50 protein-coding genes and 1 riboswitch (2 of these 51 cut by a window edge) are annotated in these 57671 nt (G+C 42.0%); of the genes, 31 read left to right on the top strand and 19 right to left on the bottom strand.

What is annotated here, in order from left to right:
• Positions 1-2732: the 3' portion of a preprotein translocase subunit SecA gene (gene secA, locus MiAbW_RS03810; protein ID WP_151694991.1), read on the top strand. The gene continues 85 nt to the left of window position 1, outside the view; the window shows 2732 of its 2817 coding nt (coding positions 86-2817); its start codon lies beyond the left edge, outside the window; its stop codon occupies positions 2730-2732.
• Positions 2733-3240: 508 nt separating this feature from the next.
• Here the strand turns inward: secA and MiAbW_RS19895 are convergent.
• Positions 3241-3432 carry a hypothetical protein gene (locus tag MiAbW_RS19895; protein ID WP_151694990.1) on the bottom strand — a complete coding sequence of 64 codons (192 nt, stop codon included), beginning with the start codon at positions 3430-3432 and terminating at the stop codon, positions 3241-3243.
• A gap of 83 nt (positions 3433-3515) precedes the next feature.
• On the opposite strand from MiAbW_RS19895, the gene ispF reads away from it, so the two are divergent.
• The 7 genes from ispF (at position 3516) to MiAbW_RS03770 (ending at position 8465) form a co-directional block, all read left to right on the top strand.
• A complete protein-coding gene (gene ispF, locus MiAbW_RS03800) occupies positions 3516-3995 on the top strand; it encodes a 2-C-methyl-D-erythritol 2,4-cyclodiphosphate synthase (RefSeq protein ID WP_151694989.1) in 480 nt (159 codons plus the stop codon).
• A gap of 41 nt (positions 3996-4036) precedes the next feature.
• A complete protein-coding gene (vapB, locus tag MiAbW_RS03795) occupies positions 4037-4258 on the top strand; it encodes a type II toxin-antitoxin system VapB family antitoxin (protein ID WP_238707188.1) in 222 nt (73 codons plus the stop codon).
• A gap of 8 nt (positions 4259-4266) precedes the next feature.
• On the top strand, positions 4267-4653 hold the full coding sequence (locus MiAbW_RS03790; protein WP_151695000.1) for a type II toxin-antitoxin system VapC family toxin: 387 nt from the start codon (positions 4267-4269) through the stop codon (positions 4651-4653).
• Between the two features lie 92 nt (positions 4654-4745).
• Positions 4746-6503: an arginine--tRNA ligase gene (gene argS, locus MiAbW_RS03785; protein ID WP_151694988.1), complete on the top strand. Its 1758-nt coding sequence runs from the start codon at positions 4746-4748 to the stop codon at positions 6501-6503.
• A gap of 523 nt (positions 6504-7026) precedes the next feature.
• Positions 7027-7419, top strand: coding sequence for a Mo-dependent nitrogenase C-terminal domain-containing protein (locus tag MiAbW_RS03780; RefSeq protein ID WP_151694987.1), 393 nt, complete (start codon positions 7027-7029; stop codon positions 7417-7419).
• Positions 7420-7449: 30 nt separating this feature from the next.
• Complete coding sequence (locus tag MiAbW_RS03775) at positions 7450-8208, top strand: hypothetical protein (protein WP_151694999.1); 759 nt, start codon at positions 7450-7452, stop codon at positions 8206-8208.
• Positions 8209-8213: 5 nt separating this feature from the next.
• Positions 8214-8465, top strand: coding sequence for a hypothetical protein (locus MiAbW_RS03770; protein WP_012266136.1), 252 nt, complete (start codon positions 8214-8216; stop codon positions 8463-8465).
• 42 nt (positions 8466-8507) lie between these two features.
• On the opposite strand, the gene MiAbW_RS03765 is transcribed toward MiAbW_RS03770, so the two are convergent.
• The 5 genes from MiAbW_RS03765 to MiAbW_RS03750 all read right to left on the bottom strand — a co-directional run bounded on the left by MiAbW_RS03765 (position 8508) and on the right by MiAbW_RS03750 (position 13492).
• Positions 8508-8915 carry a hypothetical protein gene (locus MiAbW_RS03765; protein ID WP_151694986.1) on the bottom strand — a complete coding sequence of 136 codons (408 nt, stop codon included), beginning with the start codon at positions 8913-8915 and terminating at the stop codon, positions 8508-8510.
• Positions 8915-10855 carry an AAA family ATPase gene (locus MiAbW_RS03760; protein WP_151694985.1) on the bottom strand — a complete coding sequence of 647 codons (1941 nt, stop codon included), beginning with the start codon at positions 10853-10855 and terminating at the stop codon, positions 8915-8917. The genes MiAbW_RS03765 and MiAbW_RS03760 overlap by 1 nt, the downstream gene beginning before the upstream one ends.
• Before the next feature lie 9 nt (positions 10856-10864).
• Positions 10865-11032, bottom strand: a complete 168-nt coding sequence (locus MiAbW_RS19510; RefSeq protein ID WP_172967340.1) for a hypothetical protein — start codon at positions 11030-11032, stop codon at positions 10865-10867.
• 80 nt (positions 11033-11112) lie between these two features.
• Complete coding sequence (locus tag MiAbW_RS03755; RefSeq protein ID WP_151694984.1) at positions 11113-13164, bottom strand: DEAD/DEAH box helicase family protein; 2052 nt, start codon at positions 13162-13164, stop codon at positions 11113-11115.
• 1 nt (position 13165) lies between these two features.
• A complete protein-coding gene (locus tag MiAbW_RS03750; protein WP_151694983.1) occupies positions 13166-13492 on the bottom strand; it encodes a hypothetical protein in 327 nt (108 codons plus the stop codon).
• A 128-nt stretch (positions 13493-13620) separates the two neighbouring features.
• Here MiAbW_RS03750 and MiAbW_RS03745 point away from each other — a divergent pair, with 128 nt between their 5' ends.
• The 7 genes from MiAbW_RS03745 (at position 13621) to MiAbW_RS03715 (ending at position 20553) form a co-directional block, all read left to right on the top strand.
• Positions 13621-14322 (top strand): 16S rRNA (uracil(1498)-N(3))-methyltransferase, encoded by a 702-nt coding sequence (locus tag MiAbW_RS03745; protein ID WP_151694982.1) that lies wholly within the window; start codon positions 13621-13623, stop codon positions 14320-14322.
• Positions 14323-14337: 15 nt separating this feature from the next.
• Complete coding sequence (locus MiAbW_RS03740; RefSeq protein WP_151694981.1) at positions 14338-15459, top strand: tetratricopeptide repeat protein; 1122 nt, start codon at positions 14338-14340, stop codon at positions 15457-15459.
• Entirely contained in the window at positions 15456-16085 is a 630-nt protein-coding gene (locus tag MiAbW_RS03735) for a DUF6391 domain-containing protein (protein WP_151694980.1), read from the top strand. The genes MiAbW_RS03740 and MiAbW_RS03735 overlap by 4 nt, the downstream gene beginning before the upstream one ends.
• A gap of 79 nt (positions 16086-16164) precedes the next feature.
• The gene (locus tag MiAbW_RS03730) at positions 16165-16398 is read left to right on the top strand and encodes a photosystem I reaction center subunit IV (RefSeq protein WP_151694979.1); all 234 of its coding nucleotides are present in this window, start codon (positions 16165-16167) and stop codon (positions 16396-16398) included.
• A 507-nt stretch (positions 16399-16905) separates the two neighbouring features.
• Positions 16906-18294 (top strand): aspartate aminotransferase family protein, encoded by a 1389-nt coding sequence (locus MiAbW_RS03725; RefSeq protein WP_151694978.1) that lies wholly within the window; start codon positions 16906-16908, stop codon positions 18292-18294.
• Between the two features lie 5 nt (positions 18295-18299).
• Positions 18300-19397, top strand: a complete 1098-nt coding sequence (locus MiAbW_RS03720) for a sulfotransferase family protein (protein ID WP_151694977.1) — start codon at positions 18300-18302, stop codon at positions 19395-19397.
• A gap of 160 nt (positions 19398-19557) precedes the next feature.
• Entirely contained in the window at positions 19558-20553 is a 996-nt protein-coding gene (locus MiAbW_RS03715; protein ID WP_151694976.1) for a lysylphosphatidylglycerol synthase transmembrane domain-containing protein, read from the top strand.
• Positions 20554-20574: 21 nt separating this feature from the next.
• On the opposite strand, the gene kaiC is transcribed toward MiAbW_RS03715, so the two are convergent.
• From kaiC to MiAbW_RS03700, 3 genes are all read right to left on the bottom strand, one after another.
• The gene (kaiC, locus tag MiAbW_RS03710) at positions 20575-22137 is read right to left on the bottom strand and encodes a circadian clock protein KaiC (protein ID WP_151694975.1); all 1563 of its coding nucleotides are present in this window, start codon (positions 22135-22137) and stop codon (positions 20575-20577) included.
• Between the two features lie 193 nt (positions 22138-22330).
• Positions 22331-22645, bottom strand: coding sequence for a circadian clock protein KaiB (kaiB, locus tag MiAbW_RS03705; RefSeq protein ID WP_002733742.1), 315 nt, complete (start codon positions 22643-22645; stop codon positions 22331-22333).
• 56 nt (positions 22646-22701) lie between these two features.
• On the bottom strand, positions 22702-23631 hold the full coding sequence (locus MiAbW_RS03700; RefSeq protein WP_151694974.1) for a circadian clock protein KaiA: 930 nt from the start codon (positions 23629-23631) through the stop codon (positions 22702-22704).
• Positions 23632-23909: 278 nt separating this feature from the next.
• Between MiAbW_RS03700 and MiAbW_RS03695 the strand changes: the two genes are divergently transcribed.
• From MiAbW_RS03695 to arsS, 3 genes are all read left to right on the top strand, one after another.
• A complete protein-coding gene (locus MiAbW_RS03695) occupies positions 23910-26285 on the top strand; it encodes an ATP-binding response regulator (RefSeq protein ID WP_151694973.1) in 2376 nt (791 codons plus the stop codon).
• A gap of 267 nt (positions 26286-26552) precedes the next feature.
• On the top strand, positions 26553-27527 hold the full coding sequence (gene arsM / locus MiAbW_RS03690) for an arsenosugar biosynthesis arsenite methyltransferase ArsM (protein WP_202981342.1): 975 nt from the start codon (positions 26553-26555) through the stop codon (positions 27525-27527).
• Between the two features lie 288 nt (positions 27528-27815).
• Entirely contained in the window at positions 27816-28793 is a 978-nt protein-coding gene (gene arsS, locus MiAbW_RS03680; RefSeq protein WP_151694970.1) for an arsenosugar biosynthesis radical SAM (seleno)protein ArsS, read from the top strand.
• Between the two features lie 38 nt (positions 28794-28831).
• On the opposite strand, the gene MiAbW_RS03675 is transcribed toward arsS, so the two are convergent.
• Both MiAbW_RS03675 and MiAbW_RS03670 read right to left on the bottom strand, forming a co-directional pair.
• Positions 28832-29104: a DUF3143 domain-containing protein gene (locus MiAbW_RS03675; protein ID WP_002770501.1), complete on the bottom strand. Its 273-nt coding sequence runs from the start codon at positions 29102-29104 to the stop codon at positions 28832-28834.
• Between the two features lie 9 nt (positions 29105-29113).
• A complete protein-coding gene (locus MiAbW_RS03670; RefSeq protein WP_151694969.1) occupies positions 29114-29608 on the bottom strand; it encodes a J domain-containing protein in 495 nt (164 codons plus the stop codon).
• A gap of 48 nt (positions 29609-29656) precedes the next feature.
• On the opposite strand from MiAbW_RS03670, the gene MiAbW_RS03665 reads away from it, so the two are divergent.
• From MiAbW_RS03665 to MiAbW_RS03635, 6 genes are all read left to right on the top strand, one after another.
• Positions 29657-30220 (top strand): thylakoid membrane photosystem I accumulation factor, encoded by a 564-nt coding sequence (locus MiAbW_RS03665; RefSeq protein WP_151694968.1) that lies wholly within the window; start codon positions 29657-29659, stop codon positions 30218-30220.
• Positions 30221-30490: 270 nt separating this feature from the next.
• The gene (locus MiAbW_RS03660; protein ID WP_151694967.1) at positions 30491-32053 is read left to right on the top strand and encodes an iron uptake porin; all 1563 of its coding nucleotides are present in this window, start codon (positions 30491-30493) and stop codon (positions 32051-32053) included.
• A gap of 308 nt (positions 32054-32361) precedes the next feature.
• The gene (locus MiAbW_RS03650; RefSeq protein ID WP_151694966.1) at positions 32362-32568 is read left to right on the top strand and encodes a hypothetical protein; all 207 of its coding nucleotides are present in this window, start codon (positions 32362-32364) and stop codon (positions 32566-32568) included.
• A complete protein-coding gene (locus MiAbW_RS03645; protein WP_151694965.1) occupies positions 32558-32968 on the top strand; it encodes a putative toxin-antitoxin system toxin component, PIN family in 411 nt (136 codons plus the stop codon). Before MiAbW_RS03650 ends, MiAbW_RS03645 begins: the two co-directional genes overlap by 11 nt.
• Before the next feature lie 129 nt (positions 32969-33097).
• Positions 33098-33436 (top strand): UPF0175 family protein, encoded by a 339-nt coding sequence (locus MiAbW_RS03640; RefSeq protein WP_151694964.1) that lies wholly within the window; start codon positions 33098-33100, stop codon positions 33434-33436.
• Positions 33429-33788 carry a type II toxin-antitoxin system RelE/ParE family toxin gene (locus MiAbW_RS03635; protein ID WP_151694963.1) on the top strand — a complete coding sequence of 120 codons (360 nt, stop codon included), beginning with the start codon at positions 33429-33431 and terminating at the stop codon, positions 33786-33788. The genes MiAbW_RS03640 and MiAbW_RS03635 overlap by 8 nt, the downstream gene beginning before the upstream one ends.
• A 173-nt stretch (positions 33789-33961) precedes the next feature.
• Here the strand turns inward: MiAbW_RS03635 and MiAbW_RS03625 are convergent, their stop codons facing one another.
• Entirely contained in the window at positions 33962-34315 is a 354-nt protein-coding gene (locus MiAbW_RS03625; protein WP_008205255.1) for a hypothetical protein, read from the bottom strand.
• Between the two features lie 284 nt (positions 34316-34599).
• A complete protein-coding gene (locus tag MiAbW_RS03620) occupies positions 34600-34986 on the bottom strand; it encodes a hypothetical protein (protein ID WP_151694962.1) in 387 nt (128 codons plus the stop codon).
• 614 nt (positions 34987-35600) lie between these two features.
• Here MiAbW_RS03620 and glnA point away from each other — a divergent pair.
• From glnA to thiC, 3 genes are all read left to right on the top strand, one after another.
• The gene (glnA, locus tag MiAbW_RS03610) at positions 35601-37022 is read left to right on the top strand and encodes a type I glutamate--ammonia ligase (protein ID WP_151694961.1); all 1422 of its coding nucleotides are present in this window, start codon (positions 35601-35603) and stop codon (positions 37020-37022) included.
• Positions 37023-37123: 101 nt separating this feature from the next.
• Positions 37124-37309, top strand: a complete 186-nt coding sequence (locus tag MiAbW_RS19885; protein ID WP_151694960.1) for a hypothetical protein — start codon at positions 37124-37126, stop codon at positions 37307-37309.
• 37 nt (positions 37310-37346) lie between these two features.
• Positions 37347-37443: riboswitch (TPP riboswitch) on the top strand.
• A gap of 8 nt (positions 37444-37451) precedes the next feature.
• Entirely contained in the window at positions 37452-38834 is a 1383-nt protein-coding gene (gene thiC, locus MiAbW_RS03600) for a phosphomethylpyrimidine synthase (protein ID WP_151694959.1), read from the top strand.
• A gap of 88 nt (positions 38835-38922) precedes the next feature.
• On the opposite strand, the gene MiAbW_RS03595 is transcribed toward thiC, so the two are convergent.
• Complete coding sequence (locus MiAbW_RS03595) at positions 38923-39462, bottom strand: phycobiliprotein lyase (RefSeq protein WP_002738011.1); 540 nt, start codon at positions 39460-39462, stop codon at positions 38923-38925.
• Positions 39463-39840: 378 nt separating this feature from the next.
• Between MiAbW_RS03595 and MiAbW_RS03590 the strand changes: the two genes are divergently transcribed.
• Positions 39841-40761 (top strand): NAD(+) kinase, encoded by a 921-nt coding sequence (locus MiAbW_RS03590; RefSeq protein ID WP_151694958.1) that lies wholly within the window; start codon positions 39841-39843, stop codon positions 40759-40761.
• Positions 40762-40999: 238 nt separating this feature from the next.
• Here the strand turns inward: MiAbW_RS03590 and MiAbW_RS03585 are convergent, their stop codons facing one another.
• The 3 genes from MiAbW_RS03585 to MiAbW_RS03575 form a co-directional block, all read right to left on the bottom strand.
• Positions 41000-42067, bottom strand: a complete 1068-nt coding sequence (locus tag MiAbW_RS03585) for a ribonucleotide-diphosphate reductase subunit beta (RefSeq protein ID WP_172967339.1) — start codon at positions 42065-42067, stop codon at positions 41000-41002.
• Positions 42068-42120: 53 nt separating this feature from the next.
• Complete coding sequence (locus tag MiAbW_RS03580) at positions 42121-42567, bottom strand: DUF29 domain-containing protein (RefSeq protein WP_151694957.1); 447 nt, start codon at positions 42565-42567, stop codon at positions 42121-42123.
• A gap of 80 nt (positions 42568-42647) precedes the next feature.
• Entirely contained in the window at positions 42648-44960 is a 2313-nt protein-coding gene (locus MiAbW_RS03575) for a ribonucleoside-diphosphate reductase subunit alpha (protein WP_151694956.1), read from the bottom strand.
• A gap of 474 nt (positions 44961-45434) precedes the next feature.
• Here MiAbW_RS03575 and MiAbW_RS03570 point away from each other — a divergent pair, with 474 nt between their 5' ends.
• Positions 45435-48455, top strand: coding sequence for a plasmid replication protein, CyRepA1 family (locus MiAbW_RS03570; protein ID WP_151694955.1), 3021 nt, complete (start codon positions 45435-45437; stop codon positions 48453-48455).
• Here the strand turns inward: MiAbW_RS03570 and MiAbW_RS03565 are convergent.
• Both MiAbW_RS03565 and MiAbW_RS03560 read right to left on the bottom strand, forming a co-directional pair.
• Positions 48452-48943, bottom strand: a complete 492-nt coding sequence (locus tag MiAbW_RS03565; protein WP_151694954.1) for a GNAT family N-acetyltransferase — start codon at positions 48941-48943, stop codon at positions 48452-48454. The genes MiAbW_RS03570 and MiAbW_RS03565 overlap by 4 nt on opposite strands.
• Before the next feature lie 59 nt (positions 48944-49002).
• Complete coding sequence (locus tag MiAbW_RS03560; protein ID WP_151694953.1) at positions 49003-55140, bottom strand: translocation/assembly module TamB domain-containing protein; 6138 nt, start codon at positions 55138-55140, stop codon at positions 49003-49005.
• A 458-nt stretch (positions 55141-55598) separates the two neighbouring features.
• Between MiAbW_RS03560 and MiAbW_RS03555 the strand changes: the two genes are divergently transcribed.
• Both MiAbW_RS03555 and zwf read left to right on the top strand, forming a co-directional pair.
• A complete protein-coding gene (locus MiAbW_RS03555) occupies positions 55599-56789 on the top strand; it encodes a DUF3747 domain-containing protein (protein WP_151694952.1) in 1191 nt (396 codons plus the stop codon).
• Positions 56790-57149: 360 nt separating this feature from the next.
• A protein-coding gene (zwf, locus tag MiAbW_RS03550) for a glucose-6-phosphate dehydrogenase (RefSeq protein WP_151694951.1) crosses the window boundary here: on the top strand, positions 57150-57671 show its 5' end (the start). Its footprint extends 1008 nt past the window's final position; only the first 522 of its 1530 coding nucleotides appear in the window; it begins with the start codon at positions 57150-57152; its stop codon lies off the right edge, out of view.

Here is a 57671-nt window from a genome sequence, read left to right as displayed (position 1 = left end):
AGGATATTAAAAACCTGTCCGATGAGGAATTAAGGAGCAAAACCAGCGAATTTAAGGAAAGATTGGACAAAGCGAGAAATTATGACGAAAGAGAGGAGATTCTCGAGGAAATCCTCCCCGAAGCTTTCGCCATTGTCCGGGAAGCGGGAATCCGAGTCTTAGGGATGCGTCACTTTGACGTGCAGTTATTGGGGGGAATGGTACTGAACAAAGGACAAATCGCCGAGATGAAAACCGGGGAAGGAAAAACCCTGGTTGCCACTCTCCCCGCTTATTTGAATGGATTGACCGGAAAAGGGGTTCACGTCGTCACCGTTAACGATTATCTCGCCCGTCGTGACGCGGAGTGGATGGGGCAGGTACACCGCTTTTTAGGGTTGAGTGTGGGACTAATTCAAGCCGGCATGAGTCCAGAAGAAAGAAAGAAAAATTATGCCTGTGACATCACCTACACCACTAACAGCGAACTCGGCTTTGATTATCTGCGCGATAACATGGCCACAGTGATGGGGGAAGTTGTCCAAAGACCCTTTAACTACTGCGTTATCGACGAAGTGGATTCCATTCTTATCGATGAGGCGAGAACTCCATTAATTATATCAGGAGCGATCGATCGACCCACAGAAAAATATATTCTCGCCGCCGAAATCGCCAAGCAATTAGTGCGCCAAGAAGTAGAAGACGGACCGGGAGACTACGAAGTTAACGAAAAAGACCGTAACGTTTTAATGACCGATGAAGGCTTTAAAAAAGCGGAAGAACTATTAGGAGTTACCGATTTATACGACCAAGAAAATCCCTGGGCGCACTATATTTCTAACGCTATTCGTGCCAAAGAACTCCAGAAAAAAGACGTTAACTATATCGTCCGCAGCGGTGAAATTGTTATTGTTGATGAGTTCACGGGACGGGTATTACCGGGGCGACGTTGGGGCGATGGTTTACATCAGGCAGTGGAAGCTAAGGAAGGGGTAGAAATTCAACAGGAAACCCAAACCTTAGCCACGATTACCTATCAAAACTTTTTCCTACTCTATCCGAAATTATCCGGCATGACCGGGACGGCCAAAACCGAAGAAACGGAACTGGAAAAAGTCTATAACCTGCAAGTAACAATTATCCCCACTAACCGCGTTTCTCGTCGGCAAGATTTAGCCGATGTGGTCTATAAAAATGAACAGGCAAAATGGAACGCCGTCGCCGAAGAATGTCAACAAATGCACGAACAGGGTCGCCCGGTTTTAGTCGGTACCACCAGTGTGGAAAAATCAGAAGTGCTTTCGCTGTTATTACAGGAAAGAAAGATTCCCCATAACTTACTTAATGCCCGTCCGGAAAACGTGGAAAGGGAATCGGAAATCGTCGCCCAAGCAGGCCGGGCCGGGGCTGTAACTATTGCTACGAATATGGCGGGACGGGGAACCGATATCATCCTCGGTGGTAACTCCGATTATATGGCCCGATTGAAAATTCGCGAGTATTTAATGCCCAAATTAGTTATGCCCGAGGATGACAATTTGGCCTTTAGTTTACCCAGTTTAGGCGAACGCAATCGCCCGCAAGGATTCGCCCCGGGTAAGAAGAAAAAAAACTGGCGCGCCTCGGCGGAAATTTTTCCCACCGAGTTACCGAAAGAGATAGAAAATACCCTGAAAGAAGCGGTTAAATTTGCCGTTGATACCCACGGAACTCAAAGTTTACCGGAATTAGAAGTAGAAGAAAAAATCGCCATTGCAGCTGAAAAAGCCCCCACGGATGACCCGGTTATTCAAAAGTTACGGGAAGTCTATAAATTAATTCGTAAAAGTTATGAAGATTACACGGGTAAAGAACACGATGAAGTGGTAGAAAGAGGCGGACTGCACGTTATCGGGACGGAACGCCACGAATCCCGCCGTATTGACAACCAATTGCGAGGCCGGGCGGGCAGACAGGGCGACCCCGGTTCCACACGCTTCTTTTTAAGCCTAGAAGACAATTTATTGCGGATTTTTGGGGGCGACCGCGTGGCGGGTTTAATGGATGCCTTCCGGGTGGAAGAAGATATGCCCATTGAATCGGGAATGTTGACTCGTTCCTTGGAAGGCGCGCAAAGAAAAGTGGAAACCTTCTATTATGATGCCAGGAAACAGGTGTTTGAATACGACGAGGTGATGAATAATCAACGGCGCGCTATTTATGCCGAACGTCGTCGGGTTTTGGAGGGGATGGACTTAAAAGAACAGGTGCTGCAATACGCCGAAAAAACCATGGATGAAATCGTCATGGCTTATGTGAATCCCGAACTGCCGGCGGAAGAATGGGATTTAGAAAAACTGATTAGTAAATCTCAGGAATTCGTCTATCTATTGGCAGATATTACCGCTAAGGATGTCGAGGACATGAGTGTTAATGATATCAAGATGTTTCTACACGAAGAAGTTCGCAAAGCCTACGAAATTAAGGAACGTCAAGTGGATAGTAGTCGCCCCGGTTTAATGCGTGATGCCGAACGTTTTTTTATTCTGCAACAAATCGATATGTTATGGCGCGAACACCTGCAAGCTATGGAAGCTTTACGCGAGTCGATTGGTTTACGCGGTTACGGTCAAAAAGACCCTCTAATTGAGTATAAACAGGAAGGCTACGAGATGTTTTTAGAAATGATGATTGATATCCGTCGCAATGTGGTTTATTCCATGTTCCAATTCCAACCGCAAGGACAACCCCAAGCAGTGGCTAGTGAACAGTAAAAACTAAAAGTTGGCTTAAATTGGGGAGAATTGGCTAAGGCTGGTTCTCTCATTTTTTGGTACCGAGAAATCAGTCACCCACAATCCACACTAGGACGAAAATTATTAGTCCGATTACTCCATAGGACAGCAACGACCCCAAAAAATTGATGATTTGTACGGGAAAATGAATCAAAACTTGGTAAGTAAAATCCGTAACTGCCAGCAAGGCAGTGAAAAATATAGTCACAAGTGTTATCATAAGTAATAGGATAAAATTAACTTTTTGGTTAGGATAGGCAAAAGGAAAGAGGCAAAAGGCAAGAGGTGGTTAGATATGTGTAATTAATTGTGTTTAGTTACTTCTTACCTAATATCTTCTCAATCTGATAGAATAAATCGCTATCCTTTGCGGTAATCGGCAGTGGATGGTCAGAAGTTAGGAGATTATCCCCAAGAAAATTCTACCGCAATTTGGGTGCATCTCACATTTGCAGAAACACCGACAATCAGCAATTATCAGTGACTCTTAAATTATTACAGATATATCAGCTGCTGCCTGTAAGCATCCCACCGAAAAACTAATGCGCTCCGGGGTTTGGGGGGTTCTACCCCCCAAAAGCTTGGATTGAGGGAAAAAATCGAAAGTAACGCCCGACTTTAGCAGAGAGTTTCCCTTTAAAAATACTAACTTAGTAGATTGACAAAAATTAAGATGCACCCATTAAAAACAAATAAATATTTTCCCGTTTCCCCTTCCCTTTTGCGATAAGATAATTAATATAACTTCAAAGGTACTGCTCTATGAATATTCGTATTGGTAACGGCTATGATATCCACCGATTGGTAACGGGAAGACCTTTAATTTTAGGAGGAGTAGAAATTGCCCATACCGTTGGTTTATTGGGTCACAGTGATGCCGATGTCTTAACCCATGCTATCATGGATGCCATGCTAGGAGCGCTTAGTTTAGGCGATATCGGTCATTATTTTCCCCCCACAGACACGCAATGGCAAGGGGCGAATAGTTTAAAATTATTAGAACAAGTTAATCAATTAATTATCGATAAAGGTTGGCAGATTAATAATATTGATTCGGTAATCGTTGCCGAAAAACCGAAAATGAAACCCCACCTTAATGCGATGCGAGCCAAGTTAGCAGAAACCCTCAAGATTAATCCGGAACAGGTGGGAATCAAAGCCACTACTAACGAACAATTGGGACCAGTGGGACGAGAAGAAGGTATCGCAGTTTATGCCGTGGTTTTATTGGTTAAGGAATAAGTAATTAGTAAAAAATTGCTGAGATTAAGTATCCAGAACTTATGATGAATATAGACACAAAAATCTTAGAAACTGTCGAAACAATGCCAGAGTTCTTAAAAATAGAGCTGCTTCACTATGCTGAATATTTGATGGCCAATTATCAATCAGATGCTATTATAGAGAAACCTTCTCTTAGAAAACGTCGTTCAGGAATTTTACAAGGTACATTTACCTTACCTTTGTCTGATGATTTTGATGAGTCTTTGGAAGATTTTCAGTAATATATGTGATGACATCTTTTCTTCTGGACACTCATACTTTCATCTGGTTAACTGAAAACGATTCTAACTTGCCTGATAATCTTCGGGATGAAATTGATTTTGCTCCTGAAGTTTATGTCAGTATTGTTAGTCTCTGGGAAATTGCGATTAAGTTAAATTTAGGTAAGTTAGCCCTACAAAAAAGTTATGAAACCATTGAAACTAAACTAGAAGCATCAGATATAACCTTACTATCTATATCATTTTCTGATACTCTAAAACTTTGTACTTTACCCTTGCATCACCGAGATCCATTTGATAGAATGCTAATTGCTCAGTCTCTAAACAGATCGCTAATTCTAATTAGTAAAGATACTAAATTTGATGCTTATAATGTACCAAGAAAATGGACATAATACCCCGTTCGGCTCAATTCTATTCAAGATGAGAGCAAGATAAATTTCCTAATTACCCATAGATTTCTAACATTCATTGCTAAATTCTCTCTATGACTGCTATTATCCAACAAATAAAAGAGCGTTTTTCCCAATCCCTAGTTAAATCCTTTGGGGAAAACTTCGCCGCTACCGATCCTCTAATTGTCGCCGCTAGTAACCCCCGTTTTGGCGATTATCAATGTAATATTTCCCTCTCTTTAGCCAAAGAATTAAAACAAAAACCCCGGGAAGTGGCGGCAACTTTACTAAAAAATCTAGAGATAGATGATCTCTGTCAACCCCCCGAAATTGCTGGCCCTGGTTTTATCAATCTTACCCTTAAACCCAGTTATCTAGAAACCCAATTAAAAGACCTAATTACTGACAACCGTTTAGGAGTTGCCGCTGCTAACCCCAGTCAAAAAATTATTGTCGATTTTTCCAGTCCCAATATTGCCAAAGAAATGCACGTCGGTCACTTGCGATCAACTATAATTGGTGATTGTATTGCTCGAATTCTGGAATTTCGTCATCATCAAGTAATTCGTCTTAATCACGTCGGGGATTGGGGTACTCAATTCGGGATGTTAATTACCTATCTACAAGAAGCTTATCCTAGCGCTTTAACCCAAGCAGATGCCCTTGATTTAGGGGATTTAGTTAGCTTTTATAAAAAAGCTAAAATTCGTTTTGATGAAGACGAAAACTTTAAAGAAACTGCCCGCCAAGCCGTAGTAAAATTACAGTCGGGTGATCCTCAAAGTCGTCAAGCATGGCAGTTACTTTGTCAACAATCACGACGGGAATTTCAGAAAATCTATGATATTCTTGACATAAAACTGACCGAAAGAGGGGAATCTTTTTATAATCCCTACCTTGAGACAGTAATCAGAGAATTAGATCACCAGGGATTGCTAACAGAAGACAAAGGTGCTTTATGCGTCTTTCTCGATGGTTTTACCAACAAAGAGGGGGAGCCTTTACCCCTAATTGTCAAGAAATCCGACGGCGGTTATAATTACGCTACCACCGATTTAGCAGCAATTTGTTATCGAGTGCGTCAAGATAAGGCCGAAAGAATAATTTATGTTACCGATGCTGGACAAGCTCACCATTTTGCCCAAGTATTTCAGGTGGCTAAAAAAGCGGGATTTTTACCCGATAATGTGGCAGTGGTTCACGTCGCTTTTGGATTAGTTTTAGGGGAAGATGGTAAAAAATTAAAAACTCGTTCCGGGGAGACGGTAAAATTACAAGAATTACTCGATCAAGCGATCACCTGTTCCCTAGCTGACTTAGAAAAAAGACTGGCAAGCGAGGAAAGAGAAGAAACTGGCGATTTTATCGCTAAGACTGCCGAAACCGTCGGATTAAGTGCCGTTAAATACGCCGATCTCAGCCAAAATCGCCATAGTAACTACGTTTTCAGTTACGACAAAATGCTCAATCTGCAAGGCAACACCGCCCCCTATATGCTGTACGCTTACGCTAGAGTTCAGAGTATCAGTCGCGAAGGTGGTATTAATTTTCAGGATTTAAGTGCCAATTCACCGCTAATTCTCAAGGATGAAAGCGAATTAATTCTGGCTAAACAATTACTGCAACTGCCGGAAGTAATTAGTGCCGTGGAAGAGGATTTATTACCTAATCGTTTATGTGATTATCTTTATGAACTCAGTAAAAAGTATAATCGTTTCTATGAGAATTGTCCCGTTCTGAAAGCGGCAGAACCGATTAAAACCTCTCGTTTAGTTTTGTGTGATTTAACGGCAAGAACCCTAAAATTAGGCTTATCTCTCTTGGGAATTCCTGTTTTGGAAAGAATGTAAATCAGTGATCAGTAATCAGTTATCAGTGTTCAGTTATCAGTTTACTGTTCAGAGCAAAAAACCACTCAATTCATAATTTATAATTGATAATTCATAATTGCCACACCCTACACCCCACACCCCACAACCCTTAGATTGCGTATCTTTGGCCAAGGCGGGTGATATTTTATACCCAGAAAAAGTGTACTATGCTGACGTGAAAAAACCTGAGTTTTTGCTAACCTAGAAATAGCTCTAATCAGAGCCAATATCTTTGGGGGAAGCTTAGGGATTAATCTAGTTAAACTCACTCGTGACGTTATCTTATTGTCGTCTGTTGCCTATTCGCTTTCAGGTGATAACTCAGAGGTGGTAATTTAGTACAAACGTTCAAATCTCCTCTCCGCAGCCCTGGCGTTCCTGTGTAGTCTTAACGGGTAATTTTATCCCAGAGATGTTATCTTTAAAGCGGCCAACTGTCCGAACGTCCTAGGGGATTTTTGGGAAAGATTGTTCGCCCTGTCGTAATCTCAGATAGAACCTTATGAGTCAATCAATTGAAGATAAAGCTATGGCCGATGCTGATGTATCAGATTATACCACAAATAAAATAATTGTCTCTAATTGGATCGCCCCTTGGTCGAAAGGCAATCGGAAAAACCCGTCACCGCAACCAAAATGGGATTTATGGCAACCCCTGCGGCAACGAATTGATCGCCTAGAAATCAATACACCTGAACTAGCACACAGGATTTGTCGTCTAATTCCGGCTCAATGTCCCTTTGCCCGGAAAATTACCCTATTTAGCTGGACAATTCTAGAGATTCCGCCCCTTTGCAAGCTAAATCCCCTCTACGAAAACCTAATGATGTTAAGATTTCGCGCTCTTTCTTACCTGGCCGATGAATGTGGAGAGGATATCGGTGCTTACTGCTAAAATGGGAGAGTGTCTTTAATCGCCACACCTATGGCCATCATCGCTCTGAAAGCTTGGTATCTGGACAAATACGAACCTATCCGCGAGGTTATCAAACGTCCCCACGATTTGCGCTTAAGTCGCAATAGTCTCTTAAAATCGGGTTTAAGAGCCGATTTTCTCGATGATAGTCTGACGATACAGGGTTCTGTCTGGTTCCAACGCTATCTAGAAGGGGAAAGGGTGGAATTTTACCTCGAAGGTAGTGGCGGTTACGTCATCTCGAATATTGACCTGATTTCCCAAGAAATTTACTTTACTAAACAAGACCTCAGCACTTGGTTGGATCCCGTCATTTATTTTAGCTCCCAAAGCCAATTTAAGGACTCTAGCACCGCTTTAAAGACAGTTTTGACTGAAACCGTCGAAAATCTCAATAAACGCTCCCGTTTGCCCTTAACCATGGAAGAAACGCCCCGAACTGAGGGCAATGTCACCAGATTGAGTGATAGTCAATTACGCAAAATTCGCAAAAGTTTATTATTTATTGCCGATGCTACGGCGATTAGCCAAAAGGAAACGGAATTACTGCCTAGTCCCCTAGTGGGTGTAGAATTAGGTTATGCGATCGCTTGTAAACAGGGCGGACAAATTCTGCTAACCTATCAAAATCGAGCAGAATTAAAGGGTAAACTAGCTTTTGACCTGCCAAGCTACCAAAAATTAATTTTCTCGGACTTGAGCGAATTGCGTCTCACCTTTCCGCCTTTAATGGCAACTTTATTACAAAAATTCAATCTGATTAGTTAAAAAAAATGAGTAGAAAAGCCGACGAGTACGCCGTACATTTGTTCTTAAGCAGTGGACACCGTGAGGAAGTCCGTTTTTTGACTATCCAAGAATTTCAAAAGTGGTACAGTAACGAATTAGTTCCGAAAGCCGATTCCCAAGATTTTATCAATGTTCCGATCAGAAATATCCAAGGGGAATATATGGTTTTACGTCCAGCTAGTATCGTCGCTATTCGCGTGGAACCCGTCTTTTTTGGCAGTGTGGAAAGAATGTAATTTGTCGTTATCGCTAAAAAAGATAGTTAGATGGAGAGAATTTCAGAGATTATTGATAATTCTCTCAATATCAGCTTGAATTTGATTGCTGACTTTGCCTTGCCAGCGTTCTTTTAATTCCCTTAATCCCACTTCTGCGTATTGACAGATCTTATCTAAAACTTCTTTGCCGTCGCTGGGTTGAGGATAGGAATTCTTTTTACAGATAATATAAATTCCTGCGGTTAAAGCTAAAATAACTTCCAGATCGATTTGGCTAATAGCAATTAAATCTTGTCGATTACTCAGAGTGGTTCCGTAGATACTGAAGTCTTGTTTAATGGCAAAAGCAGCGGCGAATAAATAAGCATCTACCATGCGCTCAAAGGTTTTATTATCTTTTAGTACCTGTAGATAATTTCTGGAAGTTTCCGAGGCATAAATCTTCAAACTGGGATCGATTCTCTGCATTAGTAATTCTCCATCACTTCAATCACGGAAGCATCTTCATCGGCAGCCAAACGGTGTATTTTAAAAATATCAGTAGTGTGGGGAAGCAAGAGATTTAAAAGTGGATCGGGTAGATCGCGATCGGTGGCTAAAATAATCACTTGGGAGTGTAAATTAGGGAGAGAGTTAATAATATTTTTTCGATGTTCTTCATCTAAATGCCCGAAAGGTGTATCCATAATTAGGGGGACACAAGCATCGGTTGTTTGATTTAAACCTGTGATAAAAGCAAAAGCTAAAGCTTCCTTTTCTCCCGCACTTAAAACATCGGGATTTAATAATTTTCCTGTGATGGTACGAATTCCTAAAGTGTATTCGGGAGTGATTTCTACTCCTCTATATTCCTCCGGTTTGTTGGTTACTTGTAAATAGCGATCGCTGGTTACTTGATTAATCATTTTTTGGGAATTATCGATATGCCATTCGATTAATTCGTTAGTGGCATTTTTTAAACCTCTGGCCATTTTAACCTGATTAGATAACATCAATGTGGTTTGATTTTCACTAGCTAAAATTTCCACTTCTTTGCGTAAATTTTCTAATTGCTTTTCTTTGATTTCAATTTCCTTTTGCAAGCGTTCGATCCTTTCTTCACTCTCCTTGACTTTTCGTTCCCATTCGCCAACTGTTCGCCAAATCTCATTAGCTGATTCTTGATTTATTCCCGTGGTTTCCTGTTTTAGCTGTTTAATATGTTGATTAATTTCTTCGATTTCTTCTTCTAAACGATCTCTTTGTAAAAGCAATTGACTATAATTGCTAAATTTGGCATTATCTCGGATAATTCCCTGTAAATAAATTCTAAGTTGGTCTTTTTCTATTCTGGTGGCGTTGTCCACTTCTAAGGACTCTAGTTCGGCAATTCGTTGCAGGATAAAGTTACGAGAATTTTGATCTAAACAACGACCACATAGACAGCTTTCGTCGTCAAGTATTGCTTTTAAAACTTCTGTAGAATTAGTTTTATAAGTGCTTTTTAAGCTAGTAACTTGCAAATCGTCAGCCATTTCCTGCACAAAGTTAATCAGCAAAGGTATCGCAGCTTTTTTTAACCAAGAATCAATAGACTTTTGCAGGTTATTTAACTGAGTTTGTAAACCGATACGCTTTTTCTCTAAGTCATGAATTTCCTCTAATTTTTCTCGCAAACTTTCAATCTGAGAGGCTTTTTCTTGAGCATCATGATGGATAATTTTAGCATTTTTTTCCTCATCTTTAGCAGTTTTAAGCTGACCTTTTTTAAGATCAAGTTCTTCTTCTAATTCTCGCAATTGTTGCATCTTATCTTTAAAAGTTTGACTGGTTCCCTCTGCTTTATTTAAACGTTTTTCTAATTCTTGTAAGGCTTTTTCTGTATCATCGCGCAGATTTCTTAATTCCGGGATACCCAAAACTTTTTCAATTGCTTCTTTTGCTTCTTTAGTTTGAGTTATCTGGGTATATTGTTCAATTTTTAAGCCATCAAAACAGAAAAAATCTCGAATAGATTTAGGAAGCAATGCTTCGATATATTCCCTAGGGTTACTTCTCATGGTTCCATCTTCATAAAATAATGCTTCCTCTACGCTGGGATAGGAAGTGCTACCATTAACTTTTAGTTTCGCTGTGCGACTGATAAAGTAATTTTTCTCCTTTTTAGTAAAATTTAATTCTACCTGCATTTCTATTGCCTGTGAAGAATCATCCTTACCTCGATAAAAATAGGTTTTCAAAGTCTCTTTAGATACAATATCTCCCCCATAGAGACACCATAAAATCGCCGTCATCAGAGAAGTTTTACCGTGGCCATTATTACCGAAGATAATCTGAATTTTTCTGTCGGGATGCAGGTTAAAAGTAATATTTTGACTAGGATAACATTTCCAATTAGTTAAGCGAATTTGTTTCAGTCTCAAAGTCATAGAGTTTATTTATTGTGAGGAGTCGGTATATTTTTCGATAAGTTCGACAATTTTAGGTGATAGCCGCCGATTTTGTAGAGTAATTTTTTCTACTTCTAAAGCCCTGGCTTCCTCCAGCAGTTGGGGAGGTATCTCATATTTTTGTGCCAGTTCTTTAATTTTAGCAGTTATGTCCATGGATTTTCTTGGGGTTGGGGAGTGGGGATTGTCAAGTCTTAATTCTTATTTGCCAAGAGATACCTTGATGATGATAAATTTTATAACAGATCTGAATAGGTAAGGCCATAGTAACTTAATTCTTGGACTAATCTGTTGATAACTGTAGCTTGATTGCTGGCTGCCCGGGCAAAATCAATAACTCTTTTGATCTCCGATGCAATTAATTTTACCTCACCATCGCCCCAAGGGGGAACCACCAAGACATCGATTAAAGTCGCTTTCTTCTTGGCCACGGCTGCCCGGAGAATTCTGCCGCGACGTTGAATAAATTGACGAGGAGAAGCATCAGCAGCGAGGATAATTCCCTGACTGACTTGTGGGATATCAACTCCCTCATCGAGACATTTTACTGCCACTAATGCGTCAAGATTTCCCGAAGATAACTGTGATAATAACATAACTCGATCGCTGTCTAAGGAACTATAGCGAGCGACTCTTTTTCCCTGACGCGCCAATCGGGTACTAATAGCAGTTGCTTGGGCAATATCGGCACAATAAATTAATGTTTGTTCTAATGTGTGTTCAGCCAGAATACGATCAATTATAGTTAATTTTGCCCCCGCTGCTTTAATTAATTGCGCCCGTTGAATTAATAAACAATTCACTGCTTTACTGTCTTCTTGGGTAAATAAGCGAGCAATTTTTGCCGTTAACTGACGATATTTTTCCTGTTCTTCTTCTGCGAGATAGGTGACATAAACGTGATAATCGTACTCGCACAAAATCCCCTGCTGAATAGCTAACTCTAACCCGTATTCATAGACGATTCCCCCAAAATAATCTAAAACTTTTTCCGTACCGAGTTCATCGTAGGCACGCAAAGGAGTTGCCGATAAACCCAAACGATAACTAAAATCATCCCGTAAAAGACGCTGATAAACTCCCGCACCAGTAGCGTGAACTTCATCGGCAATTAATAAAGATTCTTTTGGCAAACCTCCCGCATCAGTAATTAAATCACTAACGGTATTTTTAGCCAACTCTCCATAGGTTCCTACCACAATTACAGGATATCTCTGAGAGGGCAATTCTTGATGATTAATTAACCGTAATTTGCGAAATAAAACCTCACGCCAAGCACGAGAATTACCCATCGCTACCACAGGAAAAGCATAGGTAGTTCGACAGTTTAATTCTTTCACCCACTGCTGGACTAATTCTTTAGTGGGTACAGCGATAACAATTAATTCCAACCTTGATAAACCACTAGCGGCAGCCAGGGCTGTAATCGTTTTTCCCGCCCCTGTTGCCATGGCGAGTATCCCCTGATATTTGGCTTGTTTCCATGCACTTATTGCCTCAATTTGACGGGGCTGGGGTGTTATTTTTAGGGGAGAGGATAACTGATATTTGCTGGTATCGGCGGCAACTTTAAAAGTTTTTTTGCTACTGCTATCGGGTTCGGTAGTGGGTGGAAAATCAGGACGAAATTTTAAGAGAGATTGGGCTGCTGCTGCGGGAAAATCCCAAATATCTAGATGGGGAGTTTGATTGTGCCAGAGTTTTTCAAAATTATCAATTTTTCTCTGGACTCTTAGCTGTTCCTGAGATTGCCAAGAGCGAAAAACATCAATACACTCGAAATTATCCTGTAAACTGCTGTGACTTTCATTCGCAGAACCAGTAAAAGCGATCGCATTTTCAAAAGCATCAATAAATAGTCCTAACTTTTCATGATATAAGCCAAAATTAACTAAGTTTTTGGGAATGGCTAATTTAATTTCTAAGACTCCTTGACTTAATAGCCACGCTAAACAGGCAAAACGATTTTTAGTAATTTCGTCTAAGTCAATTTCTAGAACTGATAACAAAGATTTAGTAATCACTTCTTCCCTTTGCTTTAATCCCTGAGTAATCGCCTCTATATCCTCTCTCGAGAGATAGGGAGAAGCAATTAAACGCATTTTTCCACCTCCGCGAATTAAAGCAGTTAATCCTTTAGCTAGAGAGACAAGGGAAGAACTAGAAAAAAAGCCGACTGCTCGACAATAGAGGGTAGATTGTGCTAAACAAGGTAGATAAAAATCGGCGATGAGATTATGGCGATCACTGCGATATTCTTCTAATAGGTCTAATTGTTGTAATGGCAATTTAAATTCCTCCTCGATCTCGTTTTAGATCATAAATAACTTTTTCATAACACCAGCTTTTACTGCGTTGGGGATTTCTCAATCTAATATTTAAAAGCAATCGAGTCGCTAAAGCTTTATCTCCATTCACGAGGGTTAAAAGTTCTCTTTCTAAGTAGAAAAGTTTAGGCTGACTGATTGGCAAATTTTGACGATTATTTTTAGAAGTGGTTCTTTTTGGTTTAGTGGAGGATAAAGATAGGGTATCGATTAACCACCAGATAGCTACAGCTAACCCCAACAAAAGCACCCCAGTAAAAGAGTATAAAACGATGCCTAGTAAATTCATTAATCAATTCCCGTGTTTGTTAATGATCAAGGTTTTAGGCTAATCTACCCTATACAAAAACACCATAAAAGCTAAAATAGATAGCTGACAGTGATTCTGATCACAATAGCAATATAGACTAAACTGCCTTGTATTATCGTCTTCTCCTTGATTTTAATACCCTAGAAAACGGGTTAATTGCCTTAACATCCGAACAAAGTCATTATCTTAAAAAAGTTGTTCGTTTAAAATCCCATGACCGTTTTATTGCCCTAAATGGACAAGGACAAGCGTGGTTAGCAGAAATAATTGATAATTCGGCCCATCTTTTAGAAACGATAAACGAAACTACCGAACTACCAGTACAAGTGAATTTAATGGTAGCAATTCCCAAAAATGGCTTTGATGATATCGTTCGCGCTGCCACCGAATTAGGAGTTTATCGGATTATCCCGCTGTTAACAGAACGCGGTTTAGTCAATCCTAGTCCTCAAAAAATTGACCGTTGGCGAAAAATTGCCCGGGAAGCTGTAGAACAATCCGAAAGACAGATTATTCCCATTATCGAAGAACCACAACCATTTTTAGCCATCCTTAACCGGGAAGCTAACCCACAGACAACTTGTTATATTGGTGTTACCCGTAGAACAGTGGCCCCGCTACTTTCTCAATTGCAAACATCAACCGAGATAACCATGGCCATCGGACCGGAAGGGGGATGGACGGAGGCAGAAATAGAACAAGCGCTCGCCGCTGATTTTCTACCTGTATCACTGGGAAAACGCATTTTGAGAACAATTACCGCTCCCTTAGTGGCTCTTGCTATCATTAACGCCTATTTAGACAGCTAATTGATTGGAGTTTCTATGTTCAAAGAAATTGCTGAAGCACTCGACCGTCAAGACTATCAAACTGCCGCCCGTCTTGTCAACGACTTCCAGACCCTAGAAAACGATAACCCTTGGCTGAAATTCTACCAAGCGCGTTTAAACGAAATCAAGGGAGAAATCGGACTAGCAGGGCAAGAATACCGAAAAATGTTGCAAGTTAGCGCTAATCCTCAACTTATCGCCCAAATTCGTCAAGGAATCGCCCGCTTAGAAGCGATTGAACGGGTGGAAGTGGAACAGCAACAACAACAGCGACAGGCTGCCCTCGAAAAAGCCAAAACCAACCCTAGTAATCGAGAAATGGGGCTGTTAATTCTTGAACCGGTGGCTAACGAAGAAAAACAGCCTTTAGCTTTAAAATTTGCCCAAATATTTAAAATAGATGCCTATAGCGCCCGCTTACAAATCCCTAGCCGTTCGTGGCGCTTGTATCGAGTCGGGGCGATGGCAGAATTAGAAGTATATGTTGACGACTTGCGAAAAGAAGGAATTCCCTGTTTTTGCCAGTCAATTACAGCGATTAACCGTCCTAAGGTCTATTTAGCTCGATATTTCCTGGCTATCCAACCAGAAGCCACCCTAGTCTATCAATCTGCCCACGACCTAACCGCAAGTATAACTTTTGATTGGTCAGAAGTTACCGCCGTGGTAGAGGGAATCTTGCCGATTTTTGGGGAATGCGTCGATATGGATGCGCGCCGCAATCAAGTGAGAAAAATTAGTATTCTTGATTATGCCCAGATTATTGATCTACATTTGAAAAAACAGGATTTAATTATCCGTATTTGCGATCGCATTTACAACTTTCAAGCGGGGATTACTTTTTCCGACCACCAACAAAGTCGGGAAAGACAGGCCACCAATCGGGACAACTGGAATCATTTCGCTTCTTACCTAAAACAAAAACTAACAGCAGTTCCCCTGTGGTCAGATTTTCCCACTTTTGCCGAAACCACCGCCGATTTTTACGAATTACTGCCTATGGTCAATCCCCATTTGGACTTATTACGCATTGAAGACACCTACTGGGACACCGCCTTTCAACTCTATAGCACCCTCATCTTCCTCGAAAAAACTCCCCCTACCCCAACTTTATGACCCCTAGTAGCCCTTCTAACCCCTCTTTCCACTGGTTTAACCCCTCGCCCCAGCAAGACAGCGATTTACTGGCACAAATCGGCTTTATCCCCGGTTTCAAAGAATTTCTGACCCTGCGACAGGTTCACGCCTTGGAACACGCCACCGTCTGGGTATTAAGCGAAATGGCTGCCCGTCGTCAATCGCCTTTTGACCATTCCCCAGCGGATAACGAAGCCCTGGGGGGACTCTCCACCGATAGGGGTTTTTATCTCTACGGACAGGTTAATACAAATGAACTGCAAATTGCGGCCAAACAGGCACTCCATCGTCTCAAAAATGGCGAGGGGCAATTGGCATTACATCCGCGTTGTGGCACCAATTTATCGGTAACTTTAGCCTTAACCGCCGGCTTAGTCTTAGGAACTCATCTTATCTTCCCCAGAGGTCCGATTTCTCAGTTATTAGGCCTAGGTTTAGCCACCGCCACCGCTTTTCAAATCGGGCCAGATGTGGGAATGTCGGCCCAAAAATACCTGACTACGGCCATTCCCTTTAACTTAACAATCGTTAACATTGCACCAAAGGCAGACCTATGGGGACGTTCGGGGCATTTTGTCCAAACAGAGTGGCAAGATTTGCAATAAAACTTAAAGTAAAAACCCTTTCGGCAAACTCGCTCTGATTGTAACCTGTTAACTAAACCCTTAAAAAAAAACAACACCTATGCCTGGAATCGAACGCGGAGCCAAAGTTAGAATCAAACGTAAAGAGTCTTACTGGTACAACGATGTGGGAACCGTAGCCAGTGTTGATAAAAGTGGTATCCTCTATCCCGTTATCGTTCGTTTTGACACTGTTAACTACGCCGGTTTTAGTGGCAGCGCCAGTGGACTGAATACCAATAACTTCGCTGAAAGTGAATTGGAACTCGTTAAGGCTGCCCCCGCTAAGAAATAAAGCCGGATAAAATTCGGCCGATTATCACCGACTGACTGACAGGAATCCCCTCTTGTCAGTCGGTTTTTTTATAGCTATCAGCCTTGTATCAGTTATCAGTTAAGTAGTCGTGCAAAATAAATTTCCCAGTGAAGAAAGGCAATAGGCAATAGGCAATAGCTTTATCGAAATGTGTAATTAATTTTGCTTAGGTACTTATCAGTTATCAGTTCATTGTTTACTATTTACTGATATTACATTTTGGGCGCAAGCAGTTCGATAACCTCACTGGCCACGATGCGCTTCTATCATATAAAAAATGACTAATAAATTATCTCAAATTCGCTTTAACCCTTAGCCAACAAGAGTTAATTAGTTTAATTATCCTAGATGATTCCCTAAATACTTGACAGAATATATTTAATAATATACAATGTTCAATAACCAAGAATCATGATAATGTGCCATTAACATAATCGGGTTTGAGGTGTTTAAAAATTAGTTTTTCAGTAATCAAATCTGGAATTTATGAGCATTTTAGAACTGATAGAAAAAAGACTAGAAGAAAACTTTACCCTCCACGAACAATACCTAAACCCCCAGATGGTTAGGGTACTAAAAACGATCGGCTACGATCGCCACTACGTTAAAGCCGAAGGTCCGTACCTATTCGACAATCAGGGGGAAAAGTATCTGGATTTACTGAGTGGTTTTGGTGTTTTTGCTCTCGGACGCAATCACCCCAAGATTGTTCAAGCTTTACAGGAAGTGCTAACGGCAGCATTGCCCAATTTAGTCCAATTGGATGCTTCCATCCTAGCCGGATTGTTGGCGGAACGGTTAGCAGCGATCGCACCTACCGGATTAGAACGAGTTTTCTTTGCTAATTCCGGCACAGAAACCGTCGAGGCCGCCATTAAATTCAGCCGCTACGCCACCGGACGCAGCCAAATTGTTTACTGTCAGGGAGGCTACCACGGGTTAACCATGGGTTCCCTTTCCGCCACCGGCGATCCCCATTATCGTGAGGGATTTGGGCCTTTTGTGGCCGATTTTAAGGAAATACCCTTCGGCGATCTGGCTGCGCTCGAAAAAGCTCTAATTAACCAAGACGTAGCGGCTTTTATTACCGAACCGATCCAAGGTCACGGGGTGAGAATTCCCGAACCGAACTATCTCCCCGCAGCGGCTGCCCTTTGTCGTCGTTACGGCACTCTTTTTGTGGCCGATGAAGTGCAGACCGGTTTAGGCCGGACTGGCAAAATTTGGGCTGTGGAACATTGGGGGGTAGAACCGGACATTTTATGTGTTGCCAAGGCTCTTTCGGGCGGTTTTGTGCCAGTGGGAGCGGTTCTCTGTCGTCGCTGGATCTTCGATCAAGTATTTGATCGCATGGATCGTTCTGTGGTTCACGGTAGCACTTTTGGTAAAAATAATCTGGCCATGGCCGCCGGTATTGCCACTTTACAGGTGATTGAGGAGGAAAAATTAGTCGAGCGATCGGCTGTAATCGGTCAACAAATTATCGCAGAACTACAGCCCCTCGTAGATCAGTACGAATGTTTGCGGGAAGTGCGGGGATTGGGTATGATGATCGCCTTGGAATTTGCCGAGCCGAGCAGTTGGTCATTAAAAGCCGCCTGGAAAATGCTAGAAACTGCCAATAAAGGGCTATTTTCCCAGTTAATCGTCGTTCCTCTCTTTACCCGCCATCAAATCCTCTCCCAAGTTTCTGGCCATGGCATGAATATCATTAAGTTTATCCCCCCCCTCACCCTCTCCGATGAGGATTGCCGTTGGCTTGTCACCGCCGTTAAAGATGTGGTCGCTGATGCTCACCGCTTTCCTGGGGCCGCTTGGGAATTCGGTAAAACCTTGGCCAGCCAAGCTATCCGCCAAAAAAACGCTAAAAAATAGTTAATATGTCCAGTTTCTTTCATCCCCTCTGCGGTAGCAACCTTAGCACTCTATTACGTTTATTTTTGACCAATGGCGGCATCGATCGCCCCAATTTTGCCCCAGCAACCCTCTCCCTGGCAGTTACCCTGGCGCGACTGCCTTTTTCTACCCTAGAACGGATTTTGATGACAGGGTTTTATGAGCGCCGCGTGCAGGTAAAAGCACCCATTTTTATTGTCGGCTATTGGCGCAGCGGCACGACCCATCTGCACAATTTACTCGGTCAATCGGAGCATTTTGGCTATATTTCGCCCCTAGCGGTGGGATTACCCTGGGATATCCTCGGCATCGTCCGCTTATTTCAACCGCTGCTAGAATTGGCCCTACCAAGCGATCGCCATGTGGATAACGTCGCTGTTACTCCCGATTCACCCCAAGAAGACTCGATCGCCCTGGCCAGCATGATCCCCCTTTCCTACTACCATGGTTTATACTTTCCCCAACGTTTTCAGTATCATTTCGATCGAGGGGTTTTTTTTCAAGGCTGCAGCGAGAAAGAAATCGCCACTTGGCAGCGTTGGCATACTCATCTATTAAAAAAAGTTTCCATCCATCAAAAAGGCAAACAATTACTAATCAAAAACCCCGTTTATACGGCACACATCGCCAGATTGCGAGCTATCTGGCCCGATGCTAAATTTATTCATATCTACCGCAATCCCTATCTAGTTTTTCCCTCAACCCGCCACTTTTTTACCCGCATCCTACCGGAACTAGCACTGCAATCCTACGATAATTTATCCACGGATGAAATCGAGCAGACAATTCTGAAAAGTTATCCCCCAATGCTCAATTCTCTCCTGCGGGATAGCGCCGATTTACCCGCAGATAGTTTTGTAGAAATTCGTTTTGAGGATTTAGAAAAAAACCCCCTAGAACAAATTGAGAAAATCTACGATCAACTGCAACTTCCCGACTTAAAAATATCTAGGCCTCGCTTTGAGAAATATATCGCCAGTCTGCAAGGATATAAAAAAAATAATTATCCCCCAGATGCCAAAGCGATCGAGTTAGTCGAATCTCATTGGCTCCCATTTATTCAACGTTGGAATTATTTTTAGTTATCAGCTTTTTCAGTGAGCAGTTATCAGTGAGCAGTCATAAGTCATAATTCCCGCTCTTTTATACCTTTTAAACAGGATTTAGTATAACTACTTCTTGCCTTTTGCCTATTGCATGAGTGCCTATCCTAACCAAGAAATTAATTTTGCATTACTACTTATGAAATATCTTAAATTTATCTTTCTGGGTTTAGGTTTTGTTTTACTAGGGGTAATTTTACGCCAAACAAATCTACAAGAAGTTTGGCAACAAATCACCCTAGTCGGTTGGTGGGGAATGACAGTAGTAATTATTTTTTATTTCCTAGAATTCCTCACCGATGTTTTTACTTGGCAACTAACTTTTAAAAGCATTCCTATCCAACCTCGATGGACAATTCGCCTATTATTAATTTACATGGTAGGGGCAGCCTTTAATCGCGTGACTCCCTTCGCTTCTTTGGGAGGAGAAGGTTTTAAAGCAGTGATGTTGAAAACTCACTATCAGATTAGCTATAAAGAAACCAGTGCCTCGATAATTCTGACGAAAACGTTAAATACTGCTTCCCTTGTCTTCTTTGCAATTATCGGTTTTTTTCTGCTCCTAGCCTCCCCAAAATTCTCCAATTCTTTTAAAACTTTTACTGGATTAAGTCTCGCTATATTCTCCAGTTGTATCCTGATATTTTTCTTGATTCAGCGATTCCGTTTATCTTCCCGAATAGTTAATCGATTAGGTCATTCTTTTTTAGGCGATCGCCTAGCTAAACCTTTAGAAAATCTTCGCAGTGTCGATGATCGTTTAGGGGAATTTTATCGAAATCTGCCCCTATTTAGAAATGGCTTGATCGTCGGTTTTCTCAATTGGCCCCTCGGAGTTTTAGAAATCTATGTTTTAATGCAGTTTCTCCAACATCCGATCAGTTTTGCCGATGCTTGGTTATTTGATTCTGTTGCCCAATTGGTGCGCGCTGGAACCTTTTTTATTCCCGCTAATATCGGTACTTTAGAAGGTTCTTTAGTGCTGCTGGGTGCTTCCTTAACCGGTAGTCTAGAATTAGGTTTAGCGATTTCTGTAATTCGCCGGGTTAAAGATATTCTCTGGATTATATTAGGTTTGTTGATCTGGTGGTTATTTTCCCTAAGACCAACTTTACCCGATCGCTCTTCAAAATAATCTCCATCAGTCGACTGCCGATTATTCATCCTGTAATTTTTCACGCACATTGCGAACAATCCGCGATAATTCAGTCTTTTCATCGACGCTAATTTTAGTCGGGGAACCACTAATAATCCGCTCGTAATTGCGGAAAGAATCCTTGATATCCGCTCCATCCTGACTGATAGTATATTCACGAATCCCTTTATCATGCCAAGAACCGCGCATCTTAAAGACATTAATCGCTCGCGACATTTCGCCGCGAATTTCCACATACTGCAGCATTAAAATCGTGTCCGTAATCGTAGAAATATGGGATTCGGTGATCGAGTGCGCTCCCATAAATTGGTCGGTGGTATTGGTGAAAAATCCCGTAATTTCCTCCTGTTTGGCGTATCCTGTCACCCCGATCACAAATTGCCGAAAAGCATTATTTGTCACCCCGCGCGCGAGCGCCGATAGAGAATCAATAGCAATGCGGGAGGGTTTAAATTCCGAGATTTCCGACTTAATCATCTGTAAATGGTCTTCTAATCCCGCCGATTCGGGGTAAGAACACAACAATTTTAATAATCCCTTGCGTTCCATCTCCTCAAAATCGATCCCCCAAGAAGAAGCATTTCGGGACAATTGGGCGCGAGATTCTTCATAAGCGAACAAAATCGCCCGCTCCCCCCGCCTACAGCCTTCTTCCAAAAATTTACTGACTAAGAGAGTTTTACCCGTACCGGTTGCTCCTGTGGCCAAAATAATCGAATCCTTGAAAAAACCGCCTCCACACATATCATCCAGGGTTTTTACTCCCGAAGAAATGCGGACATTAGAAGAGCGCTGAGTTAAACGCATCGCACCGAGGGGGAAGATATTAATGCCATCATTGGTGATAGTAAAGGGATATTCGCCCTTCATGTGGGTTGTTCCCCGTAATTTGAGGATTTCTGCGGTTCTGCGTCGCCTTTCTCCCTCTAGCACGTTCCGCATAATTACCACATTATCAGAGACAAATTCCTCTACACCAAAACGGGCCACCGCTCCGTATTCTTCGATACGTTCCGTGGTCATAATTGAAGTCACTTCTAATAATTTTAACCGGGCCACGAGCCGAAAAATTTCTCGCCGCACCACTGACACCGCTTCGTACTGCTGAAAAACGGCAGTTACAGAGTCAATTGATACCAGTTTGGCTTTATATTTGGTAATTGCGTATTGAATGCGCTCGATAAGGGCCGAAAGATCAAAACTACCCACCACCTCTTGACCTTCCGGATCTGGGGAAGCATCGAGAATAAATAATTTACCCTGGTCAATTAATTCTTCTAAATCCCAACCAAAACTATAGGCATTTTGGATAATATCGGTGGGAGATTCTTCAAAAGTAACAAACAGGCCCGGATAGTCAAAATACTTGATCCCATGGTAGAGAAATTGCACGGCAAGCAGGGTTTTTCCCGTGCCAGAAGTGCCACTAACTAAGGTAGTTCGCCCTATGGGTAAACCACCGTGAGTGATCTCATCAAAACCTTCAATTAGGGTTCTAATTTTGCGAACACCTTTGGGTTTAATCGGTGGATTCGATTGGCTATTAGAGTTAGATTGAGTCATTATTTATCCAGCGAATATTTAAAGAGTAGGATTTTTATCTAATTTTTCCACAGAAACATATCAAGCCTGACTAGACACTTTACACCATCTTGATTTCCGTTGACTCTTGACTTTCCCATAGACGTACTAGATTACGCCCCGATCATTTCTCCTTCAATAAATATAACCCGTCTAATCACCTATGGCCAAAGACCTAGCTATCATTTTCTCGTTCACGAATTTCCTCGTACAGTAAGTCTAACCCGATCAGAACCTTCTCTCGATCGGACAAATCACCGATAATTTTCCGCACTGGGGGAGGGAGGACTTTCGCGAGGGTAGGAGTAGCGAGAATCTTGTCTTCCTCCGCTAGTTGCGGGTTTTTCAGCACGTCAATCACCTTGAGCGCATACACTCCCTGAAATTCCTCTTCTAGGATATTTTTCAGGGTTTTTAAGGCTCGCACGGAGTTGGGGGTGTTCCCGGCGACGTACAGTTTTAAAACATAGGTTTTTTTAAAGACGCTCATAGGTTAAGATCAAAGGGGCTGGGGATATGAGTTCATTGTTATTTATTGGGGAGATTTTAGTCTATTCCCAATAATAAATCATCAGGGATATCCTCGCGAGGTATGGAACGACGGTACATTTCCCCCAAGTGAGCAAGGATATCAATGAGGGCGAGACGATAATCTAGGAGAATTTCCTCACTTCTGCCTTCTAATTTTAACTGTTGGGAAAATTCATCCATTAACTCCATGTGAATTTCCAGAATTTGCGAGACTGAAAGATCGGTAAAAAAGACATTATTAACCAACTCATCGATCGCTTGATTAATCGGATAATCCTGTTGGAAGTAATTTAAAATAATCTCTCGATAATCTCTTCTTACTTCCCGCAGTAATTCTTTTTTTTCCTCTGGGGCAAGATTGCGATAGAATAGCTGCGGGTTGCGTTTGTAGTAAACACCTAAATAGCCGAGTCTTTCTTTTAATTTTTCTGCTAAACGGCGCTGTTGTAGGAGGAGAAAACTGTGATTATTGGCCACGGGATTCGGTTGGTTAACAATCGTAGTACGCTCGGAAAAAGAGCAGTTAGGAGCTAAATGGAGAAATCTAGCGATCGCTTGGTCGATGACCGAGATGATGCTGTCCAATTCCTTGACGGTAATTTGTAATTCCGCACTATGATAGAGACAGGTGGGAGAGTCATTCGTCCCGGCAGTGATCTTCTTGTCAGCGACAATGATCACTACTGGCAGTAAAATCCCCGCTTCGTAGAGTTGATTAAAAGTCGGCTGTAGGGAAGGATGAAAAACCACCAGCAAACAATCGATTTTCTCCTTCTGTGCCTCGATATTAGCCAGTAATTCGCTAGAAGACGACCCTAGGGTTAGATTATATCGTTCATTAGCCAATAAAGCCGTCAAAGAATTAACCAGCCCCAGAGGTGAACTCACTCCCGTCAAGGGTGAGTCCGTTGGGACAAAAGCATAAATAGTCAGTCTCGGAGGCAATGTTTTCTCACCCGCAAGGTAGATAGAAATTGACAAACAATAGGTTAGGCTTTCTCCGTTGAGAAGACAACCCCCTCGCCATCAGCCTGGGGAAGTTAAAAGTTAACTTTGCTTTTTGGCAGTGGGTATCGTAGTTAATTGTAATCAATGGATCGGTCGTCTAGATGAGCGAGCGTCATAATCAAGGTAAATTCAAGTTCTAGGACGACTAATAGTTTGGCCATCAGTTTGTTAATTATGCCCTAAAGTTACCGCCACCGCCCTCCCCAATTATCCCCATGCCTAGCGTTACCCTCAGTCTCCATCACTTTAATCAATCTGTCACTGCCTGTGAATTAATTATTGACGTGGCCAGTCTTTGCGATTTAATTAACACGGGCAATCCAGACGCGATCGTGGTGGTGGATGAGAGGTATTGTCCCCTAGGACTGATTGAGAGTCAAACCCTGATTGCTTACCTCCTCTATCAACAACAGTACCCCGAAATCAGAAACCCCTCCTCAAACTGCCTAAATCTAAGCGGTTGGCTGCGCCCGATTATCCCTCTTAACTCGCGCATGGCTGTGAGTGAGTTTCTGGGCACCCTGACGGGAGAAGCGATCGCCTTAGCCCCTATTTTAGTCGATGCTCAGGGCAAACTGTTAGGACGCTTAGACACGGGTAAACTTCTCCAATTTTGTCTCGGACGATCGATTCTCGATGATCCCCCCCCGCCGCCCCGCATCAGCGATCGCATCCCCCCCGCCAGCAGCGATCGTCCTCTGGAATTTCTGGAACAATTACCGCTGCCGCTGCTGCTCTACAGTCCAGAATCGGGTATTTTATACCAAAATCAGGCTTGGTGTCAACAAATCGGGGCAGCTTTCCCCGCTAATATCGATAAATCTCCCTTTGCTTTAGTTAATGACCCCCTAACCCTCCCATCCCCCACTCCCCCCCTGTTTCCCCAGCGTCTAGAAACGCTGACATCGGGTTTAGCCAAGACTTGGCGCCTGTTGTCTGTGCCGTTAAATTTAACGGATAATTATCCTTTGATCGAGAAAGCTTCAGGACTGTGGTTACTTTTGGCCACCGATATCACGGAACAACAGCAATATTGTCAGGAATTAGCGGTTAAAAATGCCGATTTAGTCCATTTAAATCGTCTTAAGGATGAATTTCTCGCCTGTGTCAGCCATGAGTTTAAATCGCCCCTCACCGCCGTGATCGGTCTCTCCAATCTGCTGCGGGAACAAAAAATCGGTGAACTTAACCCCCGACAGTCCAAATATGCCGATTTAATCTATCGCAGCGGTCGCCAGTTGATGGCTTTGGTCAATGATCTCCTCGATTTAACCCGCCTAGAGACAGGACAACTAAAATTAACTTTAGCTAGAGTCAAAATCGATCGCCTCTGTCAACGGGTGTACGATATCATCGTCGATAAGTATCCTCAACGTCTCGATCTCCCCGGCAGCTATCGTCTTGACATCGAATCGGGGTTAGATTATGTCCTGGCCGATGAAGCCCGTTTACAACAGATGTTAGTGCATTTGTTAGATAACGCAGTGAAATTCACCATTGATGGCGGTAATTTGGGCATTAAAGTCAATAGTTGGGAAAATTGGCTGGCTTTTACCGTCTGGGATACGGGGATCGGTATTCCGTTCGAGTCCCAGCATCTGATTTTTCAGAAATTCCAACAGCTAGAAAGTCCTTTCACCCGTCAATTTGAGGGTGCGGGTTTAGGTTTAGTCCTCAGCCAAAAATTAGCGCGTTGTCACGGTGGTGATCTATCCTTTGTCTCCAAGGCCCGGGAAGGCAGTCAATTTACTTTACTGCTGCCAGTTCATCCCCAAGCAACAGACCAAGAGTCAGCCACTCCCCAGCGTCTGGTGTTAGTGGTGGAAACTAATCCCCAAGTGATCGAACAGTTTGTTGATCGCTTGAGTGAATTGGGATTAAAAGCCATTATCGCCCGTAGCGGCACTGAGGCGATCGAAAAAGCCCGTCAGTTAAAACCCCGTTGTGTTTTTCTCAATCCCAATCTCCCCCTCTTATCCGGTTGGGATGTGTTAACACTGCTGAAATCCCATCCCCAAACCAAAGAGATAAAAGTTATTGTCACCGCCGCCGATTCCGATCGCAACCGCAGTCAACAGCAAGGAGCCGATAGTTTTCTGGTTCCTCCGATCACCTCGGCAGCCCTGCAAGCTTGCCTAAATCTGACCGTTTCCCCCGTTCCTAGCCAAAAACGGCGCACTGCTCCGACTCTACTGCGTTTACACGGTCATTATGCCCCCAATTTCTCCGATTTATCTTCCTTTAGCTGGATTTGGAATAATCAATTAGTCCGGGAAAATTATCGTTTTATCGAGGCCGATAGTTGCGAACAGGCGGAACTTTTGGCCACTGTCTGGGAGGTGGATGCTATCCTAATTGATAGTTCGATCGCAGAAGATTTATACTCTTATCTGCAAACCTTGAGCGAGTCGCAAACCCTAGCTAATTTACCCCTAGTCACCCTTGATGTGGCTGTCACCGAGGTAGCCAATCAAATCCCTGGTTTAGCCGTTTTTCCCTGTTTAGCCCCCCCGACGGAAAACCGCATCGAACAGCTATTAAAGGTAATCGAGACTGCTGATCTGGCTTTTTCTCGCCATAGAGAGCGGTAAAGGGAAGTGGGAAGTGGGAAGTGGGGAAGTGGGGAAATTGAACTAATTAGTCGTGCAAAATTAATTTCTTGGTTAGGATAGGCAAAAGGCAATAGGCAATAGGCAAAAGCTTTATCGAAATGTGTAATTAATTTTGCTTAGGTACTTAAAACCCCAAAACCCCAACCCCCAACACCTGTCTCCTGCCTCGCAGCCTCCTGAATCCTGACTCCTGTTGTACTAGAATCACTTAAGTTCTTAAGTTAAAGATGCCAAATAGAGGCAAGATTGAAAATGACTTATCTGGAAGCCACTGCCAAATTTTACAGCGAAGTAGCCCAAACTCCCGAAGTGGGGTTATGTTGTGTCCAAAGCAGTCCTTTGCAATTGCCAGGGTTAAAAATCCCCGCCATTATGCAAGAGATGAACTATGGTTGTGGCACGACGGTGCAGGTTAATGAATTGGGCAATTCTCCCAGGGTTTTGTATGTGGGTGTGGGTGGTGGTTTAGAAGCACTGCAATTCGCCTATTTTTCCCGTCGTCCGGGGGGAGTCATTGCGGTGGATCCAGTGCCGGAAATGCGTTGGGCAGCCCAAAGAAATCTCGGCGAAGCGTTGCTGGAAAATCCCTGGTTTAGTCTGGATTTTGTGGAAATTAAAGATGGTTCCGCTTTTGAATTGCCGGTGGAGGATGCCTCCGTCGATGTGGTGGCGCAGAATTGTCTTTTTAATATCTTTAAACCAGCCGATTTACAGTTAGCTTTACGCGAAGCTTTTCGCGTCTTAAAACCGGGAGGACGTTTACTGATGAGCGATCCGATCGCCACTCGTCCCATTCCTGAACATTTGCAAGAAGATCAGCGTTTACGGGCTATGTGTCTATCGGGGGCCTTGACCTACGAGGATTATATTAAACAGTTGATCGCTGCTGGTTTTGGTCAGGTAGAAATTCGGACCCGTCGTCCCTATCGTTTACTGGACTGTCAGAGTTATAATTTACCCGATCCGCTCCTATTAGAAAGTTTGGATTCCGTTGCTTTTAAAGTAGCTATTCCCGAAGATGGGGCTTGTATTTTTACGGGCAAAACTGCTATTTATACTGGTACGGAGGCAATTTTCGATGATGGTGCCGGGCATATTTTAGCCAAAGGATTGCCGGTGGCCGTCTGTGATAAAACTGCGGGCAACTTAGCTCGCTCCTCTCCCCAAGATATCCTCATCACCGAGTCCACTTGGCACTATAACGGAGGCGGTTGCTGTTAAAAAAGCAGCGTCGAGACAAGTTCGATCCCTCAGTTACCAGTTATCAGTTATCAGTTATCAGTTATCAGTTACCAGTTATCAGTTACCAGTTATCAGTTATCAGTTATCAGTTATCAGTTACCAGTTATCAGTTATCATTGATTAGTTATTGGTCACTGTTTACTGTTTACTAATTACTGTTTACCGTTTACTGTTCAATGTTTACCGTTCACTGATTACTGTTTACTGATTACTGTTTACTGATTACTGTTTACTGATTACTGTTTACTGATTACTGTTTACTCTCCCATGACTCCTTTTGTTGAGAAACTAAAAACTCCTTTAACTAAGCAAAAAATCTCGGTTCTGCAAATTAATTTGGGGAAAAGATGTAACCTTGCCTGTAGCCATTGTCATGTGGAAGCTAGTCCAGGTCGTTCCGAAGAAATGACTCCAGAAGTGTGCGAACAAATTATCGAACTGATCGCAAGATTTCCCCAAATTAAAACAGTCGATCTGACTGGCGGTGCTCCGGAAATGCTCTACGGTTTTAAGCCAATTGTGGAAACCTCTAGAAAAGCCGGAAAAGAGGTAATTGTGCGCTCGAATTTAACTATTTATTTCGAGAAAGGATTTACTGACATTCCTGAATATTGCGCTGGCCATCAGCTGCGGGTGGTGGCTTCTTTACCCTGTTATCTTGCCGATAATGTGGATAAAATGCGCGGTCTGGGAGTCTATGATCAATCGATCGCCGCTTTACAATGGTTGAACCGTCTTGGCTACGCTCAAGACCCGAATTTGATTGTGGATTTAGTCTATAATCCCCAGATTCCTAAGTCAGATAATTTTTCTCTCACACCGGATCAGGTATCCCTAACACGGGATTACAAAAAGTTCTTGCAAGAACATTTTAATATTTCTTTTAACAATCTGTTTACTATCACTAACCTACCCGTCGGCAGAACGCTCTTCCATCTGGAACACCGGCAACTCTATCAACCCTATCTTCAATTCCTCGAAGATCATTTTAATGGCGATACTGTCGCGCATTTGATGTGTCGTAATCAGCTTTCCATTGATTATTTGGGTAATATCTATGACTGCGATTTTAATCAGATGGAGGGTCTGGCCGCTTGCACCAGTCAAGGTCAAAAATTAACCCTGCCGGATTTATTACAAGCGGATAGTTTAGATGTAATTGCAGAGGTGCAAACCGCTTCCTATTGCTACGGTTGCACTGCCGGCAGCGGTTCCAGTTGTGGAGGAGCTTTGATTTCAACCTGAACAAATGTACTAGGGGTGGTCAAAAGTTTGGCTAATGATTAAGGACCAGAAAAAACCGCCGATTCGATATCTTGGCGACTAAGGGAGTATTTAAAAGCGCGATTGATGTCACTGCCGTCATTTGCTGCCCGAAAGTAACGAACGGTGATTTCTTCGATATCGAGACAGATTTCCGCTTTCCATGTCGGTTTTTCCACAGTCCAACAGTGGACATTCTCCGTATTTTTCCGACAACCTAATTTAACTAGCCATGCTTCGATCGCCGGTAAGGGATGATTATAGAGGGGAGTATCAGCAGTGGGAATCTTCATCGCATGAATCTAAATCAAAAATAATTGGGCTATAGTGACGGCATTCTCTCCTCGAAGCATAGCAATAATCACCGCTAGTAACAAGCAGCCGAGCAGAGTCAGTCCCAAGATAAACAAAGCGAAAATTTCTCCCGAAGATAGGGGGCGATCGGTCGGATCGAGATAGGCGCTACGATTAGCTATGGGTTGATCGCTATCCGGGATAGTTTGGATGACATTCCAGCGGGAGTAACCTATCTGTAAATCATACAGGGAACGGCGATCGGGATTACTCAGGGTGGCATAAGCTTCGTTAAGACGCTGGAATTTAACCGTTGCCACTTCGGGGCTGAGTTCGGTAGTATCGGGGTGGTATCGTTTGCTGAGTTCCCGATAGGCGCGTCGCACTTCGATCACTGAGGCGCTCGGATGTAGCCCGAGAATGGCATAATAGGTATCGGCAAAGCGCGAGTTAGCGGCAATGACTCGCGGGGTAGTTTGGGAATTATCGCGCTCGAAGGTCACAAGATTTTTTACACTGAAAATTGTCTTAATATTTTAACTCTGTTGATCATGAAATCTTGTTATCGGCTGCGTCTTCAGATCTGTCTTGTCTTTCTTATTATGGCCCTGACGAGTTTGTCTCCTTGGCTAACCTCTAGCGCCTATGCGGGGATCGATGATGATCGCCTCGATGGTAATATTTTTGTGGTCTATGCGGGTAATGGTTCCCTCGTACCACCGCGTTTAAATTTAGCGGAAACTTTTCAACGGAAAATTCCGGCTATTATTGTCTATTATTTGGATGATAGTAGTGATTGTAAGCAATTTGCGGCGATTGTCTCCCGTTTTCAAGAGTTTTACGGTCGCGCCGCCAGTATTATCCCCGTGAGTGTCGATTCTATCCCCTTAAAGTCTTCCTATCGTGCCGATGAACCGGGTTACTATTATCGCGGTGGGGTTCCCCAAACGGTGGTTTTAGACCAACAAGGTAAAGTGGTTTATGATGGTTTGGGCAATGTTAAATATGAAGATGTGGATGATGTCTTAAGAAAGGTTTTTGATCTTTTGCCTCGATCGGAATCGGTAGAGTTAAAAAGACGCTCTTTTAACGAGTTTAACGCTGAATTGCGCTAGTTACCTCTTTTTTATCCTCAATTGAACCAAAAATAATCATTTAGAGATGCTGTCAGCAGCGTCTCTATCTTGTTTTTAGGAACAATAAAATTATTTACTTATTGATTTTATTATCATTTAAGATTTATTTTAACCAATAAATGCTAGACAATTCAGATTGTATCTGAAATAACACTCGAAAAATATTTGCAACAGTGTCAGACTGGAAAAAGTTTGCTAACCTGATTATATTGAGAACAATAATCATTCTTGTAAGTGTGGGAGACAGCAATGAAAATCAAGCAAAATTTCCTAACAGCAGCGATATTACTGGGTTTTTCTGGTCCGGTACTGGCTAATAGTCTCGAAAACCTCTCTAGTAACCCCATGGCACAGGTGACGACGGTGAATCAATTGCGGGATGTTTCTCCTACCGCCTGGGCTTTTGAGGCCTTAAGAAGTCTCGTGGAGAGGTATGGTTGTATAGTAGGTTATCCTGACCGTACTTTTCGCGGTGAACGCGCTTTAACTCGTTGGGAATTTGCCGCTGGGTTGAATGCCTGCTTAAATACCCTAGAAAGATTGATTCAAGAAGGAGTGGCGGTATTAAAAGAAGATCTAGACAAAATCAAGCGATTAGTCAGCGAATTCGAGACAGAATTAGCGGCATTGGGTGCTAGGGTTGATAACTTAGAAAATCGAGTCGCTTTTCTGGAAAATAATCAATTTTCCACCACCACTAAATTAACTGGGGAAGTGGTGATGGCATTATATGGGGTAGCCACAGGAGAAAAAAACGGTGGTGAAGGGATTCCCCAAGTGCCAGCTTTTGGTTATCGGGCCCGTTTAGAATTAAATACTAGCTTTACAGGCAAAGATTTACTCTATACCCGTCTAGCAACGGGAAATATTGCTGATTTAGCCGATACCACCGGAACTTTTGCAAGTACCTTAGCCTTTACCCAACCCGACGGCAACGATTTACTACTAGAAGTTTTAAACTACAGTTTCCCCGTCACGGAAAATATCTACCTCTGGTTAGAAGCGACGGGAGGTGCTAAAGATGACTTTACCAATACCCTCAACTTTTTGGATGGAGATGGTTCTAGTGGGGCGCTTTCCGCTTTTGGTACCCGCAATCCCCTTTATTTTGCCCCCGGACAAACTGGACTCGGTTTACAGGGTAATTATGGGGCTTTGCAATTCAGCGCCGGTTATCTTGCTGGGGATGCTAACGATCCTAACCCAGGAGCGGGTTTATTTAACGGTTCCTATACTGCCCTAGGGCAGCTGGGTTATGTTCCAAACGAGAATTTTGGCATTGCTTTATCCTACTTTCATGGTTATAACCAATTAGATACGGGAACGGGAAGCCAGCGCTCGAATTTCCGATTTTTCACCGAAGAACTATTCGGGGAGGCTGTCCCGACTATTAATAATAGTTTGGGTTTACAATTTACTTGGCGAATTGTCGATGGTTTTGTCCTCGGTGGTTGGGGAGGTTACACAAAAGCGAGAACTCTTAGCACCTTAGATGGACAACTAGAACGCGGGGATTTAGATATCTGGAATTGGGCGGTAACTTTGGCTTTTCCTGATTTATTTAAGGAAGGAAATACGGCCGGTATTATTGTTGGTATGCAGCCCTGGGTATCTAGTTCTAGTATTAGATTAAATGATGGCAGTTCCACTAATGATCCCGATACTTCCTTTCATATCGAAGGATTTTATGAGTGGAAACTCACCGATAATATTGCCCTTACTCCGGGGGTAATCGTGATTACTTCTCCCAACTCAAATAACAACAATTCCACCTTAGTTATCGGTACTATCCGCACGACTTTTACTTTCTGATTTGTCTAGGCAGCCGGTCAAAGATAAAGATAAAGTATGACGGGATTTGATATCATCTATCGACGGCTGGCTGCTGTTCCGGCGTTTCGCACTCTAAACTAACTGAGTTAAGGGGACATTTATGGTATTTTAGAGGCAATTTAGCCTACTTTTGTGGTTTCTTTTTCGGTGGATTTAGAGGGTTTTAGTTTATGCTTGAGGGTTGAAGCTGTGGCGAAGAGGTCGAGGACGATTTGAGGAACACTGTTAAATGTGATTAAATAGGGTACAATGAAGGTTGAAGATACACCTAGTTACCTAGTTAAGCCATGAAACAAGTTCTCAAAAATATTAAGGTATCGGAGATTCCTACACTAATCGCTCAGTTAGGTCTTTCTCCTGAACAACAAGTTAATCTGACGATTGAGGAAAATTCAGAAAGTCTTATCTCAATTATGGATAAAGTCGGCAAAAAAGCTCAAGCTAAAGGTTTGACAGAAGATAAACTAACAGAACTATTAGCAGATGAATCCTAATCGAGTTGTTATAGATACCAATGTTTTTATCAGTGCTTTACTCAATCCACTAGGAACACCCAAAAAAGTAATCAATATAGCAGTCAGTCAATTTACCATTCTCCAGAGCGAGGCAACTTATCAAGAATTGGTAACGAGAATAAGTAAAAATAAATTTGACAAATATTTAGAAAAAGATGATAGGTTAGATTTCTTGTCGTCTCTTAAAAATAGGAGCTTATTTGTTGATATATTGCATGAAACGAGAGTTTGTTCCGATTTAGATGATAATAAATTCTTAGAATTAGCTGTATCTGGAATGGCACAGTACATCATAACAGGCGATAACGATCTTTTAATTCTCAATACTTATCAAGGGATTCCAATTATTACTCCAGCAGAGTTTGTCGCCTTTTTCTAGTGTCACTGAGAATTTTTTGAGGGAGGAATGCAAAAAAATACCCCCCTCAAGATTGAATGAAGGGGTATTTATGGTATTTTTAGAAGCAATTTAGCCTACTTGTGTCGTTTACTTTTTAATGGCGATACAATGAAGTTACCACCACTTAATGAAACCTCTATGAGCCTCACCCTTCCTACTGAACTTCTGCAAACAGTCCAAATGACTGAAGCTCAAATGCTCACGGAAATCGCTATCATGCTCTATCAGCAGCAACGCCTTCAATTTGAACAAGCAGCCGAACTAACGGGAATGGCGCTCGATGATTTCTACCAATTGCTAGTATCGCGTAATATCCTCACTCCACCCACGGATCCCGACGACGAACCAAAAGAACTCATCCTCGCCAGTCTTCGTATTTCTCTTCAGCAAGCTAAAGAGGGCAAAGTACATCCCATCTCTGAACTGTGGGATGGCATAAATGACTGAAGGAATCCCCTCTATTAAAATCCTTTTCTCTGATGAATTCAAGGATCGACTTCGCATCCTCGCCAAACGCTATCGGAGCATTCGTACTGATATACAACCCCTAATTGATGACCTTCAGATAGGCAAATTCATCGGCGATCAAATACCAGGAATAGGCTACACTGTCTTTAAAGTTCGCCTCAAAAACAGCGATATTCAAAAGGGCAAAAGTAGCGGCTATCGTGTTATCTATCAACTTAAAGACAATAGTTGTGTTTTGATGCTCCTCATCTATGCCAAATCTGACCAAACAGACATCACAGCGCAGCAAATTCAAGACATCATTAATAAGTTTGACAATTTTTATTTTTAGAAGTATTAATAGATGCCAAAAATAAACCCCCTCAAGATTGATTGAAGGGGCATTGATGGTATTTTTAGATGCAATTTATACTATTTTTGTGGTTTCTTTTTCGGTGGATTTAGAGGGTTTTAGTTGGCGCTTAAGGGTTGCACCTGCGCCGAGAGTGCCGAGGGTGATGATACTCAAACTGTTATTTTTTGTACTGTAGATTTTGTGGTTATTTCCTTAGGATGTCTGAACAATTGACCTTCATTTTGGTAGAAAACTTCATAATCCGGGGCCAGTTCAAGACGTAACTGTTTCCATAAACTAATTCCTTCTTGTTTAAAATCCATTTCAGCTTGCTGATTAGGAAAATCTGATAAAGGTGGATAGTCTTGATTTAAAGTCTTATCGTAAGTATCCTGCCATGGGTTTAAACGCTGAATAGTTGCTTGACTTAATGGCAATTCTTCAGGAGCAATGTTATCAATTTCATCTACTCCCCAAAGTGGGTAACTTCCATAATCTGCCCAAAGTTTGATTCTGATTGCCATAACTATCATTCCTGAATAAGTTTATTAATTAATCGCGTTCGATCCGTAGGTTGGGTTGAGCTATCATTATTGCTCTGGTATTACCCATCGGCTCAAAAGGCGAAACCCAACAAAAATTGTGAAAATATTCCAGGAAGTTGTTGGGTTTCCTTGCGTCAACCCAACCTACGAGTCTTTATTCAGTGAACTACCGAATTATTACCGTATTTTTAGAAGCAATTTAGCCTAGTTTTGTGGTTTCTTTTTCGGTGGATTGGGATCGTATTAACCAGATTTAGGCTGAATTAAAATGTGTCTAAAACACTAGCTAAATCCTCAAGAAAATTAGCTCTCTCATCTTCAGAAAGTTCGTCTAAAAATTGATTTAACTTCAGGTAAACTTTGCCTTCGTCGGTTAAATTTGTAAGACTAACTTTAAGTCCATACTTAGATAAAAGCTTTTCAACCTCTAGTTTCTCCTGATCAGTAAAATCATATGGATTACATAAATCCCAAACTGCTCCAGGTATAGAACCAATTTTGTTAACTATAGCACCGACAGAGAGAGCACTAACTCCAGCAACAATTTGTTTACCATGCTCTTTAGCAAGCTTTGCAAGCCGTTCCGCAAGATTATCTTTCCAGCCCATTTGACAAGAATCCTCCTGTTGATTTTTGTGGGTTTTACTCAAGCATTACTTCTACCGCACTGAGCAGTGCGATCGCCCCTCTCGCAGCTAGGTGAAGCAACAACCCAACCCAGTACAGAAGGCGGATAGTAAGACAATACACATACCCCCTCCTGCATCTGTATGCTAGGCTACAATTTAATAAATCTTTATATTTCTCTCCCTAGCTTAGGGGTTGACAGAGCAGGGAGTCTCAGGTGTTTTCCCCTGTTTTACTGCTTCTCAGGCGAACTATCGTCTTCCCTTAAAATGAGGGCAATTGGAGGAGATTACCATGCCAGCCAAGGACATCTATCATGATTGTGTCAAAATAGCTGGCCTTCTTGGGTTTGGTGGGTGAAATATGGAACGAACCACAAAGACACAAAGGACACAAAGATTGACCGCTTTTATATAAGTTGAACTTATCACACAAAGAATAAGAGAGCCGAGACAGTAGAAGCTGATAGGCAAATCGCCATTCCGGTCCATTACCGACCTGAAGAAGGAAATTACAGATTTTTTCAAGCTAGGATCAAAGATTTTGTATCGAAAAATACAAAACCTGCGAAAGTGACTGTTTAGGATGGTTTTTTTGAGAAGCTTAAGAACCGATCCATACATCAAAGGAGTTTTCCATGCCCGAAACGCCACAAGAAGTCTTGAAAATGATTCAGGACAACAATATTAAGATTATTGACCTGAAATTTATTGATATGCCTGGTATCTGGCAACATTGCTCGTTCTACTACGATCAAATCGATGAAAGCTCTTTCAGCGATGGTGTTGCCTTCGATGGTTCCAGTATTCGCGGTTGGAAAGCAATTAACGAATCCGATATGGCCATGGTTCCCGATCCTACCACCGCTTGGATCGATCCCTTCTACAAGGAACCTACCCTAAGCATGATCTGTAGCATCAAAGAACCAAGAACCGGTGAATGGTATAGCCGCGATCCTCGCTCTATTGCTCAGAAAGCGATCGATTATCTGAGCACTACCGGTTTAGGTGATACCGTATTTTTTGGACCGGAAGCAGAATTTTTTCTTTTTGATAGCGCTCGTTTTGACCAAACCGCCAACGCGGGCTATTACTACATGGATAGTGTCGAAGGTCGTTGGAATAGCGGTAAAGACGAAAAAGACGGAAATCTTGCCTATAAACCCGCCTACAAACAGGGTTATTTCCCCGTTAGTCCCACCGATACCTCTCAAGATATCCGCACGGAAATGCTCTTAACCATGGCCGACTGCGGAGTTCCCATCGAAAAACATCACCACGAAGTCGCTACTGGTGGTCAAAACGAGCTAGGGATTAAATTCTCTACCCTAGTGCGGGCTGCCGACTACTTGATGACCTACAAATACTGCATCAAGAACGTGGCTAAGAAATACGGTAAAACCGTCACCTTTATGCCCAAACCCATCTTTGGCGATAACGGTTCCGGGATGCACGTTCACCAGTCTATCTGGAAAGATGGTCAACCCCTGTTCGCAGGGGATAAATACGCCGGACTTAGCCAAATGGCACTGCACTACATCGGTGGTTTGCTTAAACACGCTCCCGCACTCTTAGCTTTAACTAACCCCACCACCAACTCTTACAAGCGTCTCGTCCCCGGTTTTGAGGCCCCTGTAAACCTGGCTTACTCCCAAGGTAATCGCTCCGCTTCGATTCGGATTCCTTTATCGGGAAGCAACCCGAAAGCCAAACGTTTAGAATTCCGTTGTCCTGACGCGACTTCTAACCCCTACCTCGCTTTTGCCGCCATGCTCTGTGCCGGTATCGATGGGATTAAAAATCAAATTGACCCTGGGGAACCTCTCGATGTGGATATCTACGAACTCAGCCCCGAAGAATTGTCAAAAATACCCTCTACCCCCGGTTCTCTGGAAGCAGCTCTGGAAAGTCTCGAAAAAGATCACGCTTTCTTGACCGATTCTGGTGTTTTTACCGAAGACTTTATCCAAAACTGGATTACCTACAAACTCGATAACGAAGTTAACCCGATGCGCTTACGTCCCCATCCCTACGAGTTCTCTCTCTACTACGATGTCTAAGGTTTGATTGACTAATCATTAATCCTAGGGTAGGCTTTTGCCTGCCTTTTTTTTTGGGAATCAGCAGGGAAGTGGGAAGCCGAGGCTCTTCTAGGTTCTGTGTGATAAGTTTAACTTACATAGGATCGATCGATCTTTGTGTCCTTTGTGTCTTTGTGGTTCGTTCCACCCCCTCGCTAGGAGGAATGTATCTTAGAATACATTTTACCCACCAAACCTGGGATATCTCTTTCTTTTGCGTTTTGCCTTCAGAAGCTGATGACTGCCTAATCAAACAACAATCTTAAACTTTATCTCCTCAGTCCTCAACAGTGATAGAATTGCCGTCATAGCTAGGGGTGTCTGGGATAATCAGGCTGAGAAAGACCCTTAGAACCTGAGACTGGGTAATTCCAGCGTAGGGAAGCTGTTTACAGAGGAAATAAAGTTATGAGACAAGAATGGGTTGCCCACCGGCGCGGACAGGCAAATGTATCGCAAATGCACTACGCCCGTCAGGGGATAATTACCGAAGAGATGACGTATGTGGCAAAACGGGAAAATCTCTCTCCCGAATTGATTCGCAGCGAAATCGCCCGAGGAAGACTGATTATTCCCGCTAATATCAATCACCTCAACCTCGAACCTATGGCGATCGGTATTGCTTCTAAGTGTAAAGTTAATGCTAATATCGGGGCTTCCCCTAACTCCTCGAATATTAACGAAGAACTGGAAAAATTACACCTAGCGGTCAAATACGGTGCGGATACGGTGATGGATCTTTCCACCGGTGGCGGTAATTTGGACGAAATTCGCACCGCAATTATCAATGCTTCTCCCGTCCCCATCGGTACTGTACCCATCTATCAAGCGGTGGAAAGCGTTCACGGCAATATTGAAAAACTCACCCCCGAAGATTTCCTCCATATTATCGAAAAACACGCCCAGCAAGGGGTAGATTACATGACGATTCATGCGGGAATCCTCATCGAACACCTGCCTTTAGTCAAAACTCGTCTGACCGGGATTGTCTCCCGGGGGGGTGGTATTATTGCCAAGTGGATGTTACACCACCACAAGCAAAATCCTCTCTACACCCATTTCGATGAAATTATCGAGATTTTTAAGCGTTATGACGTTTCTTTTAGTCTCGGTGACTCCCTGCGTCCCGGTTGTACCCACGATGCTTCCGATGCAGCCCAATTAGCGGAATTGAAAACCCTCGGCCAACTGACGCGCCGCGCTTGGGAACACGATGTACAAGTGATGGTGGAAGGACCGGGCCATGTTCCCATGGACCAAATTGAATTTAATGTGAAAAAACAAATGGAGGAGTGTAGCGAAGCACCTTTCTATGTTCTCGGTCCCCTTGTCACCGATATTGCCCCAGGATACGATCATATCACTTCGGCGATCGGGGCGGCTCTGGCGGGTTGGTACGGGACGGCGATGTTATGTTATGTCACCCCGAAAGAACATCTCGGCTTACCCAACGCTGAAGATGTGCGAAATGGCTTAATTGCCTACAAAATAGCGGCTCACGCGGCAGATATCGCCCGTCATCGTCCGGGGGCGCGCGATCGTGACGACGAACTCTCCATAGCTCGTTATAATTTCGATTGGAATCGTCAATTTCAGTTATCCTTGGATCCCGATCGCGCTAAGGAATACCACGATGAGACTTTACCCGCAGATATCTATAAGACTGCGGAGTTTTGTTCGATGTGTGGACCGAAATTCTGTCCCATGCAAACTAAGGTCGATGCCGATGCGATTACGGAATTAGAGAAGTTTCTCGCTAGTCAGAATCAAGACAATTTAACCCCAGTTTAAAGGGAAGTTATTGGAAGGGCTGATTTGATTTCAGCCCTATTCCTAGGATAAAAGTCGAAATTATGGGAATAGCCGCCATTTTTTTTGACTAATTGACCCGTTTTTCTAGATATTGACCGATCATCAATTCTTGACCAGCGCGAGAGATAATAGTTTGTCGGGTGCGATATTGTTGACCGATGAGTTTAATTTCTTCTTCAAAGACAGAACCAGCGTATTCTGTTCTCAGACAGAGAGTAGAGGGGTTAGGAAAGGTATAAATGGCACTAACGGGTTTATCCGTCGCAAATCCCCGATCGCGATAGAGAATATTATCTAAAATGCCGAATATAGTCGAACCGTTGGAGGGTTTTTTACTCTGGGGACGGAGATAATTACTTTGCCAAGTCACTTCCGTACCACCTAATAAAGTTGTATCTTCCAGATTATGTAAACGGGCTAGTTGAATTAATGGTTCGCTGCCTTGGGGTAAATATTTAATCTCGATGGCGCTGATAACTTCTTGGGGTTCCGTTTCTTGGGTGAGGGTGTAATAACGTCTCTGGGATTGCCAGCGTCCTTCCGTCTGCTTAAAAAAGGCTAAAGCCAAAGTTTCTAGCGATAATTGGGCGGTTTGAATTAATGTCATAGAAATAAAACCTTTCCTGTTTTTTGGGAGAGCAGATTTGTTATCATTTGTCAAGAGTGTGCCAGAGAATTGTTACACAACTTAATAAAATTATAACCCTGCATGGAAATTAAGTGGTAGGGGTGTTGAGGGAGATAATTGGGAAAAAGTCGCACAGATACAGCAGTTACAGGGAAAAAACGGGATAAGATTGCTAAAACCTGCCAGCTTATCCTCGTTACTTCCATTTACCCTTATCTATCGATTAATTCTGTCAAATTGGCTACAGTCAGGCCGAGGTTCTTCCCCCAACCCCTTTTTTACTTTTTACTTGTCACCCGATCTGCCCAGTCTTGGTATTGTTAAAAATATAGAACCTCCGAACAAGGTCTCAACTCTGTGCAGTTAAAACAAGTCATCATTGCTCATAAGGCCAACCATCCCCAAAGTAAAGCATGGGCGGAAAAATGCGCTAAACAGTTAGAAGCCCGTCAGTGTAAAGTTTTAATGGGACCCAGTGGCTTTAAAGATAATCCCTATCCGGTATTTTTAGCCTCAGCATCGGAAAAAATAGACCTTGCCATCGTTTTAGGCGGAGATGGAACCATTTTAGCCGCCGCTCGCTATTTAGCTCAGGAAGACATTCCAATTTTAGCGGTGAATGTCGGCGGTCATCTGGGATTTTTAACGGAACCCTTTGAGATTTTCCAAGATACCGAGACAGTCTGGGAGCGTTTACAATCCGATCGCTATGCGGTACAACAACGGATGATGTTAACGGCCAGAATCTATGAAGGGGATAAAAGAAACCCGCAGCCAGTGAGCGAGGCATTTTATGCCCTGAATGAGATGTGTGTGAAACCCGCTAGTATCGATAGGATGCCCACCTCAATCCTCGAAATCGAAGTGGACGGGGAAGTAGTAGATCAGTATCAAGGAGACGGTTTATTAGTGGCTACTCCCACGGGGTCCACCTGTTACACCGCTTCCGCTAATGGCCCGATTATACACCCTGGCATGGAAGCGATCGCCGTCACCCCGATTTGTCCCTTGAGTCTCTCCAGTCGGCCGATTGTCATTCCCCCAGCATCTCTGGTCAGTATTTGGCCCCTGGGAGACTACGAATTAAATACTAAACTTTGGATGGATGGTGCTTTAGCCACTTCCATTTGGCCCGGGCAATGGGTGGGAGTTACCAAAGCCGAAAAATTCGCCCAATTTATTATCCTGCGGGAAAGTTATTCTTTTTATCAGACTCTACAGGAAAAACTGCAATGGGCCGGAGCGAGAATTCATTATGATGGCAATCGTCATAATTAGGAATGGCTCAAGAGCTTCTGGGAGTGGTGTCTGGGGGATGATTGAGTATATCTTCTAAAATTGGTCATTACCTCCGATTTTATCAGTCAATCCCAGCTTTTGGGGGTAGAACCCCCCAAACCCAGGAGCGCATTTGCTGATTGTCGGTATTTCTGCAAGAGAGGGTCAAAAGTTGTCAAAATATTTGACAAAATTGCCACTTTATGGTATAGAATGGCTCATTTTTGTCCCGTAAATTTTAAATTTCATCCCATCCACTTAAGCCAGAAGACATAACATAACTGGTAACGGTTGCTTCAAAAAAGTTAGCTTTGGTGTGGCCTTCTTTTTTGGTATCGGAGAAGCGTTCCAGATGAGTATAGGGACTTTTGTTATACTTTTCTTCCCTGTACAAAGGCTCAAGTCCGATCGCTTTCAGTCGAATATTAGCGAGGTATTTGGTGTACTGTTCGGTACTGTATTCGGTAATACCTAAAATGTCGTTGCCAACAATGTGATTTGTCCAGCGACATTCGTGTTTAACCGCAGTATCGAACATCTCATAAATCTGTTCAACGGAATGGGAAAAAGTTGCCATAGCTTCAGGAATAAGTTTCTGATACAAACGGACGTGACTTAATTCGTCCCGGTTGATCATTTTGAAAACGTCAGCACTGCCAGACATTAGCTGTCGAGAAGCGAGATTATAGAAAAATATAAAGCCGTTATAAAAATACAAACTCTCCAGTAAATAATCGGCAAGAAGAGCGATAAAATAGCTTTCAGTAGTTTGTTTATCGATATACTGCTGGTAGAGACTAGCAATAAATTCACAGCGATCCCTGAGAACTTTATCGGTGCGCCAAAAGTCATATACTTCCCCTCTGCGATCCGAGGGAATAATCGTTTCAATTAAGTATTGATAACTTTGATTGTGCATGGCTTCTTGGGAAATTTGTTCCGCCATACAAAGACTAATTTCTGGCGCAGTGACGCTACCTTTTAGGTGGGGAATATTACAGGTTTGTACGGAATCAAGAAAAGTTAGATAGGACAAAATACCATCATAAGCATATCTTTCTTCGTCGGTAAGATGACCGTATTCAGTCACGTCTTGAGTGATATCTAAGCGTTGCGGAATCCAGAAATTTTCCCGCATTTGTTGATATAAACCCACCGCCCAGGTGTAGCGGACATCGTTTAACTGCATCAGGTTGGTGGTGTTACCAAACCAGATCGAACGGTTTTCGATCGCATCATCTCCCGACGGATTGAAGATCGGGGAAATGGGCATCGAATAGCAAGAATTAACTAAATGTAAGGACATGATTACTTGGATATTATGGCACTTTTAGGTTATAATAGGTTTTCGGTAAAAAGTCAAATGGTTTGATTAGGAATAAATTCAAAATCTAGGGCTTCTGCCAAAGTAAATGGGCAATCGTTCGGGAATTTCTCTAGGTTTATCCCTGTTTCAATAGCGGCTTTTTTTCTGGCTTTATTATAGCATTTTTTTAAAATTTCTTCTGTTAAAAAAATCTTAAGACTAGGGCTAGTTTCTAAATCTTCTTCGATTCTTTCGCGATGCTCAAAAAGGGTTAATTCCCAGCTTCTGGTTTGTTTTTCTGGCTCTTGTAAGTATTTTAGTAAATGCCATAAAATCACGGTCAGATTGCTTTTTAATGCTTTCTGTTGACTGATAGACATAGATTTGATTTCTTCAATTAAATTCTCTAAATCTAAATCGGAAAACTGGCGATTTTCCAGTAAATTAATGGTTTTATCTAACCAGAAATAGTAATCTTTTTCGTATAAGTTCTTTTCCATAGCTGTGATTAGGTGATGAGTAAGACTTATTTTAAATGATATAAAAAAATTAAGGTGGGCATTGCCCACCCAAGTTAACCCTAATTAGCGCAACTAGAACAACTATCGTCAGACTCTCGAAAATTGTCCTTTTGTACGGTACGGATATAATAAATCGCTTTACACCCCAATTCCCACGCCATAACTAGGGTATCAAAGATATCCTTGGCAGTGAGACAACGGTTGGGTTCTGCGGGGAAATAAACCCCCTCATTAAGGTTGAATAATAACTCCATAGAAATCCCCGTATCGATCCATTCTTGCATAGTAGCGATCGCTTTTACCACTTGTTGCTGTTCGAGATTTTTATTCTCTGGATAAAACCAGAAAGCTTCTTCAATAAAAGGTGGTGCGATGGGAACAGTTCCCTTTGCCCATTTATCGTAGAAAAAGCGACTATAAACCGGCAAAACACTAGCGGTACATCCCTGTACCAAACTAGAGGAAGTATTAGGAGCAATGGCGGTAATATGGGAATTACGGATGCCAAATCGTTGAATATCTGTTGCTAATTGTTGCCATCTTTGCGGTTGCACCGCGTTATTTAAAAACCATTCCACCGGTTTGGCACCGATTAATTTACCTTGACTCCATTCGCTACCCAAGAAAGCTTGATAAGCGCCGCGTTCTTTGGCTAATTCCATCGAGGAATAGGTACACCAATAGCCAATTTCTTCAAATAAATTACTAATTTCTGACAGGTTATTGTAGGATAATTTCCGTTTAGCTAACCAGTCAGCCAATCCCATTGCTCCTACCCCAATAGTGCGATATTTATCGTTGTGGTTTTTAGCATTATCAAAGGGAGGATTAGTAATATCAATAGTATTGTCGAGAATCCTGACAGCGATTTGACAATTAGACTCGATTTCTTCCCTGTCAATGTTGGCTAAATTAAGGCTAACTAAATTACAGCAATGGGCAGTTTGATCGGGGGTGACATTCGAGAAACTCTCCGTGCATAAATTTACACCAGGTATATAGCCATCGTGTTTATTAGGATTAGCGCGATTGATGGTATCTTTGAAGGCAATGTACGGCATTCCTGTTTCCACTTGGGAACGCATGATACTTTTAAATAAGTCCCGGGCATTAATTTTTTTATAGAGGAGAATCTCTCTATCTAAATTAGCTTCTACTAAACGATATGCTTCTTCAAATTCTTCCCCCCATAGTTCCGCTAGTTCTATACCTAATTTTGTGCGAACTTCGTAGGGATCTACTAATGTCCACTCGGCTTTAGTTATCACCCGACGCATAAATTCATCGGTGATAACTAATTGGGGAAAAATATCATAAGCTTTGCGTCTTTGATCACCGTTTTCTGTCTGCATTTCTAGAAATTCTGGCACGTCTAAATGCCAGATATCAACACCGATAGTTACTGCACCGGCGCGTCTTCCCCCTTGATTAACTGCGATAGCTGTATCGTTAAGTAATTTAATCCAAGGAATAATCCCCCCAGAAGCATTAGCTTTCCCCATTACCCAGCTACCAGTGGAGCGAATTCTACTCACATTTACCCCGACACCGCCACCATTTTTGGAGATGCGGGCAGCATTAGTAATCTCTCTAAAAATGCTTTCTAAACTGTCATCAATGGAGAGGATAAAACAACTGGTTAGGGAACCTTTGGGTGTGCGTAAATTGGCTAAAATTGGGGTGGCAAGAGAGATTTTTCTTTGAGCAATCCCTTGATAAAATTTCTTCGCCCAGTAGAGTCTATTAGCCGGTTCTTCCACAGTGGCAAGCAGCAAAGAACAGGTTAATAATGCCTCTTGGGGTAACTCATTTCTGAGTAAATAACGGCTAGTGATTAACAAGGCCCCCGCATAATCATAATCGATATCCCAATCGGGATTAATCCAAGAACCAGCTTCTTTTAATTCTGCTTCGGAATAGATGAGAATCCTTTCGTCGTATAGTAACTCTTTAACTTGAGTTTTGACAGTTTTCTCGTAATTTCCGTATTGATAACCCCGGGCTACTAAGGTATCTTTCCACAGACTCCAAATATGCAATCTTCCCGCCACATAACGCCAATCTGGTTCATCTGGACTACACATTTCTAGGGCGCAATTAATTAAATTATCCTGTATTTCCCTAGTGGTAATCCCATCCCGCAGGCGCGTGGTTAAACCCGCTTCTAAGGCGATCGAATTGACTTTTTTGCCGTCACAAGCCCACTCTACCACGTCGCGAATTTTGCCGATATTTAAGCTTGTGGTGGAACCATCGCGCCGAATCACTTTAATTCCATGGCTGCCCATATTAGCTAAAGGGGTAGAACGAAAGGGTATTACTTCGTTATTTTTGTGAATGGAGACGGCAGTAGTCAAGGGCTTTGATTGCATAATTGGAGTTAAAAAACTTGACAAATTAATTTATTTGTACTAGATTAGTCTAGCAGATTTTTTAGGAAAACACAACATCTAGCGTCTTAAATAATCCTATCACTCTATATATGGTATGGCTAGGATTATTTTGTTCCCCAAAACAGTGTTTTAGATGACATTTTCTGGAAAAAATTCTCGATTTTCCTAAACCTATAGTTCTTTTGTATGCTTGACAAAAAGCTTTTTCTTTGATAATAAAAACAGATTGACGAAATACTTTTGATCCGATTCTGCTTAACTGCTGAGGAGGTTGTGGTCAGACTTTATTTGTTCTTAACTTTTCGATAATTTAAGACAAGAGTGGATTAAAAGTCAAATTTCCTCCGAGAACCTCTGAGAGAGTAAAATTTCTCTTTTTCCTATTTAGTGGCTTACCGTTAGAATGATAGGACAAAAACGCTATATATAGCGTCTAGCCAGTAGAGGACAAGGATGAAATATTTAGAAGAATGGCGTGGTAGTGGGGTGGATGCGGAGTTAACCCATCTCAATGTCACCAGTTTAGCGGGGCTATCTCCCAGTGAATACCTACTCTACTCCCAAGAATTACCGCGACGCAATGATGGTAGGGTTAGGGATAGTATTCTCAAGCGTTATGAACATACCAGTCAAGGTGGTTGGTGGTGTTCAGGAATTGACTTATTAACGGGTAATTATGACCTTTGGGGCTGTTTTAAGCCCGATTTTCCCCGTTTAAGCTTTGATAAGGCTAAACCGATTAAGTACGAACATCCCCCCCAAACCCCTACGGGAGTCTTTGCTTTGCGGGTTCCCCTGAAAATTTGGCAGAAGATATCCCAGTCTATCAATGTTAATATTTTAACTGAAGAAGTGGATAATAAGCAAGAAGATATCGGTTTTTGGTCGTGGGTAATGAAACATCCAGAGATACCTATTTGTCTTACGGAAGGTGCGAAAAAAGCGGGGGCATTACTAACAGCAGGTTATGTGACAATTGCCTTACCAGGTATTCACAATGGTTATCGTACTCCTAAGGACGAACTAGGTAGGAGAATCGGCAAATCTCATCTAATTCCGCAGCTAGAGAAATTAGCTAATTCTGGACGAAAAATTTATCTAGTTTTTGATCAAGAAACTAAACCAAAGAACCAACAAGCGGTTAATTTAGCTTTACAGAGAATGGGTTATCTATTCAGTCAGGCTAACTGTGAGGTAAAGGTGGTTACTTGGGATGCTGCTGACGGTAAAGGGGTGGATGATTTACTAATCAATCGAGGGGAAGATTACTTCCAACAAGTCTATCAAAAAGCTACCTCTTGGGAAATTTGGAAGGCAGCCAGTTTAAATAGTTTAACTCTCCCACCTCATCTAGAGTTAAATAGCCGTTACTTGCCAGATATTGCCATCCCTACATCAGCGCAGTTAATGGCGATTAAATCAGCTAAAGGTACGGGAAAAACTGAGGTTTTAGCCAAGATAGTTAAACAGGCTATTGCCAATAAACAAAAAGTTTTAGTTATTGGTCATCGGGTGAAACTTGTAGAGGAGTTATGTCAACGCTTTGGTTTAAACTATATCAGCAAAATTAGGGATAATCCTGCGGCACAAATTTACGGTTATGGTTTATGTCTTGACTCTCTTCATCCCCAATCACAAGCTAAATTTCAAGCAGAAGATTGGCAAGAAGCTATTATTATTATTGATGAGATCGAACAGGTCCTATGGCATGGGTTAAATGGGGATACTTGTAAAACTAATCGAGTAGCAATTTTAAAATCCCTAAAGTCTCTGCTGCAAACTGTGATCAGCAGTGGGGGTAAAGTCCTAGTTGCCGATGCTGATTTAAGTGATATTTCCCTAGATTATTTAACTTCTCTAGCGGCAATTGAACTAGAAACTTTCTTAATTAGTAACGAGTGGAAACCCAGTTATCAGGAAGCTTGGCGAGTTTATAACTACTCTGATAATACTCCCCAACAGCTAGTTAAAGATTTAGTCAAACATATTAAGGAGGGAGGAAAACCTTTTGTTTGTATGTCAGCACAAAAGTTAACCAGCAAATGGGGAACGATTACCCTAGAATCTTATTTAAAAAAGCAATTTCCTCAAAAGAAAATTTTGCGAATAGATTCAGAGTCATTGCAAGATTCTAGTCACGCTGCCTATGAAGCGATTGGCAATTTAAATCAATTGTTGCTTAACTATGATATAGTTCTAGCTAGTCCTGCGATCGAAACGGGAATTAGTATTGATATTCAGCAACACTTTACCTCGGTTTGGTGTTTAGCACAGGGGATTCAGACTCCCACTTCTATCGCTCAATTTTTAGGGAGAATTAGGGAGAATATTCCTCGTTATATTTGGTCAGCAGCCTACGGATTTAATCAGGTGGGCAATGGTTCCACTTCTATCCCCAAACTTCTCACCTCTGGACACCGATTAACTGAGGTTAATATTCGCTTACTACACCAATCAGATTTAGAATCTCTCGATGATTTAGATACAAATTTTCAAGCAGAATCTCTCCTCTGCTGGGCCAAAATGGCTGTACGAGTAAATGCTTATATGCTTAATTATCGTCAGTCAATTCTAGGAATTTTACAAGCAGAAGGTCATAGAATTAAAGAACGTAATCAGGAAGAAGAACTAGAAATAAATAATCAGTTAACGGAAGCAATTGAGGAAATTAGGGAACATAATTATCGTTCTGAATGCGAGGCAATTGCCAGCGCATCTGAGATAACGGACTCAGAATATCGTCTGCTGAAAAAACAGTTAATTAAGTCAGTGAAAGAAAGGAGAATTATCAGGAAATATGACCTGCACAAACGCTATGGAATCCCCGTAACACCGCAATTAGTGATTAAAGACGATCAGGGATGGTATCAAGAACTACGCTTACATTACTTTTTGACAATTGGGCGACAATTTTTGTGCGATCGAGATGCTTTAATTGCCCGTAAACTGATAGAATCAGGCCACGGAAGTTTATTTATTCCCGATTTTAATGGTAGTCAATTAGGAGTGATTATCGGGACGTTAGAAGTGTTAGGAATTCCCGTATTATTAGCTAACCCTGAAAGAGAATTAACTAATCATGATGCCGATTTACAAAAAATGGCCGAAATCGCCATTAAAAACCGTAACGAGATTAAAACTATCACCAAGATTAATCTTTCTAATACTTCCCGTCCTCTGACGATTGTTCGTAATTGTTTGAACTTGTTAGGTTATGAATTAATCAGCAAGGGCAGCCTGAGAATTGCTAAAAAATCTCTAAAAGTTTATCAGACTGTTGCCCCTCAAGATGGTAGAGAACAAGTGTTTCAACAATGGTTATTTAGAGATGAAAAATGTGCGGGAAGTTCCGAGATTTGGTATGAAGACTATCTCTTTTCTCTCATCCAGAAACCATCTCTAGACGAATCAGAAAATGCTTATATTCAATTAAGTCTAGAATTTAGTCTAGCTATCGAGAAATTGCCTATTTAAGCGACTTTTTTCCCTAAAATGACCACATCAGCCAGAAAATCGTCTAGAGCGGCAATTTGAGGTAAATAACCCCATCGTTGAAAGCCGAATTTTTCAAAGAGACGAATACTGGCTTGATTGTGGGCAAAAATAATACAGATAAGATTAGATATACCCAATTTGGGACAGCAATTCAGGGCATATTCTACTAATAATTTACCGATTCCACGACCTTGATAATCGGGGGCAATATATAAACTAACCTCTGCCGTTTTTTGGTAAGCGACACGACCATAAAACATCTGTAAACTCAGCCAGCCCACCACCCGACCTTCGATCGCTATTACCCAGATGGGATACTGTTCAGGATCGTGCTTTTTAAACCATTCTCGCCGACTTTCGAGGGAAATAGGCTTCAAATCCGCAGTTGCCTTGCGAGTGGGAACAGCAGCATTATAAATCTCGATAATTGTTGGTAAATCTGTTTCTTTCGCCTCGCGAATAATCATAGAATATCAAGTAAGATGAATTATAACCTAATTTTGTCTCTTTATCCAGCCATCTTACTTTAAAATTGAGTTTGATAGCGGACGGTAAACTCATTCAAATTGTAATCGTAGGAGAAGCGGATAAAAGACTGGGAATTAACTCGATAGACGGTTTCCAAATTGGGAAGAATATTAAAATCCGTTGCCCCGATCACATTACTAACCGCATTCTCCACATCATACACAACTCCTTGAGCTAAGAGGGGAATCGCCAACTGAACCACTCCAAACTGAATTAATTGTTCCGTATTTTTCCCCTGTAAACCATTAAAAACTGACAGCAATTGTTCCCCCAAAAGTCGAACGATTTCCCCTTGGCTGCGGGGGGGAGTGCTAGTTAATTTAACTAGGGGAGTATTCAGCAATCCCTCATCTTCACCTCTAGCAAAAGTCACTGCTTGTAAACAATTAGCAGCTTTTTGTAATTCTGCATTTGTATAGTTTTCCTCTAGGGGAAAAGGGGGACTATCGGGACGAATTTGGCACACTTCATTGATATTACGGCCTAAATTTGGTAGCAAGCGGTTTAATTCCCCTTCGACGCTGAGGGTGACATCGATCCTTTGAATGCGATTGAGGCTATCATCAGGAATTTCATTACTAGGAAAATCTCCCCCGGGACGGGAGAGGGCAAAATCGCGAGATTGAGAAAATTCACTGACAATTGTTCGCAGTTGAATGTCAACAAAGGGGTTTAAAAGTCCCAAACCGCGACTAGAATCGAAAACAATAACATTTTGATTGCGTCGGTTAAGAAGAAAACGAGTATCGATGTAACTAACCCGTCCTCGATCGAGATTAATCACTCCATTGGTTTGTAATTGCTCTAGTGGAGTGAGCGGACCGTTCAAGGTTAAAGCACCACTAAAATCAAATTGATACAAAGGTTCTTGTTCAATTGATAATCCCGCTAAAGACACTTGAAAATTATTTAAAACTGGAGTAATATTTGTCGTCTGAGGAATGTTGAGAGGCTGCAGCCAGCTACTCACTGGTTTATCCATTTCTTGATTAATTTCTGCTGTGCGAGGAAGAAAAACTTTACCTCTAGAAAGACGCACATTCCCCCCGATAATTGGTTGCTGAACTGTTCCTGTCACAACGGCATTCCCAGCAATTAATCCCCGATAAAGACCATTAATTGCTATATCTCCCTCTTGAATATTAACTGTTAAGGGATTAGGATTATTTTTGATGGTTTGAAAGAAAGGCAAAACTCCCATCACAGAAATTTGTCTGTCAGCGATCGAGCCTTGTAATTCCTCTACTGTTAAGTTTTCAGGGGTTAACCCAATGCGGCCATTTACGGTTAAAATCTCTGGAAAAGCAACACTGCGGATAGCGGCATTATCGAGAGTAACTATACCATTTGCTTCTAAATCTTTGATTTTTAAGCCCTCTTTTATATCTAATCTTCCCGTCGCTGAAAGAACTACCTCCCCCTCACCATTAACCCATTCGATGGTGTTTTGACTGATAGCTTCAATTAATTTAATCGCATTGGTTCCCAATTTTGCTTGGATTTTTAATTGATCATTACCCGGTAAGGGAGGATAGGGAATGCTGGCATAGAGTTGGATTGATTCGGAGGAGGTTGTCCGCAAATCAAAACGATACTGGTTATAGATAAATAAACCAATTATATCTTGATTAATATTTTGGGCATTAATTGCACCGTCAATAAAGGCAAAATTCCCCTGAATACGAGGATTTAATAAAGTTCCTGTAATTTGTCCTTGAGTTTTTAGACTACCGGACACATCTAAGGGAAACTGTACAAAATTTCTTAAGAGATCGAGAGAAAGATTTTCCACAGCAAAACTTCCCTCTACTTTTTTTAGGGAAAAATCACCCGCTAAAAATACGGAAGAATCTCGTGATTTTAATCTAATCGGTTCTATCCTGAGCAACTGACGATTTAAGTTAAGATTAATTGTTACTTCATCAATGGGAATTAATTGGGTATCGGTGGTGACAATTCCCAGAGGGTTAACAATATTTACTGTCGGTCTTTGGGGTCGCCATTCCCATCTATTGCCCTGAAATTGTACGCTAAGATCGGGATTTTTAAAAGTCCCAGTTAAGGCTAGATTTGCTTGATAACGGCCGCGAAAATCTAGTTCTGAAGGTATCCCGACTACCCCTCTTTCCCCTGCTAATTTCTGGATTAGTTCTTCAATTTTTGCCCGCAAATTTACCTGTTGTGCTAGGGAAGCTTCGGGATTACCTACTTCTAGGGGACTAAGTTGAATAGCTGGGTTATTCTCTGGGGAGAAAAAGTTGATTAAACTGGTTAAATCATAGATACTAGCAATTGATAATAAATCTTGAATATAACCTTGATCTACCCTGAGTTTAGCTTCTATTGCTTGGGTTTGCCAATTAAATAAACCTTGCAGATTATATTGGCTTGCACCCGCTTGTAAACTCCCCGCTTGCAGTTGAACCATGGAATCCCGATAAACCAAATTTGCCGTTAATTTTTCCCCGATTAAGTTACCTAAACTAGGTTGATTAATCTCTAGTTGTCCCTCACCCTGTAAGTTAAATAAATTGATGTCTAGATTAGCACTCAATTGTCCAGCAATAATCCCCAGAATATTGTAGGTTGCCGTGGGAGATATTTTCAGGATTTCTAGGGGAAAATCGGCAATCTGAACATTTAAATTTTCTCCGTTTCGTTTAGCTGTTACTAGAAAGGGAGTTTGATTCCCAAAAGCTTGGCGAATATTTATCCCTAGGGGAAGATAGGGCAGCAGACAATTATTTTGTTGACAAGGATAGAAAGTTAGGTCAATAATGTCCTGATTTCCCCGCAGATTTAACCTAATATTTTGACCGATTCCCGCTTGGATACTGCCTTGTAAGACAGGTTCAAAGAGTCGCTCATTAATGCTAAAGTTAGCTAAATTTATATCTCCCTTGATTTGTATATTTCCCACTTTTTGCCAAGCAGTTAAGAGATTTTTTCCTGTAATTTGTCCTTGAAATTGTCCGATACCTGTCAGTGTTGATTCTCTGGGTTTTAGGCTAGAATTAATCGGTAAAAGCGATATAATCTGATTTAGCGGTAAAGCAGCAAGGTCGGTTTTTGCCTGTAGATTTAAGTTAACCTCAGCGATATCGGGTTGACTGATAAGATTAGCTAAAAGAATATTTCCTCGCACATCAAAGCTATTTTCTCCCCACTGTGCCGAAAGGTTATTAACCTGAATTGGTGTTACTCCCTGCCAAATTTCTTCAATGTTTCCCGCTAAATTGGCACTAAAATCTAAGTTAGGAATCGAGATTGATTTTATTCCTGACAATTGCCCCAGTAGGGCAGCGGGATCGAGATTAGCGGCAATAATATCACTTTGCCAGAAATTATTATTCAGTTGTGCCTTAGCTTTAATTTCTCCTTTAGCTATATTAATACGAGAGTTAAAAACTGCTTTGACACTGCTTAAGTTGAGTCGTTTTTCTAGCAAGGAGTCGAAAATAGTTTGGACATTTCCTGTTGCTTGAAAACTCGTTTTGGAAATATTCAACGGTATGGGGATATTAGTCTGAAAATACTCTAAGCTACCGAGAATATTAAAGTTACCGTTGTCTAACTGAATATCAGTATTAATCGGATTATTATCTACTAATAAGCGAGTATTTACCCTAGCATTGACGGTGGACAAATTAGGGATTTTTCCCGCTAGTAAATTATTGATTTGACCTGTGAAATTGACTTGGGTTTTTCCTAGACTAACAGGAATATTTATATTTGGTAAAAACGGATTTAAGTTGATCCCAACCGTATTAACTATACCGCTTAAAATACCTTGTTCCAGTTGGGTTGTCGTTCTTAGAGATCGATTATTGACAAGTAACTGTATATATCCCTCTCCGCGCCAACTTTTTAAATCGGTTAAAGTACCACTAATCAGAGAATTTATTCTACCAGCAAAGCTGATTTTTGCCCTGCCTAAACTAACGGGAACTGTTAAATTTTCTGTAAAATTATTGAGACTAATCCCACTGGTATTAACTGTTCCTGTCAGGAAACCTTGATTTAGTTTGGCTGTGGCAGTTAAGGGATTATTATCCACCAATAACTGCATATTACCTTGACCTTGCCAACTGCTGAAAATATTATTTTTATTATTCAGTAATTCCCCTAAATAACCTTGTAAATTAATCTGCGAGCGCATCAACTTAACCTGAGTTGGTAAGTTAGGCAATAGGGAATTAATCGGCAATCCTGCGAAGACAGCTTTCGCCTGAAGATTTCCTTGCAATACTTGACTATTGACTAAAATTGTGCCTTGTTTACCGCTAATTCCTAAGTTAGCAATTCCGTTTAAAGTATTAATATTTAGTTGGTCAATTTTGCCACTAACTTGAATATTAGCTGTCTCTAAATTTAAGGGTTCTAAGGTTTTTAGGTAGGGGCAAATACTATCCAAATATTGACAAACTATAGGCACAAAAGGAGTCAATAAAAAGTCATTAGCCGTGATTTTTGCTTGGACTAATTTGCTGGTAAAATCACTATTACCATTAACCTGTAGTTTGCCGCCATTTGTTTTAATGACTGTATCGGTTAAATTTATTTTATTGCCCCCTAAAAATACTTTACCCTCCCCAGCAACATTGATTAATCCTGACTGATTAACCGTGGGTATTTGCCAATTAATTAATAATTGGGGCAGTCCTAAACTACCTCTAGCTTTAATCTTAGCTTGCAGATCGTTTATATTAATTTTAACGGGAATTATTGCCAATTGAGATAAAATTTTTCTCGTGGGAAAATGCGCTTGTAAATTCAAATTGATCGGCATTTTTGTCCCGTCAAGAGGTTGATTTTTTTGCAGGGATTGCAGAATATTTAACTGCAATTTTCCTTCCCCTTTAATTTCTCCACCTGCAACGGGTTTAATTTGAATTTTATCTAAACTAAGACTATTGAGATTTGTTTGAAAATTACTGGTTATTGATTGAATAGGTATTTGTTCAAAAATAATCGGTTTGCTGTTGCTAAGGGTTCCTTTAATTAGAGGTTGATCTAATTTTCCTGTCACTTGAAAAGTAGATCGTGCTTCTCCCCGTAAATCTAGAGGTGATTGCAGATAAATAATTCTTAAAAGCTGTTGTAAATCCACCGATTCTAGAGCGACATTGAGATGATAACCAGTTTGCCAATTTACTTCTCCCCTTACCTCAGTTTTAATCTTGCCAATACTTGCGATCACCTGTTCAATTAATACTTTATCTCCCTGGAAATTTAACTTAGTTGTTAGTTTAATTGGATACTGGAAAGGTTGGAACTTTCCCCCTACTTCTGTCACCTGAAAATTGCCATTGCCTTCCGTTTGATTTAGCTTTGCCCAACTGGGAATATTGATGGCAAGATTAGCATTTAACTGTCCTTGATTTAATTGAAAATTACGATTAGGGATTAAAGTTAATAGTTCACTTAAGTTTAAGCGATCAATCTGAAGATTAGTTTGACTTTCACCCGTTTTTAACGCCGTTTCTCCTTGAATTTTTACTTGACTTTGGAGGATTTCTGCGCTAAAATCGTAGGTGAGAGTTTGCCTTTGATTATCGATAAATCTTCCCTGACCATCGGCCTTAATTTCTATCGGTTTTTTCAGGGCATAGGGTTGGATAGTAATATCTCCCTTCTCCACCTGAAACCCCAGATTTAACTTAATAGGGGCCTCCCGATCTAAGTTACTAGATATTTTATCTAAATTATCGAGCCATTGGCCATTTTTATCCTGATCGAGATAAATACTGGGATTAATTAACTTGACATCAACTGGCAGCGGCAGACCTAAAAGTAAGGGCAGCGGATTTAATCCCAATTCGATCGCATCAATAGATAAACTATCAGCAGAATTGGCCGTAGCTGGAATTTCCGATTTACCGATACGAATGCGATTAAAATAAAAGCCCTCTATCCTGCCTACCCTGACGGGTCTGTGCAGCATTTCACTGAAGATATTATCTAAAATTGGGGTTAGACGTTCATAAACTAAATAACGAGTAGTAAAATAGCCAAGGGAGGTAATTCCTAGGAGAGTAATTCCCCCGACAATTAGAGTAGAAGGCCGGCGTAAAAATCGAGCGATACTCAGAAAAAGATGAGGACGAGGAGAAGGATCGCCAGGGGAGTTACTCATAATTGTTTACCTCACACACACCAAAGAAAGGGCAATGGCTCACCAGAGCTAATGAACTATGATAATTCACCGTGGCACTGATAGCACTAAATCGATTAATCTCAAGTTTTTAGGCGATTATTGATCTGAAATCGTGTGAGGAAGTCAAGGGTCGCGGCCAATTAAAAGCCTCTCCCCCCATCTTAGCTTAAGACTCAAATGGCTGGCTAAAATTTTTGACAATCTGCCAAAATCTCGCCAGCTTCAACAGCTAACCGAATTAATATTGATCAACCTAGCAGTTTAATCAGAACATTGCTCGGATCAATAGGTTTGCAAATTCAAGATTGAGAGAAAAGTTGTGCAGACAGACAACAATCCGGCGCAGTCCGGAACAACAACCGGAAGTATTTAGTCTTAGAATATTGGGACTAGCACGTCTATTTTTACTGCACAAATCGTCTTATAGATTAAAGATCATGAAAGCCAGATTATCGATCGCCCTAACCGCCCTAATGACCTTGGGCATAACTGCCACACCAGCGGCCAACTTTGACGAACAGGACATTGAGCAGACCCAGGTAATAGCGATCGCTCGTCCCTACGGAGGTAATAAATTTGACCTGCTAGTATTGGAACAAATTCCGGGAAAACAGAAGTGTTGGAGTGAAAGCGGCTCAGGTCCGGTCATGATTGACCCGCTGCTCCTCAACTTTGACTTTACCGGCATTTGTCGCCGCGCCACCGATAGCAATGGTTATTCTATCCGTCTCGATGGCCGGGATTTTGGGCTAGATTACATCCTGCGTATTGTGGAACGCAATGGCGAATTATACTTAGTGGGAACTCCCCGGGATGCCCGCAGACCCGAATTAGTGGTGGGAAGAACCAGGGGAATGCAAACAGGATTTATGAAAATTATCCTCGAACCGGGTTGGAGATTTAGCCGTCGTACCTTTGAAGGCAAAAGTTTAGGCCACTTCTACTTTAGCGGCAAAGAAGCGGAAGTTCTCGCAGCCGCCGGCAGACCTCCCATCAGCGAAACCACTCCTCCCCCTAGTTCTGGATCTAGTTTCCGGGATATTAGCGGCGATATTTATAAAACTGAGATTGAAAAAGCGATCGCACTTGGGGTAGTGGCCGGTTTTAAAGAAGATAACACCTTCCGCCCCGAAAATCCCGTCACGAGGGAACAATTCGTCTCGATGATTATTGAAGGGATGGGAACTGTCACCAAAATTAACCTAGAAGAGATTCCCCCCGGCAGCGGCAGTTTTAACGATGTGGACGCGACGCGTTGGAGTGCCAAAAAAATCCAATGGGCCCGGGCCAATGGTATTGTTGCTGGCAAAGCTAACGGCGAATTCCGTCCCACCGACCCCATAACCCGGGCCGAATTGATGGCGATTCTCAAACAGGCCGCCACCTACCTGAAAACTCAGCAAAAACAAGCCCCCAATTTAGCCCAAACTAAAACCCCCGTCAATTTTTCCGATACTTCCGGTCATTGGGCCGCCGGGTTAATTACCCAGATGTCGGGATTTTGCGGTGTGGCCTCTCCCTTGAACGAACAGGGTAGTGCTTTTGTACCAAATGATCCCGCCCGTCGTAACTATGCGGCTGCTGCGATCGTTCGTACCCTCGATTGTGTTAAAACCGCCAAAAAATAACGGCCTCTCCTCAATCAGGGTTTGCGGCAAAAAGTTTTTCCTAGGGGTAGGTTGTGGGGTTTCACCCATTTTTAGGAGGTCAATTACCTAATTTTCAGGGAAAAAGTCCCCCCATTTTCCCCCCGACCACTCCCGGATCGAGAACTTTTTGATTTCAAAAAGGCCTAGGCACTCATGCAAAAGGAGGAATAAATAATCAGTCTTTAATAACCAGATTTAGTATGATCACTGATTACTGATTACTGATTACTGATCACTGATTACTGACCAATGATTGTGGTTGTTAATTTTTACTTTAGGTATGCTGTCGAGTATTCTCGCTAGACTGGAAAATAATGCACCTCGGCTAGACAAAATCCTATGGTAAAGCTGCTCGAAAATCCTCTCCGAGTGGGATTGCGACAAGAAAGAACCCCAGAACCCTTAATTTTAGTCATTTTTGGGGCATCAGGAGACTTAACCCAAAGAAAACTGGTTCCTGCCCTCTATCAACTGAAACGGGAAAGACGACTACCGGCCGAATTAACCATCGTCGGTACAGCGCGCCGAGAGTGGAGTCATGATTATTTTCGGCAACAGATGCGCCAAGGCATCGAAGAATTTTCCGACGGGATCGGGAGTGAGGAATATTGGCAAGACTTCGCCCAAGGGTTGTACTATTTCCCCGGCAACATGGACGACCCAGAAAGTTACGCCAAAATGAAAGTCTTTCTGGAAGAATTAGACGGAATACGGGGAACACGCGGCAATCGAGTCTTTTATCTAGCCGTCTCTCCTAATTTCTTTCCCCCTGGTCTTAAAAACCTCGGCGCGGCCGGAATGCTGAAAGACCCGATTAAACACCGGTTAGTGATCGAAAAACCCTTTGGCAAAGACCTCAGT

The organism is Microcystis aeruginosa NIES-4325, assembly GCF_008974145.1.
Classification (GTDB): domain Bacteria; phylum Cyanobacteriota; class Cyanobacteriia; order Cyanobacteriales; family Microcystaceae; genus Microcystis; species Microcystis aeruginosa_G.
Note: the sequence above shows the minus strand (reverse complement) of the source record. Positions and strands in the feature narration are given on the sequence as shown.

Coding starts and splice junctions, on each gene's coding strand:
- kaiC (WP_151694975.1), bottom strand. CDS start 22,137: ATGACTCAATCTAACTCTAATAGCCAATCGAATCCACCGATTAAACCC.
- MiAbW_RS03725 (WP_151694978.1), top strand. CDS start 16,906: ATGAGCATTTTAGAACTGATAGAAAAAAGACTAGAAGAAAACTTTACC.
- MiAbW_RS03735 (WP_151694980.1), top strand. CDS start 15,456: ATGACCCCTAGTAGCCCTTCTAACCCCTCTTTCCACTGGTTTAACCCC.
- glnA (WP_151694961.1), top strand. CDS start 35,601: ATGCCCGAAACGCCACAAGAAGTCTTGAAAATGATTCAGGACAACAAT.
- MiAbW_RS03570 (WP_151694955.1), top strand. CDS start 45,435: ATGAAATATTTAGAAGAATGGCGTGGTAGTGGGGTGGATGCGGAGTTA.
- MiAbW_RS03575 (WP_151694956.1), bottom strand. CDS start 44,960: ATGCAATCAAAGCCCTTGACTACTGCCGTCTCCATTCACAAAAATAAC.
- thiC (WP_151694959.1), top strand. CDS start 37,452: ATGAGACAAGAATGGGTTGCCCACCGGCGCGGACAGGCAAATGTATCG.
- MiAbW_RS03625 (WP_008205255.1), bottom strand. CDS start 34,315: ATGGCAATCAGAATCAAACTTTGGGCAGATTATGGAAGTTACCCACTT.
- MiAbW_RS03715 (WP_151694976.1), top strand. CDS start 19,558: ATGAAATATCTTAAATTTATCTTTCTGGGTTTAGGTTTTGTTTTACTA.
- MiAbW_RS03740 (WP_151694981.1), top strand. CDS start 14,338: ATGTTCAAAGAAATTGCTGAAGCACTCGACCGTCAAGACTATCAAACT.
- MiAbW_RS03640 (WP_151694964.1), top strand. CDS start 33,098: ATGAAGTTACCACCACTTAATGAAACCTCTATGAGCCTCACCCTTCCT.
- MiAbW_RS03760 (WP_151694985.1), bottom strand. CDS start 10,855: ATGACTTTGAGACTGAAACAAATTCGCTTAACTAATTGGAAATGTTAT.
- MiAbW_RS03770 (WP_012266136.1), top strand. CDS start 8,214: ATGAGTAGAAAAGCCGACGAGTACGCCGTACATTTGTTCTTAAGCAGT.
- MiAbW_RS03750 (WP_151694983.1), bottom strand. CDS start 13,492: ATGAATTTACTAGGCATCGTTTTATACTCTTTTACTGGGGTGCTTTTG.
- MiAbW_RS19510 (WP_172967340.1), bottom strand. CDS start 11,032: ATGGACATAACTGCTAAAATTAAAGAACTGGCACAAAAATATGAGATA.
- MiAbW_RS03665 (WP_151694968.1), top strand. CDS start 29,657: ATGAAATCTTGTTATCGGCTGCGTCTTCAGATCTGTCTTGTCTTTCTT.
- MiAbW_RS03560 (WP_151694953.1), bottom strand. CDS start 55,140: ATGAGTAACTCCCCTGGCGATCCTTCTCCTCGTCCTCATCTTTTTCTG.
- MiAbW_RS03730 (WP_151694979.1), top strand. CDS start 16,165: ATGCCTGGAATCGAACGCGGAGCCAAAGTTAGAATCAAACGTAAAGAG.
- MiAbW_RS03775 (WP_151694999.1), top strand. CDS start 7,450: ATGGCCATCATCGCTCTGAAAGCTTGGTATCTGGACAAATACGAACCT.
- MiAbW_RS03565 (WP_151694954.1), bottom strand. CDS start 48,943: ATGATTATTCGCGAGGCGAAAGAAACAGATTTACCAACAATTATCGAG.
- MiAbW_RS03780 (WP_151694987.1), top strand. CDS start 7,027: ATGAGTCAATCAATTGAAGATAAAGCTATGGCCGATGCTGATGTATCA.
- MiAbW_RS03635 (WP_151694963.1), top strand. CDS start 33,429: ATGACTGAAGGAATCCCCTCTATTAAAATCCTTTTCTCTGATGAATTC.
- MiAbW_RS03790 (WP_151695000.1), top strand. CDS start 4,267: ATGACATCTTTTCTTCTGGACACTCATACTTTCATCTGGTTAACTGAA.
- MiAbW_RS03650 (WP_151694966.1), top strand. CDS start 32,362: ATGAAACAAGTTCTCAAAAATATTAAGGTATCGGAGATTCCTACACTA.
- MiAbW_RS03595 (WP_002738011.1), bottom strand. CDS start 39,462: ATGACATTAATTCAAACCGCCCAATTATCGCTAGAAACTTTGGCTTTA.
- MiAbW_RS03765 (WP_151694986.1), bottom strand. CDS start 8,915: ATGCAGAGAATCGATCCCAGTTTGAAGATTTATGCCTCGGAAACTTCC.
- kaiB (WP_002733742.1), bottom strand. CDS start 22,645: ATGAGCGTCTTTAAAAAAACCTATGTTTTAAAACTGTACGTCGCCGGG.
- argS (WP_151694988.1), top strand. CDS start 4,746: ATGACTGCTATTATCCAACAAATAAAAGAGCGTTTTTCCCAATCCCTA.
- vapB (WP_238707188.1), top strand. CDS start 4,037: ATGATGAATATAGACACAAAAATCTTAGAAACTGTCGAAACAATGCCA.
- MiAbW_RS03555 (WP_151694952.1), top strand. CDS start 55,599: ATGAAAGCCAGATTATCGATCGCCCTAACCGCCCTAATGACCTTGGGC.
- MiAbW_RS03675 (WP_002770501.1), bottom strand. CDS start 29,104: ATGAAGATTCCCACTGCTGATACTCCCCTCTATAATCATCCCTTACCG.
- MiAbW_RS03720 (WP_151694977.1), top strand. CDS start 18,300: ATGTCCAGTTTCTTTCATCCCCTCTGCGGTAGCAACCTTAGCACTCTA.
- MiAbW_RS03695 (WP_151694973.1), top strand. CDS start 23,910: ATGCCTAGCGTTACCCTCAGTCTCCATCACTTTAATCAATCTGTCACT.
- MiAbW_RS03585 (WP_172967339.1), bottom strand. CDS start 42,067: ATGTCCTTACATTTAGTTAATTCTTGCTATTCGATGCCCATTTCCCCG.
- MiAbW_RS03580 (WP_151694957.1), bottom strand. CDS start 42,567: ATGGAAAAGAACTTATACGAAAAAGATTACTATTTCTGGTTAGATAAA.
- MiAbW_RS03660 (WP_151694967.1), top strand. CDS start 30,491: ATGAAAATCAAGCAAAATTTCCTAACAGCAGCGATATTACTGGGTTTT.
- ispF (WP_151694989.1), top strand. CDS start 3,516: ATGAATATTCGTATTGGTAACGGCTATGATATCCACCGATTGGTAACG.
- MiAbW_RS03645 (WP_151694965.1), top strand. CDS start 32,558: ATGAATCCTAATCGAGTTGTTATAGATACCAATGTTTTTATCAGTGCT.
- arsS (WP_151694970.1), top strand. CDS start 27,816: ATGACTCCTTTTGTTGAGAAACTAAAAACTCCTTTAACTAAGCAAAAA.